The organism is Metamycoplasma spumans, from assembly GCF_041026625.1.
Lineage (GTDB): Bacteria > Bacillota_I > Bacilli_A > Mycoplasmatales > Metamycoplasmataceae > Metamycoplasma > Metamycoplasma spumans.
The window spans coordinates 692,060-749,730 of sequence record NZ_CP163393.1; the positions used below are offsets into that span (position 1 = coordinate 692,060).

Consider the following 57,671-nt stretch of genomic DNA (forward strand, 5'->3'; position numbering starts at 1 on the left):
ACGAAATAGTTAAATCGACTTATGGAATTATTATTTATCAAGAACAGATAATGCAAATTGTTCAAGCAATAGCAAACATGTCTTTTAGTGAAGCGGATACTTTAAGAAGAATAATTTCAAAGAAAAAAGCTGATGAGATGCAAATTGTAAAAGAAGAATTTATTAAAAGAGCTATTGAGAATAATTATGATAAAGCAATAGCTAAAAAAATCTTTGACAGTATAGAAAAGTTTGCTGATTACGGATTTAATAAGTCACACGCAGTTTCTTACTCTATTTTAACTTATCAAATGGCTTATTTAAAAGCTCACTACCCGCAAGAATTTTATGCCGCATGTATTAGCGGAGCTCATGGCGCCCATGAAACAATTTCGAAATACGTAAATGAGGCAAAAACTATGAAAATAAACATAGTTGCTCCGAATATTAATTTATCTGCAGAAAATGCGTTGATTATTAATGATGGAATTATTTTACCTTTAACAATGATTAAAGGAATAGGACCTGAAATTGTGAAAAATATAGTTGAGAATAGAAAACAGTATGGGCCTTATAAAAACTTTTTTCACTTGTTAATTTGTCTACTAAAAACTAAGTCATTAGGAATTTCTGTTATTGAAACTCTAATAAAATCTAATAGTTTGAAATCATTGGGCGATTTCAACCAAGCAACTTTATTAAATGAAATTAAACAAGAAAATAGCGATACAATGTTGCTTTTAAAAATTAATAAAGATCAAGAAATTGAAAGTTTATCATCTTTAATTGATTCATACCAACCATCGCAAATACTTGAGGCTAATATTGAAGAAGAAAAAGAAAATGAGATTAATTTGCTAGGCCAAAATTACCATCAAAAACTAAATGGAATGGCCAAATATAAAAACGCTACTACATTTTTAGAAGCTCATGTTGGCAATGAATACGTGGGAATTGCATATTGCAACTTTATTCGTTCAGGTATTGCTAAAAATGGTAATAAATACTATTTACTTCAATTTGAAGATGAATCACAGAAAATTAGTTCTTTTATTTTTAAAGATGATGATTCTATTAAAGAACTAGAAAAAAAATATGTCGAAATTACATATGTTAAAAAAGATAAAACAACTATATATTTAAGAAAATGAAAAATTAAGGAATAATTATGAAAAAAACACTTTTAGTTGTTGATGGAACTTATTTAGCGTACCGTTCATTTTATGCAACAGCTTATGGGAATAATGCAATATTAGAAACAAGCGATGGCATTCAAACTAATGTTATAGTCGGTTTTTTCAATACATTATTTTCATTAATTAAAACTTATGATGTTGATGGTATTTATATTGCATTTGATTCTCGGATTAAAACATTTAGACATGAAGTATTTGCAGATTATAAAGCCGGAAGACAAAAAGCTCCAACAACTTTTTATACGCAACTTAATATTATTCATGATTTATTAGATGCTTTAAATATTAAAAATTTTAATTACGATGGTTATGAAGCTGACGATATTATTGCAAGATGCACTAAAACTTACGATGCTGATATATTGATATATTCAGCTGACCAAGATTTAAATCAATTAATTAATGATAATGTAAGCATTATTAAAAAAGTAAAAAGTGAATACATTATTTTAAACAGTCAAAACTTCGAAGATTATTATGATTTTAAACCAGATCAAGTAATTGATTATAAAGCTATGGTAGGCGATTCTAGTGATAATTTTAAAGGCATACCAGGAATTGGTCAAAAATCAGCTTCAGCTATGTTAAAAGAATTTGGCTCAATTGAAAATATTTATAAAAATATTAATAATGTTAAACCATTATGAGCTAAAAAGTTGCTTGAATTTAAAGATAATGCCATGAGAGATAAATATATAGCAACATTACAATTTGACTTTGACTTAGTGATGCCTGAGTTTAAAGATTTGTCAATTTTTAACATTGATTTATCAAATGAAGCAAATATTATTTTGGATAATTTAGAACTTAAAGCTTTAAAACGTAAAATAAAATCATCATTAATAAATTAAGCAATTTAAAAACCCACAACTTAACAAGTTTGGGTTTTTAAATAATTATTTGTGAAGTTGAGATAAGGCTTTGGCAACACCAGATTTTTTGAAGTTGCCAACAACTAATTTAGCTTGTTTTTTAACATTTTTTGTGGAATTTTTCATTGCAACAAAAGCTCCGATAAATGGAATGGTTGTTGTATCATTACCTGAATCTCCAAAATGAATTGCGTATTTTGGATCAATGTTCATAATTTTACATACAAATTCCTCAGCAATACCTTTAGTTGCATTAATATCATTTATTTCAATTGAATAACCTTTTGAAACGATATGGAAGGCCAAGTTTGAAAATTCTTTTTGAAGAATATCTCTAACGTTTACAATACCTTTTTTACTTACTTTACCGAATGTTAAGATTTTAGTCGAGTCAGCAAATTGTGGTAAATCTTCATAGGTGTGACGGTTCAATTTTTTGATTCAATTTCTAATAATTTTCATTTTAGCACTTGGGCCATAAATGTCTTTATTACTATTAAAAATAAAACACATTTGTTCGTCTTTTAAGATGTTGACAACTTTGATAACAGTATCTTTTTTAATTTCTTCTCTTTTTAAAATATTATTATTTTTATCAACAACGATTCCACCGTTTTGGCAAATTGCATAAGGTGCGTGAATTTCATTAGTTAATCATAAAACAAATTCTGAATTTGATCTACCTGTAGCTAAAATAAAAGGAATACCTGCATCATTTAATGCTCTTGCCGCTTGAATATTTTCTTTTGAAACTTTATCTTTTTCATTTTTAGCTTTTGGATTATCAATAAATGTTCCATCTAAATCTGTAAAATAAATTTTTGCTTTAAAATCGATCATAGTAACTCCTTATTAGTTGTTTGAACTAATTATTTTTTCAATTGCTCTTTTAACTCCTGCATTTTTATAAGAATTAGCAACTCATTTAGCTGCTTTTTTAACGTTTCTCATACCATTTTTCATAGCAACAAAAGCCCCGTTATAATCTACTGTACTAATATCATTGCCAGAATCACCAAAATGAACTGTTTTCTTGATATCTATTTTTAAAATTTCATCACAAACATATTTGTTTCCCGCACCTTTTGTTGCATCGTGTGTAGTAATTTCAACAGCATAGCCTTTTGAAATAATATCAACACAAAGATCAGGGAAAACTTTTTGCAATTTGTTTTTAACTTTCTTAATTCCACATTTAGTCAACTTTCCAAAAGCCAAGACTTTTGTAGCTGGTTTAAATTCGGTCATTTCTGAATATGGCAATAATTCTAAATTTTTAACTCATGGTCTAATAGTTTTCATTTTACCTTTATTTCCATATATCTTATTACCTGAACTAAATGTAATAAACATATTGTCTAATTTAAGAATCTCAGCAATTTTTTGAGTCATATTTGCATCCATTTCAACTCTTCTTAAAATATTATTGTCTATATCAACAATAAGTCCGCCATTTTGACAGATAACATATTTTGAATTAATTTTTCTAGCTAATGACATAACAAAGTCGGAATTTCCTCTACCAGTTGAAATAATAACATGTGTTCCGCCATCATTTAACTTCTTCATGTATTCAATATTTTCGTTTGATATTTTTTCTTTTGTTTTTGGTTCGTCTAATAATGTACCATCCAAATCAACAAAGTATGCAATTGGTTTAAAATTTAACATTTTTATCCTTTCTAAATTACGTTAATAAATTATTATATATTATTAGAATAATGAGTTATGCGATATTAGTAAAACATTTTGTCTAATAATGCGTTTTTGATATCCTTTTCTTACACACAAAAATATAAAAGACAATATTTGAATTAACTTAATTGCTCTGATCTTTAAATCCATTAAATCTTATTTTTGACAAATACTTTTTATTGTTCATTATAGATAAATTATATAAAAGAATAAATCTCATTTCTTTAAAGACTAAACCTTGAAATTCAATCAAATTTGAAGAATTTTTTATTAGGCAATAAAAAAATATTTAATATATTAATAGTGATTTAATTTGGAAAAATAAAAATTATTGCCTATAAACTAGATTTTTTTACATTTTTAAAAAAATATATTATAATAATTATGCAATTATGCCAAGTGTTGCCACCATAGCCAAACGGCCAAGGCATAGGTCTGCAACACCTCGATTACCGGTTCGAATCCGGTTGGTGGCTCCATATTATGCGCCCGTAGCTCAATTGGACAGAGTGTTTGGTTACGGCCCAAGAGGTTGCGGGTTCGACTCCTGCCGGGCGCGCCATATCAAGAAATTGTACAAAATGCCAGTCGGCATTTTTTTAATTTTAAAAAATATTAGCAATATAAGTTATAAAGTGCTAATTTAATGCTAAAATTATATTATTAAAAAATAGAGGAGTGTAAATGTCTGAAATTAAAAATAAAAATTTAGGCGAAAAACTATCTAAGTATTTTAAATTAATTGTTGATATGTATATTAAAACTGGAGAACCTGTTGCTTCTAAAAAATTAGTAGCAGAATGTGGCTTAAATTGTAGCTCTGCAACCATCAGAAATATGATGGCAAGCTTAGAAAAAATTGGCTTTTTAGAAAAGCAACATGTTTCGGGTGGAAGAATTCCTTCAACAAGTGGACTTGAATACTATGCAAAATATTTAGCTTACAACGCCAAAGATTACTTTAATCAAAAGTTAGAAGATTTATTGGCTAAGCGAAGATTGAGTGTTGATTCAACTTTAGATGAAGCGGCTAACATTATTTCAAAAATGGCTGGTTTTGCAGTTGTCGCCACTTCTAATAATCAATCTGAAACACTTAAAAGCATTCAATTAACGCCATTAAATGAAACTTCTGCAGTTGTAGTTATGGTAACTAGCACTGGTAATGTTCAAAATAAACTATTTACTTTAGACAGTTCAATTGAAATCAATGATTTAAAAGTAGCAATTAGATTATTTAAAGAAAGACTAATTGATACACCGTTAATTGAACTTGCGCAAAAAGCCATTGCTTTAGCACCTGTTTTTGCTCAACAAGTTAAAAACTACGAAGTAATTATTCAAAAGTTTATTAAGAATATTTTCCATTTTGAAGAAAAAATCGAGACACGTTCATTTAATAAAAACGCTATTATTTTAAAAGAAGATATTTCAAGAGAAGAAATTGCAAAAATTTTAGAACTAATTGAAAATCATTCGGTATGAGAAGCAATTGAAAATAACTTAGATGAAGATAATAATCTAAAATTAGATTTTTCACGCCCTAATTTAAGCATTATTTCAAAGAGAATTAATTTTTCTAATAATGAGAATATTAAAGAGATTAGCATTGTTGGACCTAAAAATTTAGATTTCAACGAATCATTTGAAACGCTAAAAATCTTAGAAGATTTAATAAAGGATAAGAAATAAGGAGGAAATATGAGCGATAGTATATTTAAACAATATGATTATGTTTCAGTTAAATTACTTAATTTAAAAGATAAAACTGAAAATGAATATCAAGGTTTTATTAATACAAATTCATTAGATAAAGAGATTGAAGAAGCTTTAATTAAAGGGAAATATAACAAAGAGAAAAACGAAATAAAATATAAAAAAGATAGTAAAACACTAACCTTGGTTATATTGAAACATAAAAAGACTGATCCTGTTTTCCATTCTTTATTTGAAGAAAATGCGAAGCTTTTAGACAAAAATGAATTGTTAGAAAAAAATATAGAATATTTAAATAAAGAAATTGATAATTTGAAGAAAAATATTTCAGACAACGAACATATCTTTAAAAAGCAAGTAGTCGAATTACAAGAAAAAGCGCAACAACAAATTAATGAACATCGTAAAAAAAATGATGAACATATAGCTAACGAATTAAAAGAAAGTAAACAATATGCATTGCAATCGTTTTTAGAAGATTTGATTCAACCATTAAATAACTTCGATATTGCAATTAAAGCTGCTGAAAATATTGATAATGCGATTGTTCAAAATTTCGCCAAGGGATTTGATATGTTATATTTACAAATCGAAAATGTTTTATCTTCCTTTGGAATAAGTAAAATAATTCCAAAAGTTGGAGAAGCGTTCGATGCTAATATTCACCAAGTTTATGAATTAGTGGCATCTGATTTTGATAAAGATACAATATTAGAAGTTAAAAATATTGGCTACAAATTACATGATAGAACTATTAAACCAGCACTGGTTATAGTAAGCAAGTAAATTATGTTTTCGCTAATTTTTCCCGATATGAAAAGAAGCGAAAAATAATATATATAATAACAGTAGATAATTTTGAGAGAAAAATTATTTATTAATAGAAAGGTAAATTATGATAAGTAAAAGTCCGTTTATAGCAATTAGAAATCAAATTTCAACGCCATGAACTCTTGAAAAAATTAAAGTTGGAAAACTTAATTCAGTTTTAGCTTTAGAAGAAGCTAATAAATTTTATGAATCTTCTTTTGTTTTAACATTTATTAAATCTGATGTTGCTAAAGATGCTGAAATTACATCAGTAGATCAAATGCATCCAATTGGTATGTTAGCCAAAATCGTTGAACAAGAAAACAAAAAAGGTATTTATTATTTAGAACTAGAACTATATAAACAAGTAAAAATTGTATCTATAGATAAAGAAAATCTTGTTGACGGTAAGAGTGTTTATATTGAAGCTGATTTAGAAAATGAAGAATATTTTGATGCTTCAGATGAACAAATTAAATTATTACGTGACAATTTATATAAAGCTATTAAAACTGCGTCACAAATGGGATACGATTCGGAAGGAATGCCATTAGCTGATCCAATCACTAAAAAAATGATGGACTTTATTAAAAAAGTGGGTGACTCAGGACCAACAAGCAGAGATGACTATTCTGCCGAAGTATGAACATTATTGAATTTAATCGATTCGGAATATACTAAAGAAGAATTAATTGATTTAATTAACAAAAACTCAATTTCAGAAACTTATTTATTTGCAATTAGAATTATTCAAAGAAAAGCTCACATGAAATCATTAGAAGAAGAAATAAATAATGGTTTACGTGGCGACATGGAAGAACAACAAAGAGATTTCTATTTGCGTGAAAAAATGCGCCAAATTAGAAAAATGCTAAAAGAAGACGAGGGCGGAAGAAAAGCTGAAGAGATTGAAAAAAATGACGATCTTAAAAAACAATACCCAGATTACGTTTTAGAAGCTTTAAAAGCCGAACAAGCTCGTGTTGCATCAATGATGCCTTCAAGTCCTGAGGCAAATATTTCTAAAAATTACATTGACTTAATTTTGGCTTTACCTTGAAGAAAAGTAAGTGCTGAATTAATTGATATTAACCATGTAAGAGAAGTTTTAGATAAATATCACTATGGTCTAGAAAAACCAAAAGAAAGAATTTTGGAATTTATTTCGGTTTTAACACATACAAAAGGCAAAAACAGTGATAACGAATATTTAGCAATTAAAAATGATCCAGAACACTTCGTTGATACTAAATTATTTGTTAATAAAGCAGGGCAAACAACAAATAACCCTGTAAATAATATTCCTATTTTAACATTAATTGGCCCTCCAGGAACTGGTAAAACAACAATGGCAAAATCAATTGCTGAAGCACTAAAACGTAAATTTATCAAAGTTTCATTAGGCGGAGTTAAAGACGAATCAGAAATTAGAGGTCATAGAAGAACTTATGTTGGAGCAATGCCAGGTAAGATTATTTCAGCTATAAAAAAATCAGGAGTTTCTAACCCAGTTATTTTATTAGATGAAATTGATAAAATGTCTTCTGATTTTAGAGGCGATCCTACTTCAGCAATGTTAGAAGTTTTAGACCCAGAACAAAATGCTAACTTCCAAGATCACTATTTAGATTTAGAATACGACTTGTCAAAAGTTCTATTTATTGCAACAGCAAACTACTATGATTCTATTCCAGCCGCTTTAATTGACCGTGTTGAATTACTTGAATTATCAACATATACAGTTAAAGAAAAGATTGAAATTTCAAAATCACATTTATTACCTAAAGTGTTTTCACAAAATGCATTAACATCTGAACAATATCAAATTAATGATGAAGTCTTAGATTTTATCATTAGAAATTACACAAGGGAAAGTGGTGTTCGTGAACTAAAAAGAATTTTAGACAGCATTGCTAGAAAAATTGTTGTAAGAATTTTAGATAATAAAATTAGCGACAGTTTTGTAGTTGATAAAGATGTTGTAGTTGATTTTCTAGGACCAGTTAAATTCGAAGACGATGAAAATGAAAATAAAGCACAAGTGGGTGTTGTTAATGGTTTGGCATACACAAGTTTTGGTGGATCAACTTTAGCAATCGAAGTGACGACATTCCCTGGTAAAGAAGGCTTAAAATTAACCGGGCAACTAAAAGATGTTATGAAAGAATCGGCACAAATTGCCTTAGCTTATGTAAGGGCTAATGCTAAAAAGTTTGGTATTGATTTTGATTTTGATAATAATTCAATTCATATCCACGTACCAGCTGGAGCCATTCCAAAAGATGGCCCAAGTGCTGGAGTTACATTTACAACTTCTATTATTAGTGCTTTAAGTAAAAAACCTGTGCCAGCAAATATTGGAATGACTGGAGAAATTACTTTAAGAGGTAAAGTATTGCCAATTGGTGGACTTAAAGAAAAATCTTTAGCAGCCACTCAATTTGGAATTAAGAAAATCTTTATTCCATGAGATAATAGAAAAAATCTAGTTGATGTACCTGCTGAAGTTAAAAAAGAAGTTGAATATGTTCCAGTTAAATATTACGACGAAATATTCGAACAAATTTTTAATGAAAAAAAATAGATAATTAAAACCGTAGCGAGATAATCGCTACGGTGTTTTTTAATTATAAACTATTTAACTTTAGCTAAGTGTTTTAATGTTCTAATGTATTGATTTACAAATGAAGATTCGTTGTCATATCATGAATAAACTTTGTATAGTTTTTTACCATCTTGTTCGATGATTTTTGTTAGTTGTGAGTCAAAGATTGATCCAGCTTTTGATCCAATAATGTCGCTTGATACTAATGGAGCGTCTGAAAATTCAAATGATTCTGAAGCTGCTTTTTTCATAGCTTCATTAATTTCTTCAACAGTTGCATCTTTTTCAAGCTCAACAGTCAAGTCAACAAATGAACCAGTAATTGTAGGAACACGTAATGCAATTCCGTCTAATTTACCTTTTAATCCAGGAATAACTTTGCCTATTGATTTAGCGGCACCTGTTGATGTAGGAATAATGTTTGAAGCTGCTGCACGAGCTCTTCTTAGATCTTTGTGAGGAGCATCTTGTAATCTTTGGTCAGCTGTATATGAGTGAATTGTGGTCATGAAACCAACTTTAACACCGAATTCTTTTTCTAAAACGTTAACAACTGGTGCTAAGCTGTTTGTTGTACATGAAGCACCTGAAACAATAACGTCTTCTTTGCTTAAAATGTCTTCGTTAACTGAGTAAACGATTGTTTTAACACCATCTGATTTAGCTGGGGCTGTAATTAAAACTTTTTTAGCTCCTGCGTTTAAGTGAGCTTGGTTATCTTCTATTGTTAAGAATCTTCCTGTTCCTTCGACAACGATATCAACTCCCAATTTACCTCATGGTAGGTTTGAAGGATCTTTTTCTGAGAATACTGGGAATTCTTTTCCATTAACTACGATATTGTTTTCTTTAACTGAAACTTCTGCGTCGAATTTTCCGTGTGCTGTATCGTATTTTAGTAAGTGAGCTAGTGTAGGAGCGTCTGTTAAGTCATTAATACCTACAACTTCTAGTTCAGGGTCATTTATAATGTTTCTAAAAATTAAACGGCCAATTCTTCCGAAACCGTTAATTGCTACTTTAGTTTTCATATTATCCTCCGTGATTTTTTAAAATTAATACAACATAAATTATAATTTATTTTATTAGCATTTTGCATTTATTATTACTTATGAGCGTTTATTTGAGAATTCACAAAGATAATAAAAAAATATTTTTTTGTAAAAGATTTTAAAAATGTGTATAATAATACCATAGCAACCATAACGAAGGGGTCCCACCTGATTCCATTCCGAACTCAGCAGTTAAGCCCTTCAGTGCCGAAAATACCAAGAGGGAAGATAGGTCGTTGCTTTTTTTATTATCTTTTTTTATTATAATATTGTATTAGGAGGTTAATTATGCAACATTCATTTAGTTGAGAAGTTAAAAAAGAACTAATTGCAAAAAATTTAAAAACTAGCGATAAAAAGAATTTACTAAGCGGAATTATTGCCTGCTCTAATTTTGATAATGAAACCTCTTCTTTTATAATAAACAATGAAATATTATTTGAATATATTAAAAAACTATTAGACTCATTATCAATAAAATATGAAAATCCAAGAAAAAATAGTTTTTTAATCGATTTATCTTCATTTAATAATAATAATTTAAAAAAAGAGCGTGACTATTTTTCAGGAATATTTTTAGTAAGTGGATCAATTAGTGACTTGTTAAGTACTTCAAATCATTTGGAATTAAAGTTTTATAATAAGGATACTGCTGAAATTATTTTAGAAATTCTTAATAGTCATGACTTAGCTTTTAAAATGATTAAAAGAGTTAATCGTTATATCTTATATTGTAAAAAAATTGAAAGTATTTGTGATTTTTTAAAAGCTATCGAAGCGATTGATTCATATTATAATTTTGAAGATTCAAAGATTCAACGTGATTATTATAATAATATAAATCGAATTACAAACTTTGATGTTTATAATCAACAAAGAATAGCGGACGCAAATGTTTTGTTTATTAAAAATTTTGATTTTATTAAAAAGAATAATCTTTTATCTTTATTTAAAAATGATGAAGTATTCTTTTTTGAAACTAAGTTAGAGAATATTGATTCAAGTCTTTCAGAACTTTGCAATATTTTAGAATCTAAAAATGTTTTTAAAACTAGGTCGTCACTTAACCACTCATTAATTAAATTGAAGAGAATAGTTGGCAAATATGACAAACAAAAAAATGGGAAATATTAGTTCTCATTTTTATTTTTTTGATCTAAATAATAAAGCAAAGGTAGTGATGCTAAATTATTTCTATTTTCAATTATGTCTTTAACATCTTTTTCTGACATTCAAATATTTTTAGAAATTTTTTCCATTAAACTTCCATCAGTTTGAGGAATTTCATTTTCTAAACCTGTAATGTCAAAAATATAACCGTAAACTGTTTCATTCATTTGCGTTGTGGCAAAATACTTTAATTGGTTAACTAAATTGTTTTCGCTTATTTTATATCCCGCTTCTTCATAAACTTCTCTAATTGCAACGTTTAAAGGTCTTTCATTTTCTTCAAATGATCCAGTAATAGGGCAAGGGTATAATTCGTCTCAACTTTTATTATCTTCGACTTGAACAAGGGGTTGAAAGCGAATTAAATAGTCTTTTGAATTATCAGAATTTTTGCGAAAGCATAAAGCTGCAATGCTGTCTTTATTTCGTCTTTGAGCGTATATTATCCCTTGTTCAGTTTCATAAACATTAATTCTTGAGGAGTTAAATAACAACTTATCTTTTTCGATATTTTTCATTGTTTAATTATATAAAAAAAGCATTTAATTAGTAAATAAAACGTTTAAATGCATAACTGCAAATAAAAATGTATTTTTCGATTAATTTTTAGGTAATATTTAACATTTTTTTATTATTTATTTATAATTTTGTCAAATACTTAAAGGGAGGTATTTAAATGTCTAAAATATTAGTTATAAATGCTGGTTCTAGTTCAATTAAATGAAATTTATTTTCAGATAAATTAGAAGTAGAAGCAAAAGGCGTTGCACAAAGAATAAAAATGGCAAGTGGAATTTTAACGTTAGATTACAAAGGAAACAAAACTGACACAATTACTGAATTGCCAACTTTTTTAGTAACAGTTAAAAAATTAGTTGAAATGTGAAAACAAGAAGGAATTATTAGCAATTTCAACGAAATTGGTCAAGTAGCCTTTAGAGTTGTTAACGGTGGACCAAATCTTAGAAAAACAAGTGAAGTAACTGAAGAAAATTTAACTCACTTAGTTAATTCAATTGATTTAGCTCCAGTTCATAACCCAGGTGCTATTGAAGCAATTAAAGCTTTTAAAGAAATGTTGCCAAATGCAAAGATGACAATGCATTTTGACACAGCTTTTCACAGCACATTACCAAAAGTTGCTTACACATATCCTATTAACTATTCAATTACTGAAGAGTTGAATATTCGTAAATACGGATTTCACGGGCTAAATCACCATTATATTGCCTTAAAATCAGAAGAAATTTTAGGTAAAAAAGGTGTAAACGTAGTTAGTTTACACATCGGAAATGGTGCAAGTTTGTGTGCTATACAAAATAGTCAGTCGATTGACACATCAATGGGATTTACACCATTGGCAGGTGTTATGATGGGAACAAGATCGGGAGATATTGATCCTTCAATCATAGCTTATATAATGAAACAAAAAAACATGACAATTGATGAAGTTATGAAAATGTTAAATGAACAATCTGGAATGTTAGGCGTTAGTCAATTATCATCAGATATGAGAGATGTTGGCAAGGCCAGATTAGAAAACGAACAAGCTCAATTTGCAATGGACTTATATGCTCAAAGAATAAGCGATTATTTAATAACATATTTAAATAAGATAAAGGGTAAAGTTGATGCAATCGTATTTACTGCGGGAATCGGTGAAAACGATGATTATGTTCGTGAAAGTGTTATTAAAAATATAAATCTATTGAAATTAAAAATTGATGACGAGGCTAACAAAAATCGTAACTTTAAAGACTATAAATTAATATCTACAGCAGATAGCGAATTACCAATATACGTAATTAGAGCTGAAGAAGAAATGTATATAGCAAAAGAAGCAAGCACATTTTTTAAATAAAAGCGTGTTGCTTTTTTATTGAAATTAAATATTAAATGAAAAGGAGGTACAATGCTTAGATTATATAAATACATGGATGCAAAGTTCAAATGACTTTCTTGGCTAGCCGTATTTCTGACTTTTATTCAAGTAGGTGCATTTTTATTAATACCTATATTTGTTGGTCACATGACGGGTTTTATTGCTCAACAAGCAGTAATGAAAGTAAATGGTATACCTGATACTTTTAAACAAACTGTTACTATTTTAAAAATTGATTTTGAATATGCTAACATTGCAGAAGCTTTAAAATGACTATCAGTAAGCTTTACAATAGCATTAATTTTAGGAACAGCATCAAGTATATTAGCTGCTATTATAGCCTCTTATGTTAATACTGCGGGAGCAAAACAAATAAGATATAGACTTTGAAAACATTTAGGTGAATTATCAGAAAAAGATATTGAAGCATTTACTCATGCGAAAATTTTAACTAGATTTACAATTGATATAAGCCGTATTCAAGCTGGATTAATGACATTATTAAGAACAATGATTATTGGTCCGTTTAATTTAGTATTTGGTTTAGTTTTCTCATTATTAACGGATTTAAAATTATCAATTGTATTAGGAGTTTTAATTCCGGTTTTAGCAATTACAATTATTGCTTCGGGAGCTTATTTAGTTCCTTTATTTAAAAAAGAACAAAAATTGTATGACTCAATGAATGTTGAAAGTCAAGAAAATATTCTTGGAGCTAAGGTTATTAAATCATATAACATGGAGATGTTGCAATCTGAAAAATTTGAAAAAGTTAATTTAGGTTGAAAAGCCGTTTCTAAAAAATCATGGGCTTCATATAATATTACTTTTAACTTAATTAATATATTTGCAAACTTGGCAACAGCCTTTATTTTATATGTGGTTGGTTTGAATTCGAGATCAATAGAAGACCCTGTTCAATTCAAAAATGTTATAACAAATACAACAACATTTACAAACTACGTAATGTTTATAACAATAGGTGTTGTTATGTCTTCATTTGTTATTTTTACAATTTTTAGAGCTAGTGTAGCTTCTAAAAAGATTTTAGAAATCCTGAATAAAGAAGCAGATATTAAATTTATTAAATCAGATAAAGTTATTACCAATGGAAAAATAGAATTTGAAAATGTGTCATTTAGATATTATGCAAATTCAGAAAAAAATGTTTTAGAAGATATTTCATTTTCAGTAAATCCTGGAGAAATTTTAGGGATTATTGGACCAACTGGATCTGGAAAAAGTACTATTGCAAAACTAATTAATTTAGACTTTAAATCGCAATATGGGCTAATAAAAATTGATGGTAATGATATTAGAGAAATCGATACACTATCGTTGCGTAATAATATATCACACGTTTATCAAAAGCCTGCTCTTTTAAGTGGAACTATTAAAAGCAATTTATTATTTGCTAAACCAGATGCAACTGATGAAGAAATAATTAATGCTTCTAAAAATGCTTGCGCATATGAATATATAAGCAGATTTAAAGAAGGTTTTGATCACAAAGTTGAACAAAAGGGTGTTAATTTATCAGGTGGCCAAAAACAAAGACTTTCAATTGCTCAAGGCATTATAAGAAGACCAAAAATTTTAATTCTAGATGACTCAACTTCTGCTTTAGATGCTAAAACTGAGGCCTTAGTTAGATCAAATATTAGAAAAGAATTCAAAGAAGAAAAAATAACAACAGTTATTGTTGCACAAAAAATTTCTTCAATTATTGATGCTGATAAGATTTTAGTAATTGAACATGGTAAAATCATTGCCCAAGGTACACATGAAGAATTATTAAAAACAAACAGTTTATATAATGAAATTGCAGTTTCTCAGTTAGGAGGTGAAGATGCTTAATTTAGATCCCCTTAAATCTGATAAAAAAATTAAAGATATGTCTAAACTTGAGAAAAAGGCTTTTTATAAAAAACAATCTTCTATTAAAAAAGAAAGTTTTAGAAAATTGATTAAATATTTAAATTACCGTCGTGGAATGTTTTTTGCAATAATACTGACAACGTTTATTTCGGCAATGCTATCAAGTGTAGGAATTTATTTTATGGGCTATATAATGAATAATTATTTAACTATTAACTTCTTACATTACAATTTTGATGCTCTAACATTTTTAGGAGTAATTTTAGGGTTAATTGCCATATATATTGTTCAGCAAATATTTGGATATTTATCAAGTGATTTATCCGTTAGGGCGGGAGTATTGACGGCTGTAATAATGCGAAACGATGCATATAAAGCTATTATGAATATGCCAATATCATTTTTTGATTCTGTTAATAGTGGTGAACTTATGTCAATATTAACAAATGATATCGACAACGTTTCTAATGGTCTTAGCGGATCGCTTAATGCTATTATTTCAACTATATTTACTGTTTTAACATCACTTGGATTCATGTTATATTATTCAATTTATTTAACATTATTCGTATTAGTTTTATTTCCACTATTTTTCGGTATTGCATTTATTATTATGAAAAAAGCAATACCTCAATATGGAAAAACTCAAAAAAGAGTAGCTAATTTAAATGGTTATATTGAAGAACACTTAGCGGCTCATCACATTATTAAATCATTTAATCAAAATAAATCAATTAATGAAGAGTTTGAAATTAGAAATAAAAAACTTTTTAAATCAATGTATAAAGCCAGTCTATATTCAGGTGTGATTTGACCATATGCTAATGCTGTTACAAATGTTTTACAATTAATTATTGTTGGTATTGCTTCGGCATTTACTTTAGCAGGAATTGGTACAGGTTCTAATTCTTCATTTAATGGTGGTATAATTGCTTCATTTATGATTTATATTAGAATGATGTCAAACCAAATAGGACGTACATTTGAAAACCTTGCTGGTATACAAACTGCATCAGTGTCAGCCACTCGTGTATTTGCAGTTATTGCTTTAAAACCTGAAATTGATGAGTCAAAATTAGGTCTAATTGATAATATTAAAGGTGATGTTGAGTTTAAAGACGTTTCATTTTCATATGATAAGAAGAGTGATAAGTTGCAACTAAAAAATGCAAGCTTTAAAGCTAAAAAAGGTGAAGTATTTGCCATTGTTGGCCCAACTGGTGCAGGTAAAACAACAATAATTAATTTATTAAGCAAGTTTTATTTACCAAATTCAGGTCAAATTTTAATTGATGGTTATGATTCATCGCAAATTAATGAACACAGTTGAAGAAACCAAATGTCTATTGTTTTACAAGATACATTTTTATTTAAAACTTCAATTATGGAAAATTTAAAATATGCTAATAAAAATGCGACCGAAGAAGAAATAATGCAAGCCGCAAAAATTAGTAGAGCTTCTGATTTTATTGAGCAATTAAAAGACGGATATAATACAATTGTCGAAGAAGGTGGCTCGAACTTTTCACAAGGCGAAAGACAGCTTTTAGCAATTACTAGAGCTATTATTGCTAATAAAAATATCTTAATTTTAGATGAAGCAACCTCAAATGTTGATACTAGAACTGAAAAAAATATTCAAGCAGCTATGTTTGAATTAATGAAAGGTAAAACTTCATTTGTTATTGCTCATAGACTTTCAACAATTATTAACGCTGATCAAATTTTAGTTATAAAAGACGGAGAAATTATTGAAAGAGGAACTCATAAAGAACTACTTAAACTTGGTGGTTTTTATGAAAAACTATACCACTCTTCGTTTGATGAAGATGCATAGAATAATTAAAAATCTGAACTTTATTTTGGTTCAGATTTTTTAATATTTCTATGCCTTTAGTATTTTTAGTAAAAAGTTATTGCTTTGATATGTTTTATCTGTTTTTTTCAGTATTTCATTGAGTTTTTCTATTGAACTAGAGCCGTATATGTAAAAATTATGTTCAGAATCATTTTTAATTTCCTGACCATCAACATTGACACAAACAATTGCCAGTGTGATTTTTAAATTTGAGTTTAAGTTATTTTTTTGTATATTTTTTATATTCTTCAATCAAAATTTTTGTCTTTTCTTTATTGATATCTTCCTCGTATTTCTTGACTTCTAAATATATATAATGATCATTTTTAACAACAATAAAATCGGGGTAACTATTTTTTACTTCGAATTCAGCTATATATTCAAAATTTATTCCACTGTGCACTGGGTTTTTAGTTCACAATTTTATTTTCATAAATTACTGCAATGCTTTTATACATTTTATTACCTTAAACTAAAATACTCTTACATGTGTTTTAAAGTAATTTAATAAAGATTCACAATATCTTTATAGGAGTATTTACATATTCATGTATTTATAATAATTTCCAACTCAAGGGCGTATTAAAATTAATAAGGATTTTATACATGAAAATTACTCTTCTATGATTAATTTGGTAAAATTTTATAAAAAAATAATGATAAAACAAAAGGAGCAAAATGAAAGAGAAATTATTAAGAGATTGTCAAAAAAAAGAAAAATTAAATACTGTTTTAGGAATTCTTGTTTTTACAATTTATCCATTTTTATATATTATTTTTATGGTTGTGTCCATATTTTTAATGCATTATAAAACTCCTGTAGAAAAATTTATTAGCATAACAACTATTACAAGTGCAACTCTGTTAACATCGTTTATGGTTTTATTTATTGTATACATAATATTGTATATATCAAATACTAGGCTATTATATTTTTGCAGCGCTCTTGTTTGCGAAGACAAGTATTCTATATTTATGACTTATAAAAAACTTAAAAAAATAAGAATGATAAATTCGTCATATAGAAAGTTAGAAAAAGAAATTGAGGTATTTATAAATGGAATTTAAGACTTACAGAAAATGAAAAAAACTAATTTATACATTCAATTTTTTATGCTTAATAAGTTCATTAATTAATATAGTATTTTGATCTTCGGCATTTATTTATTTGCCAATTTTAATCAATCCTTATTCAATTACTTTTATTATGGCTTTATGAATATTTATTTCAGTATTTTATACTCTTAAGAATTACTATCATAAAAAAATAAAGAATAATATTGGTAAGTTAGCCTTTTTAGTCAATGAAAAGTTTGAGTTGTTGTTTAATTTTAAAACTAAAAAAGTAAAAAAGAATATCGAAGTATTAAATATGACTGCAAAATCAGGCGGATTAAATTACATTTTATATAATGATGATTATAACCTTGCCCTTGATGAGCAAATGTTAAAATCATTACAAGATTATTTGAAAAGTTCTGGTAACCCATTTTGTAATGTTGTGTTTAATGAAGACATTAAAAATATAGATGAAATAAAATCTGATTTAATCGATGTTATAGAAGTAGATAAATTAACTTATAAATTTGTTTTTAAGGTTGAAAATTTAGATTACTATAAATTTTTAATTTGATTAAAAACTAATGATATAAATAAAATCGAAACGAATGATAATATCTTAAACGAATTAATTAATTTTCACAAAATTAAAAACAACGAGAAAATTGTTGTGGATGCGCTTAGATGACAACGAAAAGTCTAATAAATTAAGTTATTGTTTATTTATATAAATTTTTGGGCAGTTTTAAACTATCCTAACTTATGTTTAAACCCCAATTTAATATAGCTGAATAGCACATTAAAAAATAAAATAATCTAGGCTTTGGTGAGCCTAGTTTTTTTAATAAATTTTTAGTTCATTTTGTTAATCGTAATATTTGTTTTATTTCTTTAATTTTTAGCTTAGATATGTCTAATTATTTATTTTTAAATTAAACAATAAATCAATTTAAAAACACACTTAAATCGTTTTTTATAAAAAAAGCCAAGTTTAAAATATAATTTTAAAGAATTATGACAAACAATAAGATTAGAAATTTTGCTATTATAGCCCATATCGACCATGGGAAAAGTACTCTAGCTGATAGAATTTTGGAATTCACTAATACAATAACCGCCCGTGAAGCTAAACCTCAAATTTTAGATTCTATGGATTTAGAACAAGAGAGAGGAATCACAATTAAACTAAATGCAATACAAATCAAATATAAAGATTATGTATTTCATTTAATTGATACACCAGGGCATGTTGACTTTACTTATGAGGTTTCAAGAAGTTTAGCAGCTTGCGAAGGTGCTTTATTATTAGTTGACGCTACTCAAGGCATTCAAGCTCAAACATTGGCTAATGTTTATTTAGCTATTGAAAATAATTTAGAAATTATTCCGATTATTAATAAAGTTGATTTGATTAGTGCTGATCCAGATAGAGTAAAGAAAGAAATTGAAGATATCATAGGTATTGATGCCTCTGATGCTATTTTGATATCGGCTAAAACGGGTTTAAATATTGATCAAGTTGTTGAAGCGATTATTCAGCGTGTTCCAGCCCCAAAAGAAGCGGATACAACCAAACCGCTTGAAGGATTAATCTTTGATAGTTATTTTGATAACTATCGTGGCGTTGTGATTTATACAAGAATTTTTAATGGTGAAGTTAATATTGGTGATGAAATTTATTTCATGCAAACCAAGAAAAAATATACAGTTACTGAACTTGGTGTTAAAAACCCTAACGAGATTAAAACAGATAAATTATCAGCTGGCGAAGTTGGCTGAATTGCCGCTTCAATTCGTGATGTTAAAGATGTTGCTGTTGGGGATACAATAACACATGCTAATAATCCAGTAGCATTCCCATTACCCGGCTATAAAAAATTAAAACCTGTTGTTTATACTGGTTTTTATCCAGTTGATACTCGTGATTACAATGACTTAAAAGACGCATTAGAGAAAATTAGTCTTTCAGATTCATCAATAGTATGAGAACCAGAAACTTCAAAAGCACTAGGTTTTGGTTTTAGAATTGGTTTTCTAGGTCTTTTACACATGGATGTTTTACAAGAAAGATTAGAACGTGAGTTTAATTTAGATATTATTGCAACAGCACCTTCAGTTGAGTTTGTCATTACATTAACAAACGGAGATATTCAATATATAACTAACCCTTCATTATTTCCGGATAGAAGTTTAATAAAAATGATTGAAGAGCCTTATATTAGGGCAAATATTATGCTTACAGAAGAGTATTTAGGTTCGATTATGGAACTATGTCAATCGAAACGTGGCAAGTATGTGGACATTGAATATCTAGATGATACAAGACGTAGATTAATTTACGAATTACCACTTAATGAAACAATATTTGACTTTTTTGATTTAATGAAGAGTTATTCTAAAGGATATGCATCATTTGATTATGATTACATTGGCTTAAGAGAAAGTGACTTAGTAAAAGTTGATATTCTTTTAAATGGTGAAAAAATTGATGCCTTATCTATGATTGTTCACCGTGATTTTGCTTACAACAAAAGTCGTGAATTAACCGAAAAATTAAAATCTGTTGTTCCGAGACAAAACTTTGAAATTCCGGTTCAAGCAACAATTGGATCGAAAATTATTGCAAGAGAAACTATTAAAGCTTATCGTAAAGACGTTACTGCTAAATTATACGGTGGGGACGTTACCAGACGTCAGAAGCTTTTAAACAAACAAAAAGCTGGTAAAAAACGGATGAAACAAATTGGAACAGTAGAAGTTCCACAAGAAGCTTTCTTAGCAATATTAAAAACTGATACATCTAAGAAAAACTAAATATTAAAATCCATAATTATTTAGCACTTATGTTGCAACTTATTTATGGTATAATGGTTTTAGTTAATTTATTAAATAATAAATAATTAATTTATATATGCATTTGGAAAGGAAAAATATGGTGCCAGGTTGAGCAATTGCTTTATTAGTTATCTTACCTATTTTATTTGGTGCTTTAGGAGCATTTTTAGGTATTTGAATTACTCAAAAGAAATTTAAAAAACAACTTAAAGAAAATCCGCCTATTACTGAAAAAATGATTAGAGTCATGTTTCAACAAATGGGAAGAAAAGCTTCAGAAGCGCAAATTAAACAAGTTATGCGTTCAATGAAAAACGCAAAATAATAATGAAATTTTAAAATCGGAAATGTTCCGATTTTTTTTATTTTAATGCGAAATAATACATTAAAAAATGCTAAAAATGAAATTTTTTATATATTTTTAGTATAATGTTTGAGCATTAAAACATTAAATTAAAAGTTATAGGAGAGAATAATATGGCAAAAGTATTAGTTTTATATGGTTCACCATTACCAAAAGAATATTCAGTTTCAACTGCAGTATTAGACTATTTCGTGAACAAATATAAAGAATTAAACCCAAATGATGAAATTATTACATTAGATTTAAACAACGAAGAAATGGCATTAGTTTCACAATCATCAAACAATATGATGAACACATACAACGAAGAACTATCAGGAAAATATATTGATTTATTAAAAACTGTTGATAAAGTTATTATGAATGCACCAATGATTAACTACAACGTTCCAGTAACAATTAAAAACTTCTTTGACAGAATTTCAGTTCCTGACAAAACATTTTCATACAAATATTCAAAAAGCGGCGGATCAATCGGTCTATTAGACAATTTAAAAGTTCAAGTTTTAGCAACACAAGGCGCTCCTTTAGGATGATATGCATGAGCTAGCCACGTTTCATTTTTAGAAGGTATTTGAAACTTCTTAGGTGCTAAATTAAACCCAACATTTCTATACCATGGTGTTAAAGTAGCTCCATTAAATGAAAAAACACCAGCTGATTTAGTTGAATTAAGAAAGTCTGAACTTGACGAATTAGCAAAATCATTTTAATAATATTTAATAAGTCGATTTTTCGGCTTATTTTTTTATTGTTTTTCTAGTTAAAAAATCGCTAATGGGTCATCTTTAATTGTTTTGTGCTATAATTGAAAAATATTTTTAGGAGGTTAATTATGAAAAAATCTTTAAAATTGTCATTTTTAATAGCTGGTTTTTCTTCGTTGTCAGTGTTGCCAGTTGCGGCAATATCTTGTAATAAAGAACAACCAAATAATGTAGATGATAATCACAAAACAGAAGATAAAAAAGATAAAGAAACTGAAAATATAAATAAAAACGATCAGAAAGCAGAAGAATCCAAACAAGATTCAAATGCAAATACTGAAAACAAAACAGAAGAAACAAATAAAAATGATGACTCTTCAAATACAGACACTGGAACTAATGATAAAAAAGATGAAAATCAAGGGACTGATCAAGGCGGTTCTTCTTCTAATCAACCAGAAGGTTCAACAAATGGAAATGAAGGTTCGACTGGTGGCGACGCAAATCAAAACACACCTGAAAAGCAACCTGATTCAGGAGCAAATCAAGGACAAGATTCTAATGCTGGTGAAGTAGATAAACCTAAAAACTCAGCTAACGAATACAATACAAAAGAAAATATAAAAACTAATTTTATGTTGAAATTAATAGAGCATGTAAATAATAGTCTTGAAGAAAAAATGAACACTAGATTAGATGCAAACTATAACGAGTTCAAAACTGATTTTATAGAACCAAATAAAGCAAGTTTACAATCAAATGACCCTATTTATCAAAAAGAGACCTTTGACGTAGAAAAAGTTAAAGCCAAATTATTAGAAGTTAATTCTTCATTAGAAAGCAACAATGACTTTAATAACAATTTATACTATATTAGTGTTTCACAAGAATTCAAAAAATATTCAGAAAAATTAATAGAGTTATATCAAGCTGTTGAGGTTTTAGATTATCCATTATCATTTGAAGATAAGACTCAAGTTTCAACTTTATTAACGAAAGTTCAAGAAGTACTAAATCAAGATAAATTTACTGCCTTAAAAGAATTTGTTAAATTAGCAAGTCAAAAACCAGCTCCATCAAATTATTTCTTTATTGACGATTTAACAAAAGAAATTGTTTCTAAATTTGTAGCAAAACAAAATGCATAATATAAAAAATATTCGGCGTAAAACCGAATATTTTATTTTTTGAATGTAGCTTTTAAATTAGAAAATGATCGACTAAATTTTATTTAAAAAAACAAAAGAACGTGATCCGATCTTTTGTTCATATGGCGATCATGGCAGGAGTTGAACCTGTGACCCTAAGCTTAGGAGGCTTATGCTCTTCCACTGAGCTACATGACCATTAATTAATATTTTACTTGCTTTTTGTATTAAAATTTACAAAAATTAAACATAAAAAATGTTAATTCTTAATCAAATTGCAACATTTTTATAGTTTAAAAATGTTTATTAAACTTATGATATCAAATTTATTTTTTAAGACCTAAAAATTTAAGCCAGTAATCAGGAAAAATTAGCAAAGTGTTATACTTTGCTATTATTTTTTTTAAATCTGTATATCTTAAAATAAAAATTAAAATCTACTTAAAATATTCAGATAGGTTATTATCTACTTCTTTAATTGCGTTTTTAAACATTGATTTTAAGTGGTTCATTTCTTCTTTTAAACCCGAAGTATTTAATTTAAATTTTTCTAAATTTCTAATCAAGTAATTAAACTTATCAGTAAATGTTGAAACTACTGACTTATGCGTTACGACTATCAAACTTAATTTATAAGCCAAATCATCTCAAACGTCAAGATTTTTGCCTATTAAAAAAATCTCTTGTGAGTTAAAGTTAGATAAATCACTGCTTGCTTTGTAACGATTTTCTGGAGTTTTGAAAAAATATTCACCACTTGAGTTCATACAAAATAAAACTTTTATTTTTTTTGAAAAATTAACTCTATTGCCGTTAGTATCAACTGGGGCATAATATTCGTTTAGGTATTTAACTGCACCTGAATGAGTTTTATTTTTAAAATGATAATCAACATACCAACCAGGGTCGCCTTCATTTATTTTTCTAAAACAGTTTTTATCACTATTTCTTTCTAATTTTGGAGATATAGAATTAAAGTGATTTATTAATTCGTCTTCAATCTTACTTATTTCTGTTCAATGTTTTATATTCTTTGTTTTAAAGAATATGGGATAATTTAATTGAGCAGTTTTAAAAGACCTTTCAACAAAAGACTTAAATTGCGGAACACTAGAAGATTGAACTTCGATGCCTAAAGATCGCAAATACTCAGTAATAGGTGTGTATGAAGACTCTTTTTTCAAAAAGTTGTTCTTTTATCGGTCTTTATAATCTGCGGAATTCCGTGTGTTCTAAAAAGTTTTTCAAGCAGATTCATATAACCAATATTGGTTTCTTCTTTAGACACATGGACTGCTAAAAGCCTACCAGTGGCAGGGTCAATAGCGTGGTAAGTATGAAAAGTTTCACCCAACCCCATTGTGTCTGGCGTAGCATCAATCTCAACGATCATGCCTGGAGAAAGATTTTTCCAGGTATTTTTTATTACCGCATTTTTCTCTATTGTTTTAAGATTCTCTAATCTGCTATTTATTGCATAATAAAATATTGTTTCTGGAACTGCGTCATTTAAAATATTTCTTGCGTTTCTTTTAGCTTCTTTTCTAGTTGATTTGTGCGAGTGTTCTGTTGCATATCCTCTTTTTAAAGTACGTCTGTAAAGAGTTTTTAAAGACATTATTGAACCTTTTGTTCTATAATAAATAGCCATAGTAACATTTTTAGTTCTATCTGTAGGTTAATCAAAAACAAAAGAGCTAAAATCTCTGATCTTTTCAATTTCAGAATCTACAAGATCATCGCTAAACTTTTGTCTATATTTATTTCCTTTATTTTTGTGCGAGACATTAAATGTTCCGTCAAAATTTATAGATTTCTTAATTTTAGAAACTGTAAAACGACTAACCTCGTGTTTTATGGCGATTTGGTTTATTTTTAATTTTCCATTAGTTATATCTGTATAAATATCTTTTCTTTTTTTCTCAAAATCTGTTAAATTCTGGATTTCTATTTTTTTATATTTCACTTTACCTCCTATAATGATTTTAAACTATAGGATGTTGCAAAATGATTGAGAATTACAATGTAGCAAAATATTTGAGAATTCACATTTGTATTAAAATTTACAAAAATTAAACATAAAAAAAATAATATATTATAATATTCAAAGTTTTCAAGGAGTTTAAATGAGCAAACAATTAACTTTATTTAATTTTGTTTTATTAGCATTCAGAAATGAATGCTCATTTAAGCTTGCACGGAAGAGTTTGGGGTTAGGTTTATAAAACCTACCTAATTTTAAATGTATTAGGTTTATCCCCATTGACGTTTATTTTTATAATAACTTATAACACAATATACCAATTAATAACTAATAATATATAATTTAATTAATTGACATAAATGTAAGTCAATTTTAATATTAAAATTAAGGAATCAAAATGGAAAGAAAATTTACAGAACAAGAACAAGTTAGAAGAGAAAAAATCGAATCATTAGCAAAAAATGGAATTAGAGCATTTAATGCAACTATCAAACCAACAACAAACTCATTAGAAATTGAAAAACAATTTTCAAATTCAACAAGAGAAGAAATTGAATCACAAAACTTAACTGAAACAGTTAACGGCCGTGTTGTTGCACAACGTGGACCATTTATCGTTTTACAAGATAGATACGGAACAATCCAAGTTTACATCGATAAAAAAACATTAGATGAGCAAACATTAGAATTATTACACCAATTAGACTTAGGTGATATTGTTTCTGCTACAGGTTTACTATCAAAAACACACACCAACGCTTTAATGGTTAAAGCTCAATCTTTAACATTATTAACAAAAGCATTAAAACCTTTACCAGATAAATACCACGGCTTAGCTGACATTGAAGATAGAAGACGTTATAGATATGTTGATTTAATTGTTAATGAACAATCACGTCGTACTTTTGAATTAAGAACAAAAATTATTAAAGGTGTTAGAGAATACTTTGATAATTTAGATTATTTAGATGTTGATACTCCTGTATTACACCCTATTTTAGGTGGAGCAGCAGCTAGACCATTTGTTACATTTTACAATGCATTAGATCGTAATTTTTATTTAAGAATCGCAACAGAATTACCACTTAAAAAATTATTAGTAGGTGGACTTGAAAGAGTGTATGAAATTGGTCGTATTTTTAGAAATGAAGGTGTTGATACAACACATAACCCTGAATTTACATCAATCGAATTTTATGAAGCATACTCAGATATTTGAGGAATGATGGACAGAACAGAAGGTGTGTTCAAACACTTAACAGAAAAATTAGGCATTAATAAAGTTACATTTAACGGTATGGAAATCGAATTTAAATATCCATTTGCAAGATTAAATATGGTTGATGCTGTTTCTGAAAAAGTTGGAGTTAATGTAAGAGAATTAAATGATGAACAAGCAATTGCGTTAGCTAAAAAACACGGTGTTAAAGTTGAAAAATACTTTAAATTAGGACACGTAATCAATGAATTATTTGAAAAATATGTTGAAGAAACTTTAATTCAACCTACATTTGTATACGGACACCCAATTGAAATTTCACCACTAGCATTTAAAGAATTAGATGATGAAAGATTTACTCAAAGAGCCGAATTATTCATCGGTAAAAAAGAGTTTGCAAATATGTTTACCGAATTAACAGATCCAATTGATCAATTAGAACGTTTTGAAGCTCAATTAGAAGAAAAAGAAGCTGGAAACGAAGAAGCTAATGAAATTGATTGAGATTTCGTAAATGCTTTAGAATATGGAATGCCTCCTGCTGGTGGATGTGGTATTGGAATTGATCGTTTAGTTATGTTATTAACTGAAAATGATTCAATTCGTGATATTCTTTTATTCCCACAACTAAAAGATTCAAAAGAATTGGGCGGAAATTAAACTGGTTTAAACCAGTTTTTTTATATTCATTTAAAATAATAATAGAGGTAAATTATGCAAATTGAAGATAATGAAAAATTAAAGATTTTTTTAGTTCATAGTTCATGCGCTATTGAAGGCAATAGTTATAGTTTAGACGAATGTTATGATTTAATACTGAATGATCAATATAATAAAGATAAAACATTAATTGAATCATATGAAATAAAGAATTATTATAATTGTTTGTCATATATATTCAACCGTTATAAACACCTTCAAATTTCTAATAATCTTATATTAGATTTACATTTTATGCTGATGAAGAATATTATTTCTGATAATGGTAGATTTAAACAAAACAACAATAAAATATCGGGATCAAAATTTCAAACATGCGATTATAAAAACGTCTATGGTGAGTTAAATACTATTAATTTTGAATATTTAAAAGATATTAGTTTGGCAAAAACTGACAAAGAAAAGTATTTTGCCATTTATAAATATCATTGAAAATATGAATGAATTCATCCATTTAGTGATGGCAATGGCAGAAGCGGAAGGCTTTTAATGATGTTAATGTTTTTAGCAAATGATTTAAAAATTTTAAATGTACCATATCAAGATAAATATAGATATTATGACTTTTTAAATAACTTTAAAGAAAATGAAAGTCTAGAAGTTTATGAAAACTTTCATTCATTCTTAGAAGATTTCACTGATTAAAAATATTGATGCAAAAAGTTCGCATAAGAATAAAATTTAATTATTAAAATATATTAGTACAGAGAAAATTAATATCAATGTAAGCATCTAATTTAATAAATTGAAGAAGCTTGCATGATAATGATTTACAATTATATAAATACTCGTTTAATAGTAATATATCGAAGGAAAGGACTGGGTTATGAATAAGAAAATTCAAGTAATTTTGTTTGTTAAATATCTGTTGCAATTAGCATTATTTTGCGCTATTGGTGTTTTATTTTTTCTAAGCATTAAAAACATCAATTTAAGGAGCGATATTAAAACCAATGTTTATTTTTGATCGACAATTTCTTTATCGATTATATTTATATTGTCGAGTGTTAATGTTTATTATTGGTCAATTATCTGCTTTTCTATTATTTTAAATGACAAATTTTCTCAACGCTGACTGGGAAAGAGGCTGTTGATATTTAAAATGGATTTATTTTATTTATTTATAAGAAAGGAATATCGTGAATACTTATCAAGAGTTTAAAAGATTGAAAAATAACTGAAAGAAATTTGAGATTATTCATTATATTTCCAATATCAATATTCTTTTATTTATTCCTTTCTTTATTTTGTTTATATTTGGGTGAAAAAGCTTTCAACAAAAAGTTATGCCGAGTCTTTATATAATTATTCCTTTCTTTATCATGTGTGCGTATATAGCAATATCGGGAGTTTTATATTTTGTTTTAAAATCAGATTTTGGTCATATTAATAAATTAATTACCAAGAAAAATAAATTGTTATTAGACTTTAAAAATAATAAATTTAATAAGAGACTTATTAATGTAATACTTGAATCATCAAGATTATCTAGTCTAGATTATATTTTTAATTTCGTTGCTTCACAACCCAAATCTCCAAATCCAAATTTATTATTTTTAGAAAATTATTTCAAGAATTCATTTAACCCGTTTATTACTATTAAATTTGATAATGAAGAAAAAGTTATTAAATTAGAAAATGAATATATAAAAGTTGAAAAAAGTGAAGATGATATTTATAAAATAACTTTTTCAAAAGAAAATATATTATATTATGAGTTTTTGAACTTAATAAAGCACTTTGATAATATTCAACTTATTTCAACTAATGACAATATCTTAAAAGAGCTTTTAGCTTATAAAGGTTTTGATATTTCTAACTTAGAAATTAAAGATGAATTAGAGTGACAAAAATAGAAAAATAAAAAAAATAAATTTTTTGTAAAACATTTTAAAAATGTGTATAATAATACCATAGCAACCATAACGAAGGGGTCCCACCTGATTCCATTCCGAACTCAGCAGTTAAGCCCTTCAGTGCCGAAAATACCAAGAGGGAAGATAGGTCGTTGCTTTTTTTTATTATCTTTTTTAATTTTAAAACTCCGATAAAAATCGGAGTTTATTTTTTATATTGTATATTTTTTGATTTGCATTTCGTTAATAACTTCGTCTTCAAGTTGATCTAGTAAATTTAGCTCTTCTTCAAGACGTCTAGCTTCTTCACGATTAGGTTTGGTAACGGGGTTTTTAGGAGCAAATAGTTCGCAAGTTTCGCAAGCTCTTTGAATTGAAATTTCCATTGTGTCAATTTTTTCAGCTATTTTTATTGTTTCATTTTTATCAAAAGAAAGAAGTGGTCTAAAAATAGGCAAATCACAAACTTCTGAAATGGTATAAATTGATTCAAGGGTTTGTGAAGCAACTTGGGCTAAATTTTCTCCGTTAGATATAGCTTTGATATTGAATTTATTAGCAATTTTATTAGCAATACGGTAAAAACTTCTACGCATTAATGTAATTTTATATTTTTGATTTGATACTAAGCCAATGTAGTTCATAATCTTTGTGTAATTGATTTGGTATAAGGTTGCTTGCCCTTGATATTTAGTAATTTGATTAATGATGCGATCAATTTTATCTGTTGTCAATTTATCAGTGTGAGGTGGCGTAATAAAGTTTAAAAAGACAACTTCAAGACCTCTTTTTTGAAGTAAATGAGCCGCAACAGGTGAATCAATTCCACCACTGATTAGATGCAGTGTTTTACTTGAGCTAAATACTGGCATGCCACCTAGACCATAAACATAGTCGATAAAAATATAAGCACTATAATCTCTAATTTCAATATAAATTTTAAGGTCAGGTGATTTTAAATTAACTGTTTTATTTTCAGTGTTTTTTAAAACCACACCACCAAAATGCATATTTAATTCCGATGAACTCATGTGAAAGTTTTTGTTGTGTCTTCTTGCATCAATTGCAAAAGAGTTGAATGTTTTTTCTTTAATAATATTTTTAACAACTTCTTCAATATCCTCTAAATTGTTTTTCACTTCAAAAACGGGTGAATATGAAGAAATTCCAAAAATATATTTAAGTGCTTCGAAATTTTCAGGACTATATTTTATAAACGCACGATCATATTCAACTTTTATGTCGTCTTTTTGAATATACATGGCCAAATTCTTTTTAAGTTGTTGAATAAAATCTTTTTTATTATCGCCCTTTAAGGTTAGTTCGCCATATCTAATTAAAATTTTTTGATACATATATTCTCCTATTTAGTTAATACTATCTTTAATAAAATTATCAACTAATGAAATTGCTTCTTCATTTTCATTTTGATTATACTTTTCAAGAATTTGTTTATATAAAGTCATAATGTTTTTATCTTGCCCTACATATCTAGCAAGCTCTTTAATTAAGCTGTTAAGCAAGTCTTTAGTTTCTAATCTAATTGCTATATTATAAATAAAAATGTTCATTTTTAAAATCAAAATTTCTTTATACTCATAATCTAATTGATTGATTTTATTCTCTTTTATCAAAGATTTTAAATAACTAAAGTACTTAGCTTCTTCAGTTAATAGTTTTAGATTTTTTATATTTATCTGAGCAAGCAAAATATTGATTAACTTTTCATACGATAAAATCTTTGAATTAAGATTATTTTCATCGCTTGTTAGTTTATTTTTTATAATTTTGTTCTGTAAATCACTAATTAATAAAATTTCTTGAATGAAATTAATAACCTGCTTATCAAAACTATCTGGATTGTGTTTAATAAGTTTATCAAGTCAATTTTCTAATTGCAATATTTCTATTATGGATTGATTTTTCTCTGCTAGGTTTTTATATTTATTTAGATAGTTAATGTCTATATTATTTTTTAAATTAGCTAGTATAACATCATGATTTCTTTGAATTTTTTTAAAAATAATTACTATTTGCGAAGCTTGTTTTTTAATTAATAAAACCTGACTTATTTTTTGATATATAAAAGTTTTAATATCTTTAAACTCTTTTAAAAAAATATTAATGTATTGATCAACTTCGTTTTCTCAAAATTCAATATCAAATTTTTCTATGTGATGTTTAGTTTTTTTAATAAGATCAATAACATTTTGTTCTATTAATTGCTCGACTTTACTAACAAAAATTGAGCTAAAAATATTCTTATTTTCATCAAATAATTTGATGGTATTTTGATAATCTTGCATACAATAGATGTTAATAAACTTTTGGTATTGAAAAGTTTTGTAAATTAGCTTGCCATAGTGTTTAATTAAAGATCTTAAAGTTTCTAATTTTTTTTCAATTTCAATATCATCACTATGTAAATAATTATCATTGTTAAATCATGTTATATTTTGAATGATTAAGTTTTGAAGTTTAATAACTTTTCCTTTAATTAGTTCAGTATATTCATAATCAATATTTTTTTTAGTAAAATCTTCGATTTGTTTATAAAAGTTATTATATTCAGAAATTAAAGAAAAAATTTTGCTTATTTTTTCAAAATCAAAATTTGAAAAATTTTCAATATCATTATAAATTTGATCCATTTGTTTAAATAATTTATTTGCTTCTTTTTTCTTAATCTTAATCTTTTTTAAACACTTAAATTCAAATGCCTTGTGGTTTAAATTGTGATTATCAAACTTGCTTTTTATTTCATCATAGTTAATTATGAATTGTTTAAAAAGTTGTTCAAACTCAATATATTTTATGGAAGTTTTTTGATCAAGCTCATCAATTTTTTTATTTTTTTTAGCTAACTCAGAAAAACGATAAGACATTTTTTTAATAATTTTGTATTTTGAATTTAATTGTTCATTTCATCAATCAAATTGCTCTATGCTCTTTTGCAATTTGTCATTTAAAATGTAATAAATCAACGCTATTACATACAAGATTGTTAAAAGTACTAAAAAAAATATTAGAATTCACATATCTAATATTATAAAAAATAATATTATTATTAAAATTCATTAACTTAAAAAAATAGTGTTAATTCTTAATCAAATTGCAACATTTTTATAGTTTAAAAATGTTTATTAAACTTATGATATCAAATTTATTTTTTAAGACCTAAAAATTTAAGCCAGTAATCAGGAAAAATTAGCAAAGTGTTATACTTTGCTATTATTTTTTTTAAATCTGTATATCTTAAAATAAAAATTAAAATCTACTTAAAATATTCAGATAGGTTATTATCTACTTCTTTAATTGCGTTTTTAAACATTGATTTTAAGTGGTTCATTTCTTCTTTTAAACCCGAAGTATTTAATTTAAATTTTTCTAAATTTCTAATCAAGTAATTAAACTTATCAGTAAATGTTGAAACTACTGACTTATGCGTTACGACTATCAAACTTAATTTATAAGCCAAATCATCTCAAACGTCAAGATTTTTGCCTATTAAAAAAATCTCTTGTGAGTTAAAGTTAGATAAATCACTGCTTGCTTTGTAACGATTTTCTGGAGTTTTGAAAAAATATTCACCACTTGAGTTCATACAAAATAAAACTTTTATTTTTTTTGAAAAATTAACTCTATTGCCGTTAGTATCAACTGGGGCATAATATTCGTTTAGGTATTTAACTGCACCTGAATGAGTTTTATTTTTAAAATGATAATCAACATACCAACCAGGGTCGCCTTCATTTATTTTTCTAAAACAGTTTTTATCACTATTTCTTTCTAATTTTGGAGATATAGAATTAAAGTGATTTATTAATTCGTCTTCAATCTTACTTATTTCTGTTCAATGTTTTATATTCTTTGTTTTAAAGAATATGGGATAATTTAATTGAGCAGTTTTAAAAGACCTTTCAACAAAAGACTTAAATTGCGGAACACTAGAAGATTGAACTTCGATGCCTAAAGATCGCAAATACTCAGTAATAGGTGTGTATGAAGACTCTTTTTTCAAAAAGTTGTTCTTTTATCGGTCTTTATAATCTGCGGAATTCCGTGTGTTCTAAAAAGTTTTTCAAGCAGATTCATATAACCAATATTGGTTTCTTCTTTAGACACATGGACTGCTAAAAGCCTACCAGTGGCAGGGTCAATAGCGTGGTAAGTATGAAAAGTTTCACCCAACCCCATTGTGTCTGGCGTAGCATCAATCTCAACAATCATGCCTGGAGAAAGATTTTTCCAGGTATTTTTTATTACCGCATTTTTCTCTATTGTTTTAAGATTCTCTAATCTGCTATTTATTGCATAATAAAATATTGTTTCTGGAACTGCGTCATTTAAAATATTTCTTGCGTTTCTTTTAGCTTCTTTTCTAGTTGATTTGTGCGAGTGTTCTGTTGCATATCCTCTTTTTAAAGTACGTCTGTAAAGAGTTTTTAAAGACATTATTGAACCTTTTGTTCTATAATAAATAGCCATAGTAACATTTTTAGTTCTATCTGTAGGTTGATCAAAAACAAAAGAGCTAAAATCTCTGATCTTTTCAATTTCAGAATCTACAAGATCATCGCTAAACTTTTGTCTATATTTATTTCCTTTATTTTTGTGCGAGACATTAAATGTTCCGTCAAAATTTATAGATTTCTTAATTTTAGAAACTGTAAAACGACTAACCTCGTGTTTTATGGCGATTTGGTTTATTTTTAATTTTCCATTAGTTATATCTGTATAAATATCTTTTCTTTTTTTCTCAAAATCTGTTAAATTCTGGATTTCTATTTTTTTATATTTCACTTTACCTCCTATAATGATTTTAAACTATAGGATGTTGCAAAATGATTGAGAATTACAATGTAGCAAAATATTTGAGAATTCACATATTATTATTAAAATTCATTAACTTAAAAAAATAGAAAAATTTAATATAATTAATAAATATGAAAAAAACAAAGAAAGTTACATTAGCATGTCAAGAATGCTTACAAAAAAATTACTCAGTTAATAAAAGTAGTTTAGCAAGGCTGGAAATAAAAAAGTTTTGTAAACACTGCAACGTTCAAACATTACATAAAGAGGAAAAATAATGTCTGAAATTAAAACTAATGACAAAGAACAAAGAAAACTTCTTAAAAAACAAAAAAGAGAAGAAGCTAAAATGAAAAAAGAAGCTTTGAAGTTAGAAAAAAAACCAAAGCCTTCTACAATGAAAAACTGAGTTAAGGAAATTAAAAGAATTATTTGACCAAAATCTTCAAAGGCTTGAAGATGATTTGGAATAACAATAGCATTTTTACTAATAATGGGACTATTTTGTTTCTTAATCACACTAGGATTTACGTCAATGTGAAATGCAGTTGGAATTAAAGTTTAAGAATATGGAGAATTAATATGGAATTAGAAAATAAAGAATTTAAGTGATATATGATTTCTACAGTATCTGGAAAAGAAGATAACGTTATTGAGGCTTTAAAAAATAAAATTGAAGCTCAAGGTATGAATGAATATTTTAGAGAAATCAGAATTTTTAAAATGCCACATCTATCTAATAAAGAATTAGAAAAGAAAACCATGGGAGAAGAATATAAAATTAGCTATGTAAATATTTATAAAGGTTATATTTTTCTAAATATGGTTATGACCGATGATGCATGATATTTAGTACGTAATACTCAATATGTTACAGGGTTAATTGGTTCGAGTGGGAAAGGTGCTAAACCAACTCCTATTAGCGAAAGAAATTTCCAAAAAATGGTTCAAAAAGAAAGTGATCTAATTGCTAAATTTAATGCTGGCGATATTGAAACTGCTTTTAAAGAAGGAACTTTAGTAAAAATTAAGAGTGGAATTTTTAAAGACCAAGCTGGTGAAATTATCAAAAATAATGATATTACTCAAAAAGCTTTTGTTAATATTGAACAATTCGGAAGAAAAGTTCCAACAGAATTTTCATATGATGAACTAGAAATTTGTGGATAATAATTTATGAGTCAGCATATGCTGACTTTTATTATATTTTTTAAAGATTATATATAATAGAAAAGCAAAACATTTTCAAAAGGAGGATTATGCTAAAAAATCTTGGTTATGAAAAACCATTAACTAATATAAAAGATCTAAAACATCTTAAAAAAATATTAGCCATAGGAATTTTTATTTATTTTTTATTATATGCGATAACTTTTTCATTTATAGTTGTTGCCTTATTATATATAATGAAAAACAAGTTAATTTTTGGAATATGTATATCGCTTGCTATACTGTCATTAGTTGCGAGCATTATTATTTATATATATAATATTAAAAAATCATCGTTGCATTATTTTGCCTTTCGTTTTGCACAAACTAATAAAAGGAAATACTCATTATTATATTTTTTATTAAATAGTAGAAAAATTAGAAGTGAAGTATTCTACTTGCTATCGGCAGAATATGCCAAAAATTTAGACCTGATTAAGCAAAAAATATAATTTTGCACCAGTATTAGCTATTTAAATAACGCTAAAATAGTGCATAAAAAATATTTTTATTATTTTTAAATATAATTAAAAAAATGTGTATAATACTAAATGTACCTTTTAAGCGTACGAGATAGTTCTTTGAAAACTGGATACGAATACCATAACGTCAATTTTAATAATTTACAAAAAAATCATAAACCAATCAACTTATTTAAGAGTTTGATCCTGGCTCAGGATGAACGCTGGCTGTGTGCCTAATACATGCATGTCGAGCGAGGTTTCTTTCGGGAAACCTAGCGGCGAATGGGTGAGTAACACGTACTTAATCTGCCCTTCAGATTGGAATACCCAATGGAAACATTGGCTAATGCCGGATACGCATGGAATCGCATGATTCCGTTGTTAAAGGGGCCTTAAAGCCCCGCTGAAGGATGAGGGTGCGGAACATTAGTTAGTTGGTAGGGTAATGGCCTACCAAGACTATGATGTTTAGCCGGGTCGAGAGACTGAACGGCCACATTGGGACTGAGATACGGCCCAAACTCCTACGGGAGGCAGCAGTAGGGAATATTCCACAATGAGCGAAAGCTTGATGGAGCGACACAGCGTGCACGATGAAGGTCTTCGGATTGTAAAGTGCTGTTATAAGGGAAGAACACTCAGAGGAGGAAATGCCTTTGAGCTGACGGTACCTTGTCAGAAAGCGATGGCTAACTATGTGCCAGCAGCCGCGGTAATACATAGGTCGCAAGCGTTATCCGGAATTATTGGGCGTAAAGCGTTCGTAGGCTGTTTATTAAGTCTGGAGTCAAATCCCGGGGCTCAACCCCGGCTCGCTTTGGATACTGATAAACTAGAGTTAGATAGAGGTAAGCGGAATTCCATGTGAAGCGGTGAAATGCGTAGATATATGGAAGAACACCAAAGGCGAAGGCAGCTTACTGGGTCTATACTGACGCTGAGGGACGAAAGCGTGGGGAGCAAACAGGATTAGATACCCTGGTAGTCCACGCCGTAAACGATGATCATTAGTCGGTGGAGAGTTCACTGACGCAGCTAACGCATTAAATGATCCGCCTGAGTAGTATGCTCGCAAGAGTGAAACTTAAAGGAATTGACGGGACCCGCACAAGCGGTGGAGCATGTGGTTTAATTTGAAGATACACGGAGAACCTTACCCACTCTTGACATCTTCCGCAAAGCTATAGAGATATAGTGGAGGTTAACGGAATGACAGATGGTGCATGGTTGTCGTCAGCTCGTGTCGTGAGATGTTTGGTCAAGTCCTGCAACGAGCGCAACCCCTATCTTTAGTTACTAACGAGTCATGTCGAGGACTCTAGAGATACTGCCCGGGTAACCGGGAGGAAGGTGGGGATGACGTCAAATCATCATGCCTCTTACGAGTGGGGCTACACACGTGCTACAATGGTCGGTACAAAGAGAAGCAATATGGCGACATGGAGCAAATCTCAAAAAGCCGATCTCAGTTCGGATTGGAGTCTGCAATTCGACTCCATGAAGTCGGAATCGCTAGTAATCGCAGATCAGCTATGCCTGCGGTGAATACGTTCTCGGGTCTTGTACACACCGCCCGTCACACCATGGGAGCTGGTGATACCCAAAGTCGGTTTGCTAACCTCGGAGGCGACCGCCTAAGGTAGGACTGGTGACTGGGGTGAAGTCGTAACAAGGTATCCCTACGAGAACGTGGGGATGGATCACCTCCTTTCTACGGAGTACACTTAGTTATGGAATAATATTTGTATCCAGTTTTGAGAGATTTATCTCTCTACTTGTTCTTTGAAAACTGAATATCGACATTGATATATTAATTAATATTTCAAAGTTTAGATCAACCTATAGAATATTTATAAAAGACAACAATAGGTCATACAACAAATCAAATATAACGAAACAACTATTAAACAAGATAAGAGTTTTTGGTGGATGCCTTGGGTCTGGAAGTCGATGAAGGACGTGATTACCTGCGATAAGCCTCGGTTAGCTGGAAATAAGCTGTTATCCGGGGATTTCCGAATGGGGAAACCTAATTGAGCTAATCCTCAATTATCATATCGATGAATTCATAGTCGAATGAAGAGACACGCTGTGAATTGAAACATCTCAGTAGCAGCAGGAAGAGAAAATAAAGAATGATTCCCTCAGTAGTGGCGAGCGAACGGGGAAGAGCCTAAACCAACACATGTTGTTGGGGTTGTAGGACTACTTACATGAAGTTAAAAAATTTACGTATAGCAGAATAAGTTGGAACGCTTAAACATAGAGGGTGAAATTCCCGTAAGCGAAATGCGTAAATCTTCAAGTAGCATCCTGAGTAGGGCGGGGCACGTGAAACCCTGTCTGAATCCGCCGGGACCACCCGGTAAGGCTAAATACTAACCAGACACCGATAGTGAACTAGTACCGTGAGGGAAAGGTGAAAAGAACCCCGGGAGGGGAGTGAAATAGATTCTGAAACCAATTACTTACAGTTAGTCAGAGCCCGTTAATGGGTGATGGCGTACATCTTGCAGAATGGACCGGCGAGTTATGTCAGCATGCGAGGTTAAGTGGATTAAAGCGAAGCCGTAGAGAAATCGAGTCTGAATAGGGCGCTTTAGTATGTTGATATAGACCCGAAACCAGGTGATCTACCCATGAGCAGGTTGAAACTTAGGTAACACTAAGTGGAGGACCGAACCGTAGTACGCTAAAAAGTGCCCGGATGACTTGTGGGTAGGGGTGAAATTCCAATCGAACTTGGAGATAGCTGGTTCTCTCCGAAATAGCTTTAGGGCTAGCGTGTAGTGTTAAGTGATGGGGGTAGAGCACTGAATATGGAATGGCGGCGCCTAGCCGTACTGACTATAATCAAACTCCGAATACTATCATGTATTACTATGCAGTCGGTACATCGGTGATAACGTCGATGCACGCGAGGGGAACAACCCAGATCGTCAGCTAAGGTCCCAAAATTGTGTTAAGTCAGAAAGGTTGTGGAGTTTCTTAAACAGCTAGGATGTTGGCTTAGAAGCAGCCACCGTTTAAAGAGTGCGTAATAGCTCACTAGTCGAGAGACTCTGTGCCGATAATTCAACGGGAGTAAAACACAATACCGAAGCTACGGGCATGAAAATGCGTTAGGAGAGCGTTGTAAGGGCGTTGAAGCTAGACCGTGAGGACTGGTGGAGCGCTTACAAGTGAGAATGCCGGTATGAGTAACGATTCAGAGTGAGAATCTCTGACGCCTATTGGGGAAGGTTTCCTGGGCAAGGTTCGTCCACCCAGGGTTAGTCGGGTCCTAAGACGAGGCCGAAAGGCGTAGCCGATGGACAACAGGTTAATATTCCTGTACTTTCTATGAATGTGATGGAGTGACGGGGAGGATAGTACTACCACTTATTGGATTGTGGGGTAAATAATGACTGGGTCGTGCAGGCAAATCCACACGGCGTAACCGGGAGTTATGATGCATAGTGAAATGGCGACAAAGTAGCGAATTGGATGATTCCATACCTCTTAAAAAAGCTTCTAACTTAAGTTCATGGAAACCCGTACCGAGAACGGACACACGTCCCCAAGATGAGTATTCTAAGGCGAGCGAGAAAACTATTGTCAAGGAACTCTGCAAATTCATCCCGTAAGTTCGCAAGAAGGGATGCCCACCCTAAAAAGTGGGCCGCAGTGAATAGTAAGGGGGAACTGTTTATCAAAAACACAGCTCTATGCTAAATCGTAAGATGATGTATATGGGGTGACTCCTGCCCAGTGCCCGAAGGTTAAGCAAAGGTGTTAGCTTATGCGAAGCATTGATGTGAAGCCCGGGTGAACGGCGGCCGTAACTATAACGGTCCTAAGGTAGCGAAATTCCTTGTCGGCTAAATACTGACCTGCACGAAAGGAGTAATTATCTCTTAACTGTCTCGACAATAGACTCGGTGAAATTATGGTTCCGGCGAAGACGCCGGAGACCCGCATCTAGACGAAAAGACCCCGTGGAGCTTTACTATAACTTCATATTGGAGTTTGATTTAACATGTGTAGGATAGGTGGGAGACTGTGATGCTTGGACGCTAGTCTAAGTGGAGTCGCCGTTGAAATACCACCCTTGTTACGTTGAACTTCTAACTTGTACCCGTCATCCGGGTAGAGGACAGTGTGTGGTGGGTAGTTTGACTGGGGCGGTCGCCTCCTAAAGGGTAACGGAGGCGTTCAAAGTTACACTCAATACGGTCAGAAACCGTATCTTAGAGCATAAAGGTAGAAGTGTGATTGACTGCGAGACCTACAAGTCGAGCAGGTGCGAAAGCAGGACTTAGTGATCCGGCGGTTCTTCGTGGAAAGGCCGTCGCTCAACGGATAAAAGCTACCCGGGGATAACAGGCTTATCTTTCCCAAGAGATCACATCGACGGGAAGGTTTGGCACCTCGATGTCGGCTCATCGCATCCTGGAGCTGGAGTCGGTTCCAAGGGTTGGGCTGTTCGCCCATTAAAGCGGTACGCGAGCTGGGTTCAAAACGTCGTGAGACAGTTTGGTTCCTATCTGATGTGGGCGTTGGAATATTGATGAGAGCTACTCTTAGTACGAGAGGACCGGAGTGGACGCACCGATGGTGTGCCAGTTGTTTCGCCAGAAGCATAGCTGGGTAGCCAAGTGCGGCAGGGATAACCGCTGAAAGCATCTAAGCGGGAAGCCCCCTCAAAGATGAGTATTCCCTTTTAAATTCCTTATAGACTATGAGGTTGATAGGCTGGAGGTGTAAGTGCAGTAATGCATTCAGCTGACCAGTACTAATAAATTGATAGGTTTAATAGTGAATTCTATAGATAAAGTTAATCTAAATTAAAGTCGTATTCAGTTTTCAGAGAACAAAATATAGCCATTTGGCTATTTTTTTTATATTTTTTTGAATCGTAAATGCCATGATTTTTTAAATTTGACTATTACAATATATTAAATAACGAAACTTCGATATTAACTTTATCAGTTTCTTTTAATTTATAAATGTTAAAATTATATTATTGATTTTAAAAGGAGTCAAAATGAATAAACAAGATTATTTTAAACAAAGATTAGTTAAATATATGGAATTACAAGGAATGTCACGTTATGAAGACAACATTGTAGCCGAATTAAAAGATTCATTAGGAGATAAAAACTTCGAAATATCACGTGATAATTTAGGTTCAGTGATTTTTCATAAGCCTTCTAAAAAAGCAAACGCACCAAAAGTTATGATCGCAGCTCATATGGATGAAGTTGGTTTTATTGTTAGAAATATTGATAAAAAAGGTCAATTATTACTATCAGCAGTTGGTGGAATTTGACCAGCAACAGTTATTGGTACCAAAGCAATTTTAAAAACTTCTTCAGGTAAAGAATTTACAGGTTTATTTGGTCATACTTCAATTCATATTATGCAAGATGCAGAAAGAGCTAAAGCTCCTTCTATTATGGATTTATACGCAGATTTTGGATTTAAATCAGAAGAAGATGTTTTAGCAAATGGTGTTGGCGTTGGGGATTTAGTATATATGTCTGGAGAAACCATTTACTTTAGTGACCCTAATTTAATTGGTGGAAAGGCAATGGATAATAGAGCCGGCGTAACTGTTTTAGAATACATTGCTAAAAACATTGAAAACATTGACTTAGACGTAGATTTATATTTAGTTGGTACAACACAAGAAGAAGTAGGAACACGTGGGGCAAAAACATCAGTTAGTTTAGTTGACCCAGATGTTGCTATAGCCTTAGATACATGTGCATCACACGATACACCTAATACAATCCCTGGCAATACTTCATTATTTAAAGGTGCTGCCTTGCGTATTTTTGATAGAGGCACAATGATGGATCCTAAACTAGTTAAATACTTTGAAAATATATCAAAGAACAAAAACATTCCTGCATATAAATTTGTTGCAATGGGTGGTGGAACCGATGCTCATGAATTACAATTCTCACATGGTGGAGCAGCGACATTAACAATCTCATTACCACAAAGATATTTACACTCACCAATCGGTGTTTGTGCAATTAGTGATTTACTAGCTGCCGGTGATTTATTAACTGAATTTGTTAAATCATTTAATGAAAACGATTGAAAAGAAATGCAATATAAGTAACAAAATTAGTTCGCATAACTGTGCGAACTTTTTTATTGCCTAGCCTTATATTTAATTAATTAAATATATAAATAATTGCGTTATAATAATCAAATGTAATATAGGAGATATATGAAATTTATTTTTAAACACAACGAAAAATTAGATAGTCTTGTTGATTATGTTAAGTCTAAATTAAATAAGATTGAGGCAATATTATTGAATGGCGAGTTGGGCGCTGGTAAAACAACATTTACTGCGGCCTTAGCAAAATCATTAAATGAAAGTAAACAGATTGTATCTCCGACATTTAATACTATTTTAGTTTATGACAAAATTGTTCATATTGATGCTTATAAATTAAAGGGAGATTTATTCGCATTTGAGGATTATTTTGAAGATAAGTTAGTTATTGTTGAATGATCTGATCTAATTAAACACAACTTTAAAAAGTATCTAAAAATTAATGTTTATTTTGATCAGGATCAAAACCATGTATTTGAAATTGTTGAGGAGATTTTATAATGAAATTATTTATTGAGACTTCACTTTCTGATTTGTATATGTCTATTATAAATAATAAAGTAATAGCAAAAAGGCAGATTAAGAATTTAGTAAAAAAGACTGATGCTTTTTATGAAAATTTAGATCAATTATTCAAAGAAGCTAATGTTAATATTGAAGAAATAACTGATATTTATACAACACTAGGTCCCGGTAGTTTTAGCGGTGCAAGAATCGGCTTTTTATTTGCCAAAACAATTGCTCAAATTTCAAATACTAATTTTTATGTTGTACCAACTTATAAATTAATTTCTAAACAAAAAGAAACACTTAATTTAGATTGAAAAAACGTATATATTAAAGCGAATCGTTATAGTAGTTATTGAATAAACATCGAAAATAATAATGAATGTTCAATTGTTGAAAATGAAAATAATAATGATGATTTTATTTATGATTTATTTGAAAAAGATCCCGAACAATTTTTTATCTTATTTAATAAAGTTGAAAGTAACAAAATACTAGATGTTGAATTACTATATTTACACGAACCACAAATAGGAGTTGAGAAATGTTAATATTTGCAATTGAGAGTTCGCACGATGACACGTCATTTGCTCTTTTAGAGGATAATAAACCAATATGAATGTCAACAATATCGCAGATTAATATTCACAAAAAATATGGTGGGACCGTTCCTGAAATCGCCTCAAGATTACATGTTAAAAATATTGGGATTTTAGTAAATGAATTAAAAGAGAAAATAGACATAACTAAAATTGATTATGTTGCTTATACAAAAGAGCCTGGGTTAATTGGTTCTTTACACGTTGGCTATATGGTAGCTAACGCATTAGCCATTTATTTAAATAAACCAATATTAGGATTAAATCATTTAGAGGGTCACTTCTATTCTGCATTTATCGAAAAAGAGGTTGAATATCCAGCCCTTGGTTTATTAGTTTCAGGTGGTCATTCACAGCTTATGCTATATAAATCTAAAGATGAATATGAAATAATTGGAGAAACTCAAGATGACGCTGTTGGTGAAGTTTATGATAAAGTTGCTAGAAAATTATCATTAGATTTTCCGGGCGGGCCTATCATTGATCGAATCTGAAAAGAAAATAATGATATATATACAGACCATTTTACAATTCCTAAAACAGAAAAATATTTAAATTTTTCATTTAGTGGAATAAAAACAAATGTAATTAATTTGATTAATAATCAAATAAATAGAAAAGAAGAAATTAATAAAGAAAAATATGCAACTGAATTTCAAAATACAATTGTTTTATATTTAAAAGAACATATGCAAGAAGCAATAAGATTATACAATCCTAAATCTATTGCTTTAGTTGGCGGGGTTAGTGCTAATTTTGCTATTAGAAATATGTTTTTATCATTGCATGAAAATGTATGCTTACCTAAGTTAGAATATACAACAGATAATGCAATGATGATAGCGAGATTGGCATATGAAAAGCTAAGAAAATAACGCTCTTAAAAGGCGTTATTTTTTGTATAATTTTCATATGTGAAAATATTTAAAAAGTGCTTCAGATCATAATAGTTGATTAGAACATAATGAAACGGAAATTGTTTTTTGAGGTCGTTCAAATGTTGGGAAGTCTAGTTTAATAAATGGCCTTGCAAAACAAAAGATTGCCAAAACTTCTTCAACACCAGGTAGAACAAGATTGATTAACTATTTTGAAACTGATAATAAAAAAATAATAGTTGACTTACCGGGATATGGATATGCTTCAATGAGTAAAAAAGATCAAGATAAGGTGGCTGGTATTATCGATTTTTATTTTAGAAATGACACCAATCCGAAAACGGTATGTATTTTAATTGATGCAAAAATTGGATTTATGCCGATTGATTTAGAAATGATTGAGTATTTAAAGAATTTAGAAATTAAATTTGATATCATAATAACTAAAATTGATAAAGCAAATCAATCGCAAAAACACCGTGTTAAACAACAAGCCTTGACTTTTACAAATGATATAAATATATTCATGGTTTCATCTGAAAAGAAAATCGGATTGCACGATATTATTGAATTTTATAATTTTTAAGAGATTACCAATATTTATATTGGTATTTTTTTAGCTAAATTATATATAATAAGTTATATGTGAATAAAAAAACATAGAAAAACATATTTGATTATTGAAATCGTATTTTTATTTTTATTACCAACAATTTTATTTTTTGTTGGAATTTTTAAGTTAGACAAGGTAGGACAGATTATTGTTTCTGTGCTTTATACATTAGCAATAATCGGTATGGCAATATTTTTATTGGTAAGGTTATCTAACTATTTAAAAAATTCTGCAGTTGCTAAAAATACTTTAAACTATTTTATTCAATCGGAAATTGGTCAGTATAATGTTGGTTTTATTTCCTTTTTAAATAACGGAAAAATAATTTTAACATCAAACTTTATCGAATCAAGATTTGGAAAAAAAATAATCGGTGAAAATATCGCTAATGTTTTTAATGTTAAAGAATGAACGATAAATAATCAAGACTTCAAATTTTCAAAAGATAATTTTGAATATGAAGTACACGTATCATTTGATAAAAATTTAGTTGTTATAAAAGATATTACTACACAAACAAATTTACTAAATGATTATAAAAGACAAAGAATTGTTTTCGGCGAGTTAAGTGTTGATAATATCAATCTTTACCAAGTGCTTTTATCTCAAGAAGAAGTATTTAAACTATATGCTGGGGTAATTAATGTTTTAGATGATTTAGCTAAAAAATATAATTTAATTTATCGTCAGTATGAAAATGGTCGTTTCTTTTTAATTTCTAACCAAGAAACATTAGAAATATTTGAAAAGGACAATTTCTCATTCTTTTCAAATATTAAAAATAAACTATTTGTTAAAGACGTATCAGTAACATTATCAGCGGGATTTGCTTATGGTATTTATAAACACGAAACATTAGACCAAATGGCAAAAGAAGCTTTATTACAATCGCAAACTCGTGGTGGTGATCAAATTACGATTATAACCAAAAACGAAAAACCGCGTTACTATGGTTCTAGTTCTGAAATTGATGTTAATTTATCAAGAACAAATGTTAATTTTATTGCTAAACAACTTGATAAAAAACTTAAATCTAAACAAATTGAAAAAGTTATTATTTATGGACATAAAAATGCAGATTTAGATGCATTGGGATCAACGATGGGAATTTATGCGTTGGCTAAGGGCCACGATAAACAACCTTTTATTCAAAATGAAACATTTGATGAAACAACAAGCAGGCTTATAAAAAATCTTACAAAAGAACAGCAAGAAATTTTTATAAGCCCTAAAGAAGCGCAAATGATTCAAGATGAGAAAACCTTAGTTGTTATTTGTGATACAGCTGATGAAAATCGGATTGAGAACCCAGTTCCTTTTAAAAATATTAAGAAAGAAAATATTATAGTTATTGACCACCACAGAATCGGGAAAAATCCAGATTTTGCTTTTAGAGAAAATTTATATATTGACTCATCAGCTTCTTCAGCTTCAGAAATTGTTACAGAAATAATTTCTTTAAGTAATAATAAAGATTTAATTAATGAAGAAGTTGCTCAGTTTTTATTAAATGGTATTTATTTAGATACGAATACCTTCCAAAAACAAACATCAGCTAAAACTTTTGCGGCATCTTCGTTATTGCAAGAATGAGGCGCTAAAATAATTAAATCGGTTAACATTTTGAAAATGGACGAAGGAATTTATTTAAAAGTTAAAGAGTTATTGGCTAATATTCAAGAAGTTAAACCTGGATATTACATGGCATATAAAGATATTGAAGCTTCAACTGATATAATTTCAATTGCTGCTGATGAAATTTTAAGAGTAAATGGTAGAAAAGCTGCCTTTGTAGTTGCAAAATTACCGGGCACAAAACTTTGCAAGATGTCTGCTCGAGGTATAAATACAAACGTGCAGATAATTGCAGAATATGTTGGCGGTGGCGGGCACTTTGGTGCAGCCGCTGCAGAAAGCAACGAAGATATTGAATTGTTCGTTGACAATATAAAACAAGCTATAGTGAGTGTGAAAGATGAAAGTTATATTAATTAAAAACTATGAAAAACATAAAGCAAATGAAATAATTGAAGTAAATGACGGTTTTGGTAAAAACTTTTTAATTAAAAAAGGAATTGCTCAACCGGTAAATGAAAAAACATTAGCTAATTTACAAAGAGTTAAAAATAACATTGCTGAAAATTTAGCAAGAGAAATTGCAGATGCAAATTTAATAAAAGAAGAAATAGAAAAATTAAATTTATATTTCTCTTTAAAATCAAACAAAAATATTGTACATGGTAATATTACACATAAGGCAATCGAAAAAGAATTGAACAAACATAATATTAAAATTGGCCCACACGCTTTAAAAGGTGAGTCATATAACACCTTTGGTCTTCATGTAATTAAAGTTAAATTACATGATCAAGTTGTTGCTAATTTAAAAATAACAATTGTTGAAGAAAAATAAATTTATATTTTAAAAAAAGAGGGAATTATGTCTAGAGAATTAAATGCTCATGAAATAGCGATTCTGAATAATGAAACTTCATTACTTGGGTTGATTATAAATAATAATGATGCTTATTTAAGAGTTAGTGAAATCATTCGTGCTGAAATGTTTTACTTCGAGCAAAATAAAATTCTTTACGAAGCGATTAAAGAAACAAGAAATAATTCAGAAAACTTTGACATTAGCATTTTAATTAATTATTTAAATAGTAATTTATTAATAAATAAGTTGGGAATTTTAGACATGACTGGCTATCAATACATTAGTAAACTAATGCAGAATGCCGGCTTTCCTTCAGAATTAGATAAATATAAAAAAATATTGATCGATCAATACAAAACTAATGAATTATTAAAATTAATTAATAAAACAAAAGATAATATCGAAAATAAAAGATTTGATATTAACGAAGAATTGAATCAACTTCAAATTAAATTAATCAATCTCGACATTTCTGAAATTAATGCAGTTTGAAGAACAATAGGTGACACATCGAAAGATGTTTTAAATCACATATTGAATAAAGAAAATAGTGAAACTGGTGTTGGTTTGTCTTTTGGATTTCCACCATTTGATGAACTAACATTAGGAGTTAACCCTGGAGATTTTATAATATTGGCCGCAAGACCTGCGATGGGTAAAACTGCATTTGCGTTAAATGTGGCTAATAATGTAGCTAAAAAAGGTAAAACCGTTTTATTCTTTTCATTAGAAATGTCAACACCACAACTTTCTCAAAGAATGGTATCTATTGATTCATTTGTTCCAATTAGTTCAATTAGAAAAAATGAAGTTAGTCCAGATGGAATTAAGCAATTATATTGAACTGTTGATAGAATGAAAGAATGATCAATGTTTTTAATTGATAAACCTTCATTGACAATTTCTGACATTGTTACATTATCAAAGAGATTTAATAATACTAAAAAAGTTGATATGATTATTATTGACTATTTACAATTGATTACCGAATCGGGTAAAAATAATAATGACCGTCAATTAGAAGTTGCTAAATTCTCGAGAGCTCTAAAACAATTGGCGCGTGAATTACAATGTCCAGTTCTATCACTAAGTCAGTTAAACAGATCTGTTGAAAAAAGAGAAGATAAAATTCCAATGATTTCGGATTTAAGAGAATCTGGTGCAATTGAACAAGATGCTGACATGATTATATTTTTACATAGAAAAGATTACTATGCAAAAAACAAAGGCGTTTCGGAAGGTTATAGCGAAGCAACGGGAGAACAAAATAATTTAGGAGCTACTTCGGCTCCTTCATTAACTGATGTTATAATTGCTAAAAGCCGTCATGGTGCAAATGGTGTTGTTAAGCTATTATTTAATCCGGAATGTAATAGATTTTTCTATGATTCAGATGTAGTCAAACAGCAAGAAATTAAGCAAAGATTAAATGTTCCTAAAAAAGGAGGTGAGTAGATGGAAAAATTAACATCTAAACAACTAAAAGCAAAAAATAAAGTTAAAAAACAAGTTTTGACTAAAGAACAAAAGATTAAAAGAAATGCTGAAAGAATGAAAATTCTTAATCCTCAACAAGTTAATCTATTTAATATTTGAAAAAAATATCCTAAAAAAGTTATTTGAATGTTTGTTAGTGCATTTTTATACAACGTAGCGCTAACGGTCTTTCTTAAAAAAGCCGCAACTATCGCCAGTGGGACATCTTCATTAGCACAAATCATTACCTTTACAGCCCCTTCAACAGCACAATTCTATGGTCTATTCTATGTATTGGTTAATTTACCGCTTATGTTTATATTCTGGAAAATGAATCCACGGATGTTCATGGTTTTAACGTATTATTGAATGTTATTCCAAGTTATTATTCAATGTATTTTTATTGAATATTCAGGTCGTGGATCTAACCCAATCGTTAACTTTATTAATCAAAGAGTTACGATATACAACCCTATAGGACACGTCGTAGACAACGGGCAATCAGTAAGATTTTATTGAGATCCTTTCGGTATAGATTTGAGAGTGTTGCCTCAAATAACAAGAGAAAACTATTCAGAGGTATTTACAAACGCAATATTTCTATCAAATGGTAAAGCTATAAGTGGTTCGACTTCGACAGAAACTGAAATTTTAAGTAGATATTTATTAAATTTATTTTCAAGTAAAGACTTAAATTTAATCAACCATAACGTAACTAAAATATTTACAGATAATGATTCTTTAAAATATCTTTCATCTGCTAATATCGTTGATATCTTAAGAGGAACCAATTTATACGGAGTTTATAACGGAGAAAACTGACCAGTATTAGTTTATGCAATATTAGGTGGAGCGGCTGAAGGTTTTGCTTCGATTGTTGCTTGAAGACAACGTGGATCAATTGGTGGTACATCAGTTATTTCTAACTACATTGCGTATAAAAATAAAAAACCAGTTGGAAACGTATTTTTAATGGTCGCAATTTGTTTCTCATCGTTTTCAACAATAGTAATTGGTTCACTAGAATTTACTGGAAATATTCGTGGACACGTGTGAAACTTTGATGAGTTTTTAGTACGTATCATGGGTACAATTGTATATCTATTGGTATTTTCAATGCTTGTTAACAAGTTCTATCCAAAATACAAAAAAGTTAAAATCGATATTTATACAAAAAGACCAGAATTGGTTGCTGAAAGATTTAAGAAAATTGGCTATATTCACTCATTTAATATTTTTAACGGAATTGGTGGATATTCACACGATGAGTTCGGTAAAATTGAAACAGTTGCGCTATACTTAGAACGTGATCAAATTTTAGATGAAGTAAAAAGAGTTGATAAAAACGCTTGAATAACGATTTCTAATATTCACGGCTTAATTGGCGAATTTGATACATCATACGTCGACTAAATAATTTTTCACTAGTTATAACAAAGCGTTATAACTAGTTTTTTATTAAAAACTATTTTTATAAAGCTATAAAAAATCTTTCTAATTATTTATTACAAAGAATAAAAAAATGTTATTATTATTGCGATATAAATCTGGAGAAATTATGGTTAAAGAAACTGAAGAATTTAAACAACTAAAATTAAACAGGAAAAAGAGATCAAAAAGAGAATTAAATCGTTCAAATGGCATCGATCTTAACCCATATGGCGTAACATTTTTTAATGTATGAAAAAAATTCCCTAAAAAAATGTTGATGATATTTATTTCTGCAATTTTATATAACATAGGTGTAGCAACATTTTTAGCTAAAGCAGCAACAGTTGCAACTGGTATATCAGCGCTAGTTCAATCTATAACATACACTATATCTGCAACAGCTCCTTATTTTGCTTATATATACTTTGCGTTTAATTTACCAATGATTATTATTTTTTGAAAGAAAAATTCTCGTCTGTTCATGGTCTTAACAACTTATTGACTTTTATGACAAGTAGTTTTTCAATCAATGCTTTTAATACCAGCAGTTCAAAATGCATTCGATAATGTTTCAATCTTATACGTAAACTGAAATACACCAAAAGAGGGTATTACAAATAGTTTTAAATCATTGATACCTTGAGATGTTTATGGAAATTATTTAAACAAATATAAAGATTTATGAGAAGGTGTTAAAAACTGAGATCCTGTGTCTAGAGAGGCATTTGTAATTGACAATGTTTCATATACAAGAGAGCAAATGCAACAATTGAGAGATTTCTATATACAACTACAAAATGGATATAACAATCCAACATGACCAATTATTGTTTATGCAATAATCGGAGGTGTTTGTGCCGGTTCAGCCGGTGGACTAGCATGAAAAAACTCAGCTTCAACCGCAGGCGCTGATTTCGCTGTTTATTATGTATCGAGAATAAAACAAAAAAGTGTAGGTAGAATTTCTACAATTATTGCTTTATGTTTTGCTTCTTTTTCAATAGTTTTAATATCATCATTAGAAATTGCTGGTGTTATTCAAAATAATAGTGGCAAACCGGTGAATTTAGCAGCTTTATTATTAAGAGCAATTTGTACAATTGGTTATGTATTCTTATATAGCGCATTTTTAGAACTTATTTATCCAAAATATAGAAAAGTTAAGTTGGAAATTTATACTAAGAAGCCAGAAAAAGTTATTAAACATTTTAAAGAAATTAATTATTGACATGCTTATAACATTGACGGTTTAGTTGCCGGATATACTAATACGGAGACGACTAGAATTGAAACTTTTGCATTGTACTTAGAGCAAAATTTAATTAAAGGTGAAGTTTTAATAGCGGATCCAGAAGCTTGAATAACTGTTACAAAAGTTCATAATATATTTGGTAAATTTGATACTTCAAAAGTTGATTAATAGCCTTGTATGGCTATTTTTTTATATAAAAAAATTTGGCCTAAGCCAAATTATTCGTTTTCGCCGACTTCATCAAGTTTAGCGATTCTTGGGATATGACGATTTCCTTCGAATTGAGTTTTTTCTCATTCATGAAACATTCTTTGAACTTGGTCTGCCGGAACTAAACGTCCACCAATACATAGAACATTAGCATCATTGTGTAATTTTGCCAAGTGAGCTTCTTCTTCGTTGGTAACTCTTGCACATCTAACATGTTTAAAACGGTTTAGCGCTATACTGATTCCAATTCCTGAACCACAAAAAGCAACGTATTTTGTGTTTTCAGAATCTTTATCTTGAACTAACTCTTTAGCAAATTCAATACCTACTTCTGCATATGATACTGATTTATCTGGAGAAGTTGAACCAAATAATTCTACTTCGTACCCTTCTTTTTCTAATCTTTTTGCTAATTCTTCTTTAGCTAAATGACCGGCGTGGTCACTTGTTATTTTAACTTTCATTATTTATCCTCTTTCTATTGTCTTAAGATTTCGCCGTCTTCGACTCTTATAATTTTACTTGGTTGTTGCGACATTTCTCCAAAATTATAAACGTTATCAACTTCAGGAAATAAAGCCTTGGCATTTTCAATTGTTTTGCATACTGGCGCATTTGATAAATTACAACTCGACATATATGCAGGACCATTTTGTTCTAGGAAATCTAATAATTTTTTTTGATTAGGCATTCTAAAACCTTGGTCATTAACAACTAGCGTAGTAGCTCCAGGTCAATATTCTTTAGCATATGCTTCAGCTTGTGTATTTCATTCTTTAAATTGACGAGCTTGTTTAATAGAAGAAACTAATATTATTAGTTTTTTATTACGATCCCTACCTTTGATATCGTAAATAAGATTTTTCACTTCTTCGTTAACTGGTCCACCTATTCCAATAACAGTATCTGTTGTTGAAATGAATAATTTACTATATTTATTTGGCATAATTTTATTATAACAAATATAAGGAGTATAAATGCCAGAATTACCAGAAGTAAAAGTTGTTTGTAAAGCGCTGAGTGAAAAAATAACTAATAAAAAAATAAAAGAAGTTTATATATTAAAAGAAAAGCTATTTAAAGAAAAAACCCCTCAAGAATTTATTAGCAACTTAAAAAATAAAACAATACTAGAAATTAAAAATCACGGCAAACATATAATTATGTTTTTAAGTGAAGATACGATTTTACTATCACATTTAAGAATGGAAGGAAAGTATCGTTTTTATGAATCACCAACAGCAGAAGATAAACATTTAATGGCAAGGTTCATTTTTGAAGATAACAGCGAACTGCATTACTGTGATAGCAGGATGTTTGGAACTTTTTATTTAAGAAACTATCAAAACTATCGAAAAGTTTTACCATTATCAAAAGTGGCAGAAGAACCTGATAGTGTTGATATTATTAGTGTTTATAATAAAATGAAAAACTCAGATGTTGCAATAAAAACAAAGTTACTAGATCAAGAAATTGTTGCTGGTATTGGTAATATATATGTTGACGAAACACTATTTGCTGAAAGAATAAGTCCTTTAACTAAAGCTAAAAACTTATCATTTGAGCAAATTAAAAACTTAATAAATCGTGCTGATTTAATTATGAAAGAAAGTTTTAAAAAGGGAGGTACAACATTGATGTCTTATGAAAGTCTAAATAATCAGGAGGGTCAATATCAAAACTTTTTAAAAGTTCACAATGACAAAATTAAAAATTGCACAATTTGCAATGGAAAAATAAGTAAAATTAAAGTTAATCAAAGAGGCACATATTATTGCAAAAATTGTCAAAAGGAGTACTAATGAGTTTTAGATTCTTCCCAATTGTTTTGGATTTACATGGCTACGACACTATTGAAGCAACAGGCGCAATTTTAAATGTATTAAAAGAATTCGAAGAAGATGAATATATGGAATATTTTGATGTGATAGTTGGAGTTGGCACTGGCGCAGTTAAATTTGTAGTTGAAGATATTTTGGAAGAAGAATGTTATCCGTTTGATTATTTAAACCAAAACGGTTCAAAAATCAGAGTATTCAAAAGAAAATAATTGTTCGAAAGAATTGCCAACATTTTTAGTTGGCAGTTTTTATTTTTAAACATATTTTTAAGAAGTTAAAAATAAAATATTTTAGTTTATTAATTTATAATTAATATGAATAAAACTAAAACTATAAATTTTTATAATAGGAGAATATATGGCAAAAAATACATGAGAAGTTGCTGTTAAAGCAATTGAAGCACATGAAAATATTTTTATATTTCATCACATTCGTCCAGATGGTGACTGTTTAGGTTCACAATTTGGTTTACGTGAATTAATTAAAACAAATTACCCAGAAAAAAACGTATTTGTAATTGGAGATAATGGCGGAATTTTTCCATTTTTAAAATGAGATTTTGATAACTTCGATTCAATCCCTAAACAATATTTAGAAAATTCGTTAGGTGTTATTGTTGACGCTAATAATTCAAACAGAATTCAATTTTCAAACATTTTTGTAAATAACTTTACACACAAATTAAGAATTGATCACCACCCAGTAGATACAGATATTAAATATGACTATGTTTGAGAAGATGCAACTTATGCAGCAGCTGCTGAACAAGTGGCTTATATAGCAATGATGGCTAACTGAAAAGTTACAACAAAAGCAGCGGAATATACTTATTTAGGTATTAATACAGACTCTGGAAGATTCCAATATGAATATGTTCAACAAAGAACTTTTGATGTAATGAGTTATTTACACGCAGGAAATAGCTTTAGAGTTTGAGATATTAACTTCCCTTTATCAATTAGAGATGAACAAAAAGTTCGCTTTAATGCTTATATGTTATTAAACTATGTAAGTGATAACAAAGTTGTTTGATTCTACGCAAGTAAAAAAGTACAAAAGAAATTTAAACTAAATGAAAATTCAGCAAATGATGTTAATGCTTTAGCTAATATTGGAGATTCAAAAATTTGAGTATTATTTATCGATCAACCAGACGGAACAATTCGTGCACGTGTAAGATCAAATGGTATTTGAATTAACCACATTTGTGAAAAATATGCACCTGGTGGCGGACATGAAGTTGCATCAGGAGCAACATGTAAAAACAAAAAACAAATGAAACAACTAATTGAAGATCTGAAAGCTGAGGTTCAAAAACATGCTTAATATTAGTGAAGAAAAAATGAAAATTTTTAAAGAAATAGAAGCAAAAATTTTAAAACACAAAAATATTGTTATATTTCACCACATTCGTCCAGACGGTGACTGTTTAGGTTCACAATTTGGATTTAAAAATTTAATTAAAGTAAATTTCCCTGATAAGAATGTTTATACAGTTGGAGATCCTAAAGACGTATATCCATATTTAGAATTTAAAATGGATGATTTACCTTACGAAAAATTAGAAGATTCATTAGCAATTATTGTTGATGCAAACTTTAAAGAAAGATTAGAAAAAAGACAATATTTGGATGATAATTGCTTCGACGAAGTTATTAGAATTGATCACCACCCTAATGATGACGACTTAAATGCTTCATTAGTTTGAGTTGAAGCTGAGGCGCCAGCAGCTGCTCAACAAGTGACAGAAATTGCTTATGCGTTAAATTGAAAATTAAATGCAGATGCAGCTACATATTTATACTTAGGTATATACACTGATTCAGTTCGTTTAACAACCAATACAACAACTTCAAAAACTATGTTTCTAGTAAGTTGATTATGAGCTAACGGAGCAAGAAAAGATTTATTACACGCAGAAATGGCTAAAAAAACATTAGAAGATATAAAAATTAATGCCTTTATTCAACAAAATATGAAAATAGCTAACGGCGTTGTATCATACTTCTTTTCACTAGAAGACCAAGCTAAATTAGGCATTGACGATCCTTTAAAAGCTAATCGTCCATTTGTTTTAGCATCAATTGATGATAACAAGGCTTGAGTATTCTTTACAGAAGAAAAACCAGGACAAATTAGATGTGAATTTAGATCAAACGGAGCTTGTGTGAGAAACGTTGCTGTTAAATGAGGCGGAGGTGGACACCACCGTGCTTCAGGTGCACAAATTAAAGACGCAAACGACATACCTTTAATCGTTAAGGACTTAGAAAAAGAAATTCTAAATTTAGCAGAATACAAATAATATATTTAGAATAGTGACATACTATGAATAAAAAAATATTCGGAGATCCCGAATATTTTTTATTATAAGTAGTGCTTTAGTATTTAATGTTGTTTTCTAGCTCCAATAAAGTTATCGTAAATAAAATCATCGCATGAGTGAATAATACTTCTAATATATTGGAAATAAAGTTTGTATTTTTTAAAGTCACCTTTTCAAACAAGCTTTTTATTTAATGATTTTGTAAAATCGATAGCCAAATATGTGTCAAACAACCCGTGTTCTTTAGTTATTTCGATAATCATTTTTTCTATTAATGCTCTAATTTCGGGACTGGTAATATGTATTTCATCACGCTTAAATTGTTTTTTTTCTAATTCATATATAAAGCCAAAAAAGATATTTAGTGAAGGTTGATAATTTTTATATTCTTCAACGAATTCTTCGTGAATTTTAGCTTCTTCATCAGATAAAACAACATTTTTAAATAGTGCTTCAGTATCTATGGCCTGGCGTTCATGTTTATTTTCTGCTTTTATTATTGTGATAATTTTTACAATAATTAATATGAATAGAATTATAAATATAACACCAAATACATAACACGTGATTTGACTTGCAAAATTTATGTAGCCAAATGTTTTTGTTGCCGCAATAATTAGAATAATGCCGATAATTAAAAATGAAGCAACAAATAGAAAGCCAATAGCATTTAGTAAACCATTTTTAAGTTTCGCCTTTTTTGTTTTATTATTTTGCATCTAATTTTCCTCTTTTTTATAAACAAGAAGTTTTGGATTTTTTAAATATCCACGACCTGCTTTAGCAATATTTTCACCATTTAATCTAGTTGCATCAGCACTAAAATTAACTCATATTTTAAGTAAAGTAGCTCCAACACCATAAATATCAACTGGAATGTCTTGTGCTTCAAAATCAGCTATTCTTTCAGCATTAAAACCGCTAGAAACAGTTATTTTAACATGCTCTCCTCCGTTTTTATCTAAAGCTTCTCTTAGTCTTCTTACTTGTGTTGGTGTAACACCAAATTCAGCTTCGCCTTCGGTGAACATTTTATCAATCATGGCCTTTGATGTGTCGATTCTTACTCCCTTAAGTTTTTTACCAAATTCCTTTAAACAAGCTAATGAATCCGCAATGACATCATTATGAAAATCAACTAGCGCATATAAATCATCTTTAGGAAAAGTTTTGTGATAAGCACGACAAGCTTCAACTAAATCACCTCCAAACATTTGAATTAAAGCATGTGGCATTGATCCAAATGTATGTGATTTATCATGATTTGAACTTGCTAATGTAGAATGATTATCAATACCCCCTATTTTAATTGCATACGCATCATTTAATTGATTTATGTAGTGGTCAGCTCTATCTGCCATGCTGATTACTTTTTTGCCATTAGCAACCTTAATGATTCGATATGCGTTAGTTGCTATTGACGTTTGTCTTGCTAATATACCATCAATTATTCCTTCTCATATACCAAATTCATAGTATGGACCTTCTAATTCCAAAACAACTTCACGGTTGTTAATTATAGAACCTTCCGGAAGATAACGAATTGTATATTTATCAATATCAGTATTTTTAACTAATAACTCGATAGCCTCATTGATTCCACACAATTTAACGTCGTTGTGTCTTTGAAAAAACTGAAGAGTTACAATATCATTCTTGCGAAATTTTTGTGCTATTTTTTGTGTTTTAAAAAAATAAACAGAAATTTTATCTTTTAGTTTCATATTTTTTCCTTTACAATAATATTTTATTATAAAATAATAAAATAGTTATATTTAATGTTTAAGTAAATAAATGTATAAATTTTAACAAAATAAGAGGTTGTTATGAAAACAAAAAATATTAATCCGTACAAGAAAATGTATAAATCAGGGTTATGATTATTTGCATATTTTGTATTCTTTTTAGTTGGTTCCATTTCGTTAATAGTTTTATTAATTTCTAAAAAAAATAATTCTCAAACGATTGTTAATCTTTCGCCTGTAACTATTGTATTTTTAACCTTAACTGCTATTGGCGTAGTAGCAATTATGATATGATCTGCTATTGGATTAAAAATAACTAAAAAATTAGATAACAAAAAACTTAAATTAAAGTTAACCTTATCTTTAATACCATTATTGTTAATTGTGTGAATTTTTTATTTCGTATCATCTATTATAATTTTTAAGGAATTGGAATACAAACCGAATAATGAATATGCTTTAAATAGCTAGAATAATAAAAAGCCGAAATTATCGGCTTTTTATTATAAACGAGGTTCTATTTTCTTTTTAAAGAATTTTGTTCTTTGGAAATAGAACACGAAGATGTGTTGGAAGATTGTTCATATACCACCGATTACTCAGTATATTTGTAAACCGGCGCTGAAAAATACACCAATACCAATAAAGATTAACGAAATAATGTTATTTCTACGACTTTCTTTTTTAAGAGCAGCTCTTTGATATGCATCTCCACGCAATGATTTTTTACGTTTCATATTTAATAACTTCGGAGTATATTGAGCTAATGCTTGAATACCAATTGAAACTAAGACAATCGGTATGTAAATATATTCTTTTGATTTAAATATACGGTTTATAGAAGTAGCTGAGAATTGAATACCATATCATGAAGCTTGCTTAATTTCAGGTGATGTTGAAATTATTCTAAATACAACTATCAAGATAGGTAAAGTTATAAACATTGTAATAATTTGTCCTCATGGAGAAATTTTTTCACGTTTATATAGCTCGCTAATTTCCATTTGTTTACGTTGTTGCATTTGTTTGTCGCCTTTGTAAGCGGCATATTTTGCTTCTATCTTAGCTTTCTTTTGGTTAAACTCTTCCATTTTGCTTTGGCTAAATAGAGATTTATATGATATAGCAAATGTGATTAATCTAACAAT

54 protein-coding genes, 3 tRNA genes and 4 rRNA genes (2 of these 61 running past the window's edge) are annotated in these 57,671 nt (G+C 29.0%); 42 read left to right on the top strand and 19 right to left on the bottom strand.

Translation table 4 applies throughout. From position 1 onward, the window contains the following. Both dnaE and AB5V95_RS02905 read left to right on the top strand, forming a co-directional pair. Positions 1-1,145, top strand: partial view of a DNA polymerase III subunit alpha gene (dnaE, locus tag AB5V95_RS02900; protein WP_369085855.1) — the 3' end only. It extends 1,840 nt beyond the left edge of the window; the window shows 1,145 of its 2,985 coding nt (coding positions 1,841-2,985); the start codon falls outside the window, past its left edge; its stop codon occupies positions 1,143-1,145. Between the two features lie 2 nt (positions 1,146-1,147). Then, on the top strand, positions 1,148-2,026 hold the full coding sequence (locus AB5V95_RS02905) for a 5'-3' exonuclease H3TH domain-containing protein (protein ID WP_369085856.1): 879 nt from the start codon (positions 1,148-1,150) through the stop codon (positions 2,024-2,026). Between the two features lie 45 nt (positions 2,027-2,071). Here the strand turns inward: AB5V95_RS02905 and AB5V95_RS02910 are convergent, their stop codons facing one another. Both AB5V95_RS02910 and AB5V95_RS02915 read right to left on the bottom strand, forming a co-directional pair. Then, a complete protein-coding gene (locus AB5V95_RS02910) occupies positions 2,072-2,887 on the bottom strand; it encodes a Cof-type HAD-IIB family hydrolase (protein WP_369085857.1) in 816 nt (271 codons plus the stop codon). 12 nt (positions 2,888-2,899) lie between these two features. Then, complete coding sequence (locus tag AB5V95_RS02915; RefSeq protein ID WP_369085858.1) at positions 2,900-3,718, bottom strand: Cof-type HAD-IIB family hydrolase; 819 nt, start codon at positions 3,716-3,718, stop codon at positions 2,900-2,902. Positions 3,719-4,146: 428 nt separating this feature from the next. Between AB5V95_RS02915 and AB5V95_RS02920 the strand changes: the two genes are divergently transcribed. The 5 genes from AB5V95_RS02920 (at position 4,147) to lon (ending at position 8,852) form a co-directional block, all read left to right on the top strand. After that, a tRNA-Cys gene (locus tag AB5V95_RS02920) sits at positions 4,147-4,221 on the top strand. 6 nt (positions 4,222-4,227) lie between these two features. After that, positions 4,228-4,304 (top strand) — tRNA-Arg (locus AB5V95_RS02925). Positions 4,305-4,426: 122 nt separating this feature from the next. Next, on the top strand, positions 4,427-5,434 hold the full coding sequence (gene hrcA, locus AB5V95_RS02930) for a heat-inducible transcriptional repressor HrcA (protein WP_027122957.1): 1,008 nt from the start codon (positions 4,427-4,429) through the stop codon (positions 5,432-5,434). A 9-nt stretch (positions 5,435-5,443) separates the two neighbouring features. Then, on the top strand, positions 5,444-6,244 hold the full coding sequence (locus tag AB5V95_RS02935) for a nucleotide exchange factor GrpE (RefSeq protein ID WP_369085859.1): 801 nt from the start codon (positions 5,444-5,446) through the stop codon (positions 6,242-6,244). 109 nt (positions 6,245-6,353) lie between these two features. Then, the gene (gene lon / locus AB5V95_RS02940; RefSeq protein WP_369085860.1) at positions 6,354-8,852 is read left to right on the top strand and encodes an endopeptidase La; all 2,499 of its coding nucleotides are present in this window, start codon (positions 6,354-6,356) and stop codon (positions 8,850-8,852) included. 50 nt (positions 8,853-8,902) lie between these two features. Here the strand turns inward: lon and gap are convergent, their stop codons facing one another. Next, the gene (gene gap / locus AB5V95_RS02945) at positions 8,903-9,904 is read right to left on the bottom strand and encodes a type I glyceraldehyde-3-phosphate dehydrogenase (protein WP_027122960.1); all 1,002 of its coding nucleotides are present in this window, start codon (positions 9,902-9,904) and stop codon (positions 8,903-8,905) included. Positions 9,905-10,065: 161 nt separating this feature from the next. Here gap and rrf (AB5V95_RS02950) point away from each other — a divergent pair. Continuing rightward, positions 10,066-10,170, top strand: a 5S ribosomal RNA gene (gene rrf / locus AB5V95_RS02950). 43 nt (positions 10,171-10,213) lie between these two features. Next, positions 10,214-11,059: a DNA-binding protein WhiA gene (gene whiA, locus AB5V95_RS02955; protein WP_369085861.1), complete on the top strand. Its 846-nt coding sequence runs from the start codon at positions 10,214-10,216 to the stop codon at positions 11,057-11,059. Here whiA and AB5V95_RS02960 read toward each other — a convergent pair. Further along, positions 11,056-11,613, bottom strand: a complete 558-nt coding sequence (locus tag AB5V95_RS02960) for an NUDIX domain-containing protein (protein ID WP_369085862.1) — start codon at positions 11,611-11,613, stop codon at positions 11,056-11,058. The two genes, whiA and AB5V95_RS02960, sit on opposite strands and share 4 nt — an antisense overlap. Before the next feature lie 158 nt (positions 11,614-11,771). On the opposite strand from AB5V95_RS02960, the gene AB5V95_RS02965 reads away from it, so the two are divergent. The 3 genes from AB5V95_RS02965 to AB5V95_RS02975 are packed head-to-tail and all read left to right on the top strand — an operon-like array spanning position 11,772 to position 16,692. After that, on the top strand, positions 11,772-12,956 hold the full coding sequence (locus AB5V95_RS02965; protein WP_369085863.1) for an acetate/propionate family kinase: 1,185 nt from the start codon (positions 11,772-11,774) through the stop codon (positions 12,954-12,956). 51 nt (positions 12,957-13,007) lie between these two features. After that, complete coding sequence (locus tag AB5V95_RS02970; protein ID WP_369085864.1) at positions 13,008-14,834, top strand: ABC transporter ATP-binding protein; 1,827 nt, start codon at positions 13,008-13,010, stop codon at positions 14,832-14,834. Next, on the top strand, positions 14,827-16,692 hold the full coding sequence (locus AB5V95_RS02975; protein ID WP_369085865.1) for an ABC transporter ATP-binding protein: 1,866 nt from the start codon (positions 14,827-14,829) through the stop codon (positions 16,690-16,692). Before AB5V95_RS02970 ends, AB5V95_RS02975 begins: the two co-directional genes overlap by 8 nt. A 241-nt stretch (positions 16,693-16,933) precedes the next feature. On the opposite strand, the gene AB5V95_RS02980 is transcribed toward AB5V95_RS02975, so the two are convergent. After that, positions 16,934-17,146, bottom strand: a complete 213-nt coding sequence (locus AB5V95_RS02980; RefSeq protein ID WP_369085866.1) for a hypothetical protein — start codon at positions 17,144-17,146, stop codon at positions 16,934-16,936. Positions 17,147-17,391: 245 nt separating this feature from the next. On the opposite strand from AB5V95_RS02980, the gene AB5V95_RS02985 reads away from it, so the two are divergent. The 6 genes from AB5V95_RS02985 to AB5V95_RS03010 all read left to right on the top strand — a co-directional run bounded on the left by AB5V95_RS02985 (position 17,392) and on the right by AB5V95_RS03010 (position 22,826). Further along, on the top strand, positions 17,392-17,781 hold the full coding sequence (locus tag AB5V95_RS02985) for a hypothetical protein (RefSeq protein WP_369085867.1): 390 nt from the start codon (positions 17,392-17,394) through the stop codon (positions 17,779-17,781). Continuing rightward, complete coding sequence (locus tag AB5V95_RS02990) at positions 17,771-18,475, top strand: hypothetical protein (protein WP_369085868.1); 705 nt, start codon at positions 17,771-17,773, stop codon at positions 18,473-18,475. Before AB5V95_RS02985 ends, AB5V95_RS02990 begins: the two co-directional genes overlap by 11 nt. A 311-nt stretch (positions 18,476-18,786) precedes the next feature. Beyond that, positions 18,787-20,586, top strand: a complete 1,800-nt coding sequence (gene lepA, locus AB5V95_RS02995; RefSeq protein WP_027122851.1) for a translation elongation factor 4 — start codon at positions 18,787-18,789, stop codon at positions 20,584-20,586. Between the two features lie 121 nt (positions 20,587-20,707). Further along, on the top strand, positions 20,708-20,932 hold the full coding sequence (locus tag AB5V95_RS03000; protein ID WP_027122850.1) for a YneF family protein: 225 nt from the start codon (positions 20,708-20,710) through the stop codon (positions 20,930-20,932). 152 nt (positions 20,933-21,084) lie between these two features. Further along, a complete protein-coding gene (locus tag AB5V95_RS03005; protein WP_369085869.1) occupies positions 21,085-21,684 on the top strand; it encodes an FMN-dependent NADH-azoreductase in 600 nt (199 codons plus the stop codon). Positions 21,685-21,806: 122 nt separating this feature from the next. Beyond that, complete coding sequence (locus AB5V95_RS03010) at positions 21,807-22,826, top strand: hypothetical protein (protein WP_369085870.1); 1,020 nt, start codon at positions 21,807-21,809, stop codon at positions 22,824-22,826. A gap of 123 nt (positions 22,827-22,949) precedes the next feature. Here AB5V95_RS03010 and AB5V95_RS03015 read toward each other — a convergent pair. The 4 genes from AB5V95_RS03015 to AB5V95_RS03030 form a co-directional block, all read right to left on the bottom strand. Continuing rightward, positions 22,950-23,024 (bottom strand) — tRNA-Arg (locus tag AB5V95_RS03015). Between the two features lie 239 nt (positions 23,025-23,263). Further along, the gene (locus tag AB5V95_RS03020; RefSeq protein ID WP_369085765.1) at positions 23,264-24,010 is read right to left on the bottom strand and encodes a hypothetical protein; all 747 of its coding nucleotides are present in this window, start codon (positions 24,008-24,010) and stop codon (positions 23,264-23,266) included. Further along, entirely contained in the window at positions 23,959-24,477 is a 519-nt protein-coding gene (locus tag AB5V95_RS03025) for a hypothetical protein (RefSeq protein ID WP_369085871.1), read from the bottom strand. Before AB5V95_RS03025 ends, AB5V95_RS03020 begins: the two co-directional genes overlap by 52 nt. Positions 24,478-24,504: 27 nt before the next feature. Further along, entirely contained in the window at positions 24,505-24,792 is a 288-nt protein-coding gene (locus AB5V95_RS03030) for a hypothetical protein (RefSeq protein WP_369085872.1), read from the bottom strand. Positions 24,793-25,207: 415 nt separating this feature from the next. Between AB5V95_RS03030 and lysS the strand changes: the two genes are divergently transcribed. The 4 genes from lysS (at position 25,208) to rrf (AB5V95_RS03050) (ending at position 28,766) form a co-directional block, all read left to right on the top strand. Continuing rightward, positions 25,208-26,689, top strand: a complete 1,482-nt coding sequence (gene lysS / locus AB5V95_RS03035) for a lysine--tRNA ligase (RefSeq protein WP_027122847.1) — start codon at positions 25,208-25,210, stop codon at positions 26,687-26,689. 54 nt (positions 26,690-26,743) lie between these two features. Next, entirely contained in the window at positions 26,744-27,394 is a 651-nt protein-coding gene (locus AB5V95_RS03040; RefSeq protein WP_369085873.1) for a Fic family protein, read from the top strand. Between the two features lie 494 nt (positions 27,395-27,888). Next, positions 27,889-28,605: a hypothetical protein gene (locus AB5V95_RS03045; protein ID WP_369085874.1), complete on the top strand. Its 717-nt coding sequence runs from the start codon at positions 27,889-27,891 to the stop codon at positions 28,603-28,605. Between the two features lie 56 nt (positions 28,606-28,661). Beyond that, positions 28,662-28,766: ribosomal RNA gene (gene rrf / locus AB5V95_RS03050) — 5S ribosomal RNA — on the top strand. Positions 28,767-28,817: 51 nt separating this feature from the next. Here the strand turns inward: rrf (AB5V95_RS03050) and thiI are convergent. The 4 genes from thiI to AB5V95_RS03070 form a co-directional block, all read right to left on the bottom strand. Next, positions 28,818-29,960, bottom strand: a complete 1,143-nt coding sequence (gene thiI, locus AB5V95_RS03055) for a tRNA uracil 4-sulfurtransferase ThiI (RefSeq protein ID WP_369085875.1) — start codon at positions 29,958-29,960, stop codon at positions 28,818-28,820. Between the two features lie 12 nt (positions 29,961-29,972). Further along, a complete protein-coding gene (locus AB5V95_RS03060) occupies positions 29,973-31,562 on the bottom strand; it encodes a hypothetical protein (protein ID WP_369085876.1) in 1,590 nt (529 codons plus the stop codon). A gap of 317 nt (positions 31,563-31,879) precedes the next feature. Further along, the gene (locus AB5V95_RS03065; protein WP_369085765.1) at positions 31,880-32,626 is read right to left on the bottom strand and encodes a hypothetical protein; all 747 of its coding nucleotides are present in this window, start codon (positions 32,624-32,626) and stop codon (positions 31,880-31,882) included. Continuing rightward, the gene (locus tag AB5V95_RS03070) at positions 32,575-33,408 is read right to left on the bottom strand and encodes a hypothetical protein (RefSeq protein WP_369085783.1); all 834 of its coding nucleotides are present in this window, start codon (positions 33,406-33,408) and stop codon (positions 32,575-32,577) included. Before AB5V95_RS03070 ends, AB5V95_RS03065 begins: the two co-directional genes overlap by 52 nt. A 143-nt stretch (positions 33,409-33,551) precedes the next feature. Here AB5V95_RS03070 and rpmG point away from each other — a divergent pair, with 143 nt between their 5' ends. The 16 genes from rpmG (at position 33,552) to AB5V95_RS03150 (ending at position 50,569) form a co-directional block, all read left to right on the top strand. Next, a complete protein-coding gene (rpmG, locus tag AB5V95_RS03075; RefSeq protein WP_084466303.1) occupies positions 33,552-33,698 on the top strand; it encodes a 50S ribosomal protein L33 in 147 nt (48 codons plus the stop codon). Then, positions 33,698-33,985, top strand: coding sequence for a preprotein translocase subunit SecE (gene secE / locus AB5V95_RS03080; protein WP_369085877.1), 288 nt, complete (start codon positions 33,698-33,700; stop codon positions 33,983-33,985). The genes rpmG and secE overlap by 1 nt, the downstream gene beginning before the upstream one ends. 17 nt (positions 33,986-34,002) lie before the next feature. Next, positions 34,003-34,590, top strand: a complete 588-nt coding sequence (nusG, locus tag AB5V95_RS03085; protein ID WP_027123021.1) for a transcription termination/antitermination protein NusG — start codon at positions 34,003-34,005, stop codon at positions 34,588-34,590. Positions 34,591-34,679: 89 nt separating this feature from the next. Continuing rightward, complete coding sequence (locus tag AB5V95_RS03090; RefSeq protein ID WP_369085878.1) at positions 34,680-35,081, top strand: hypothetical protein; 402 nt, start codon at positions 34,680-34,682, stop codon at positions 35,079-35,081. Between the two features lie 198 nt (positions 35,082-35,279). Further along, positions 35,280-36,804 (top strand): 16S ribosomal RNA (locus AB5V95_RS03095). Positions 36,805-36,994: 190 nt separating this feature from the next. Continuing rightward, positions 36,995-39,892 (top strand): 23S ribosomal RNA (locus AB5V95_RS03100). Together the 16S and 23S rRNA genes form the textbook arrangement of a ribosomal RNA operon. Before the next feature lie 227 nt (positions 39,893-40,119). Continuing rightward, positions 40,120-41,205, top strand: coding sequence for a M42 family metallopeptidase (locus tag AB5V95_RS03105; protein ID WP_369085879.1), 1,086 nt, complete (start codon positions 40,120-40,122; stop codon positions 41,203-41,205). 111 nt (positions 41,206-41,316) lie between these two features. After that, positions 41,317-41,709, top strand: a complete 393-nt coding sequence (tsaE, locus tag AB5V95_RS03110; RefSeq protein WP_369085880.1) for a tRNA (adenosine(37)-N6)-threonylcarbamoyltransferase complex ATPase subunit type 1 TsaE — start codon at positions 41,317-41,319, stop codon at positions 41,707-41,709. After that, positions 41,709-42,266 carry a tRNA (adenosine(37)-N6)-threonylcarbamoyltransferase complex dimerization subunit type 1 TsaB gene (gene tsaB, locus AB5V95_RS03115; protein WP_369085881.1) on the top strand — a complete coding sequence of 186 codons (558 nt, stop codon included), beginning with the start codon at positions 41,709-41,711 and terminating at the stop codon, positions 42,264-42,266. The genes tsaE and tsaB overlap by 1 nt, the downstream gene beginning before the upstream one ends. Further along, a complete protein-coding gene (gene tsaD, locus AB5V95_RS03120; protein WP_369085882.1) occupies positions 42,260-43,189 on the top strand; it encodes a tRNA (adenosine(37)-N6)-threonylcarbamoyltransferase complex transferase subunit TsaD in 930 nt (309 codons plus the stop codon). The genes tsaB and tsaD overlap by 7 nt, the downstream gene beginning before the upstream one ends. 37 nt (positions 43,190-43,226) lie before the next feature. Beyond that, positions 43,227-43,778: a ribosome biogenesis GTP-binding protein YihA/YsxC gene (gene yihA, locus AB5V95_RS03125; RefSeq protein WP_369085883.1), complete on the top strand. Its 552-nt coding sequence runs from the start codon at positions 43,227-43,229 to the stop codon at positions 43,776-43,778. 57 nt (positions 43,779-43,835) lie between these two features. Then, a complete protein-coding gene (locus AB5V95_RS03130; protein ID WP_027122969.1) occupies positions 43,836-45,800 on the top strand; it encodes a DHH family phosphoesterase in 1,965 nt (654 codons plus the stop codon). Continuing rightward, on the top strand, positions 45,781-46,218 hold the full coding sequence (gene rplI, locus AB5V95_RS03135) for a 50S ribosomal protein L9 (RefSeq protein ID WP_027122970.1): 438 nt from the start codon (positions 45,781-45,783) through the stop codon (positions 46,216-46,218). The genes AB5V95_RS03130 and rplI overlap by 20 nt, the downstream gene beginning before the upstream one ends. A 27-nt stretch (positions 46,219-46,245) precedes the next feature. Then, positions 46,246-47,697 (top strand): replicative DNA helicase, encoded by a 1,452-nt coding sequence (dnaB, locus tag AB5V95_RS03140; RefSeq protein WP_036476167.1) that lies wholly within the window; start codon positions 46,246-46,248, stop codon positions 47,695-47,697. Next, on the top strand, positions 47,698-49,131 hold the full coding sequence (locus AB5V95_RS03145) for a YitT family protein (protein ID WP_369085884.1): 1,434 nt from the start codon (positions 47,698-47,700) through the stop codon (positions 49,129-49,131). 145 nt (positions 49,132-49,276) lie between these two features. Further along, positions 49,277-50,569: a YitT family protein gene (locus AB5V95_RS03150; protein ID WP_051520291.1), complete on the top strand. Its 1,293-nt coding sequence runs from the start codon at positions 49,277-49,279 to the stop codon at positions 50,567-50,569. Positions 50,570-50,619: 50 nt separating this feature from the next. Here AB5V95_RS03150 and AB5V95_RS03155 read toward each other — a convergent pair whose 3' ends face one another. Continuing rightward, positions 50,620-51,075, bottom strand: a complete 456-nt coding sequence (locus AB5V95_RS03155; RefSeq protein ID WP_369085885.1) for an RpiB/LacA/LacB family sugar-phosphate isomerase — start codon at positions 51,073-51,075, stop codon at positions 50,620-50,622. 14 nt (positions 51,076-51,089) lie between these two features. Continuing rightward, positions 51,090-51,557, bottom strand: coding sequence for a Sua5/YciO/YrdC/YwlC family protein (locus AB5V95_RS03160; RefSeq protein WP_027122975.1), 468 nt, complete (start codon positions 51,555-51,557; stop codon positions 51,090-51,092). Positions 51,558-51,588: 31 nt separating this feature from the next. On the opposite strand from AB5V95_RS03160, the gene mutM reads away from it, so the two are divergent. The 4 genes from mutM (at position 51,589) to AB5V95_RS03180 (ending at position 54,757) form a co-directional block, all read left to right on the top strand. After that, positions 51,589-52,413, top strand: a complete 825-nt coding sequence (mutM, locus tag AB5V95_RS03165; protein WP_369085886.1) for a DNA-formamidopyrimidine glycosylase — start codon at positions 51,589-51,591, stop codon at positions 52,411-52,413. Further along, the gene (locus tag AB5V95_RS03170; protein ID WP_027122977.1) at positions 52,413-52,661 is read left to right on the top strand and encodes a hypothetical protein; all 249 of its coding nucleotides are present in this window, start codon (positions 52,413-52,415) and stop codon (positions 52,659-52,661) included. Before mutM ends, AB5V95_RS03170 begins: the two co-directional genes overlap by 1 nt. Positions 52,662-52,809: 148 nt before the next feature. Further along, positions 52,810-53,778 carry a bifunctional oligoribonuclease/PAP phosphatase NrnA gene (locus AB5V95_RS03175; protein WP_027122978.1) on the top strand — a complete coding sequence of 323 codons (969 nt, stop codon included), beginning with the start codon at positions 52,810-52,812 and terminating at the stop codon, positions 53,776-53,778. Between the two features lie 16 nt (positions 53,779-53,794). Further along, complete coding sequence (locus AB5V95_RS03180; protein ID WP_369085887.1) at positions 53,795-54,757, top strand: bifunctional oligoribonuclease/PAP phosphatase NrnA; 963 nt, start codon at positions 53,795-53,797, stop codon at positions 54,755-54,757. Positions 54,758-54,840: 83 nt separating this feature from the next. Here the strand turns inward: AB5V95_RS03180 and AB5V95_RS03185 are convergent, their stop codons facing one another. The 4 genes from AB5V95_RS03185 to yidC form a co-directional block, all read right to left on the bottom strand. Then, complete coding sequence (locus AB5V95_RS03185) at positions 54,841-55,497, bottom strand: hypothetical protein (protein WP_369085888.1); 657 nt, start codon at positions 55,495-55,497, stop codon at positions 54,841-54,843. Next, positions 55,498-56,502, bottom strand: a complete 1,005-nt coding sequence (locus tag AB5V95_RS03190; protein WP_369085889.1) for a nicotinate phosphoribosyltransferase — start codon at positions 56,500-56,502, stop codon at positions 55,498-55,500. Positions 56,503-56,528: 26 nt separating this feature from the next. Beyond that, positions 56,529-56,858 (bottom strand): hypothetical protein, encoded by a 330-nt coding sequence (locus tag AB5V95_RS03195; RefSeq protein ID WP_369085890.1) that lies wholly within the window; start codon positions 56,856-56,858, stop codon positions 56,529-56,531. Positions 56,859-57,026: 168 nt separating this feature from the next. Further along, on the bottom strand, positions 57,027-57,671 hold the end of the coding sequence (yidC, locus tag AB5V95_RS03200) for a membrane protein insertase YidC (protein ID WP_369085891.1). Its footprint extends 1,368 nt past the window's final position; 645 of the gene's 2,013 nt are visible here — the last part of the coding sequence; the start codon falls outside the window, past its right edge; it ends in the stop codon at positions 57,027-57,029.